The organism is Chitinispirillales bacterium ANBcel5, from assembly GCA_029688955.1.
GTDB classification, from domain to species: domain Bacteria; phylum Fibrobacterota; class Chitinivibrionia; order Chitinivibrionales; family Chitinispirillaceae; genus Cellulosispirillum; species Cellulosispirillum alkaliphilum.
Window position 1 is genome coordinate 1 of sequence record JARUKZ010000036.1, and the last position, 42,533, is coordinate 42,533.

Sequence of the window (42,533 nt, forward strand, 5' to 3'; positions counted from 1 at the left end):
AAGGTAATTTTTTAACAGGTCTGTTGCAGAAAGACGAACTCCCCGTGCATTCAAAGTTTCAAACACCTTGAAGGCGTTTAACTCATCAGTAACAGTGATAACTGTAAAAAAGAGTTTATCCACCAGGCTATCGATAAACCTTGCCAGGCATTCTCCACCCTTTTCATCAACGCCACAATGACCTTTGATTCTTTCTTTAAACCAAATGAATGCTTTACGTAATTGATGCTCGGAAGCGTTCAATCCACGCTGGGGCAGCCTCTCCAAAGTCACGAGATATGTTTGATAGAACTGGTTGTTATGTCGGTTCAGTACCAATTTAGGTTGGGGTACAAGACTTACCGGATCCAGGTATCCGATATAGCTGTTTTGGAGTTGCTCCTTACGTTTGGAGTTTCTCTCTGCATCATAATCTGCGGCAATCAGATCCTGAAGATACCCCAGTCCAGCCAAAATCATAACACTGATTGTTGTTATTCTTTGCTGTCCGTCAATGATATCAAACTGTTTGTTATCAGAGGACTGAAGCACAAGATATCCCATGTAGTGCGCTGCCTGACTATCCTGTTCATAAAGACCCATTATATCCTGCCAAAGGTCATCCCACTCGTCCTCTGCCCAGGAATAATCACGTTGGAAAGGAGGTACTCTGTAACCAAGCCCGTTTCCCAACAACTGTCGAAATGTATTGTTGGCTGTATTAAAATTCATTGTTGACATAGAACTAAAACTCCCTTATTTGTTTTGAGACGAAAACACCTTCAAATCCTCCCGCTCAGTCATCATCTTCATCATATTATACAACGCTGTATAAAAACCCTCATCCTTTGCATAGAGTTTATAGAGCTCAAGCTCCTTTTTGCGTTGTTGGGCCATAACATCATCCAGAATCTTTTTAAATGCAAGATCTCTGTTCTGGCTGTCCCTATTTTCTGCGACTTTTGTCTTGTAATCAGGATGTGCCTGAATCTGCTTACTGAGTGACACAAAACGTACGCGCTGATCTCTTTTTTTATAACAGAAATAGCACCTTCAAAACCTCAAGCCTGATCGAAAGACCGCTGTGATTCAATCATCTTGTGGTTCACTGGTTGTACTAAGCTGATCGTTACCACTTAGTTCCTGATCATCACATTCCACATCCTCAGCACGAGTACAAAACTTCACCAACACTGTAGATTCATCACTTCCCTTCCTTGTGCATGTAACAACTGCAAACGGTCCTTTTTTGGCCTTTTTCCTTATCTGCTTCCAATTATTTGCTAGCCACCAGGCCGCACCACTAGTACCCCACTCACTTAAACCAGCACAACAGATCCAGGTACGTTTAAGGTTACTTTCAGGGTTGGTTTTTATAATAACTCCAAAATCTTTGTATTTACTATCAAGTTCATTATGAAGCACAGAATGACCTGTTTTAACAGAAATTATTGTGTTTGAATCCACATCGAACTTCAAAAACTCATTACTTTCAATCACATCTGTGGATTTGAAATTGGTATGGCCTCCAACAGATAAAAAAGTGAAGTTCCATTTATCGTCTTTCTCTTCATCAGAAACAATCTGTGGAGTGATTCTGGAATATTTACCGATTTCATTAGAAAGGTAGTTGATAGCTCGTGTTGTAGCTATTGAATGTACCTCTGTTAAATTAACAGCGTTATAGATCCGTTCCCTTTTAACTTTAGATTTCGGTTTCATAAATTTATCATTAGGTGGCAAGAGGAGTGGGGGGATATATTTCGGGTAAACTAAATAAAACTCGCGAACAACATCATCACCGAAAACATACCTGAAATATCTGCAATGAATTATTTTACATAGCCTTTGCACTAACCATGTTAATAATACGACAATTGCGCCACCAATAACATTCCAAGCAATAGCCCATGCACCTTCAGTATATTGAACCATTCTTCACCTTTCAAGCATATAGCCATTTAGAATAGCTTTCACACTGTTTCATTCAGAGGTTACGTTATGTGTGTTCTTCTACCAATTCTTTGGTGTTCATGAATTAAAAACACCTCATTTGTTGATATTAATTGATCCTTTTCTTCTCTACACAGGACCAATGTTTTATTCAAAATATCATTAGCAAAAATAAATCTGAACGGCTCCTTTTTCCATTTTATTTCAATCGAAAAGCCTTTTTTACCGAAGAAATAAATAGTGAATTGTTTCGTTGTAAATAAAATTGTGTGAAAATGACTTGGGCATCCCATGTCAGTTTCACCAATATAAAAAAAGAGTTTCTTTCCCTCAAGACCACCATTAAGTGCATGTTCTGCGATATCGGGCAAATTAACTATTTTATCCTGAAACCCTAATAAATGTGCGTACTCTACACATGCTTTTGCCAAAAACCTATGCGGTGTTTTCTTTGACATTACATATTCGTATTTACCAACACTATGAGTAATTTCCACATCCATGTTGGTCAAAGTTCTTTCATGATATACTGAGCCAGGTACAGCTTTGGTTCGAAATTCTCTATAAGGTTGTAAGTGTCTTTGTATAAATTCAACAGGTATTTTGTATTTTTTTTGGATCTTGTATATTCTCCCGATGAACGGATCACATTTATCTTCAGCATCCAAACTACACACAAACTCATTCTTCCTTATTTCTGTCGTAATAATCTCATTTACAGTACTCTTAGGGATCATCTTTGCATTTAAACTATCATTGTAGGTTAGTGCAGCTTCTTTAAATCTAAATTCCAATGGTGGTTTTTTATCAGATTGAATTTCTTTATAAGCTGAATAAATTTCACCTTGTCTATTTAATTCAGCATCAAAACGGCTCAGTTTTTTATTACACACATTACACACCTGGTATGTAACAACTGTACCCCCTACGTTGCGCGGAATGATATGCTCAGCATCTACAGTAAGCATATCAAATTGCTTATTGCAAAAGATACAGTTCCTCTGTTCATTACCCACCAAATTACCTTTCGCCAAAATTCTTATACAGTCCTTACTCCATCATAGCCTTCAATAACGCAAGGTTAAAACTAGACATCAACTTCGTGCCATCATCAGAAAGATCTACAGCTGTTTTCTGCATAAAATAAACATTTACCTAATTTCTCACTTCATTCCCACACACTCACTTTCACTAACATCCAACTTCCTAACCTTCTCATCTAATCGCTTCACCTCAACAACCACTTTCTCTGCTATACCTTTTGCATCGAATAAAAAATGGTTTCCTCTCTCTGAGTCTTTATTATCTGCATAGACTGTGTACCACGGTTTCCAGTATGGCACTTCAGATAACTTTAGTTCTTTATCAATATCTTCCATTTGCTTCAATAGACCTTGTGTTTTAGGGCTAGATTCAAATCTACATAGACAGTTTATGAAACAACCGGGAGTGTTCCTGTGCTGGAAGAGCATAACTACTAAACCATCCTCCCCAAAGAGATCCTGCCAATGTTGCATAGATACAGTGATTTCAAGTAGATTTGACTCTTTATCGATATGGCTGCAGTTCGTTATTACTCCATAATCGCCTAGTCCAGATGTTATTTCACTGATAACCTCATCTTTTAATTGATGAAGTGTTTTGAAGCTGTGATATGCCTGTTCAAGTAAGGAGTGGTATTCTACCATAAGCTCGCGTATAACAGGAATAACCATTTCGGGAGTATTACTAAGAGGATCAAGAAAAATAACAGCAATTTCCTGTTCATAGTTTCCGGAGTTTTTGTCGGCAACAGGCGTATCCTTGATAATGTTGTGCCCAAATTTTACCTTGACTTTTTCCCATACTTGTTGAAAAAGCCAACGTATATAAGATAAGCGCTTTATCCTGTCATCACAGTCGATTCTTGTTCTATTATATTTTGAGTAATTACGAAAGGAAATATAAGGTTGGTAGTCTTTATTTATCCGCTTACATTTTCTGAAATCGATTCGTATAAAGAAACTTTCATGCTCGCAATATTTAGTTGATGCCCAGAAGTGGTATTGTGCCCAGGGTGTTCCCCCTATATTCATGCCATGCAAGTACCTGTGTTCACTAGTTATTAGTTTATCTGTGATTTTGCTTAGAAGACTCCCTTGCCCCTGCACAGTTCTCAACCCTTGTTCGAATTGAGTTGGAGATAGTGCTTGGTGAACAGACTTGTTGAATTTTTCATAGTAATCTGCAAAGTATGCATTATATTCAGCAAATATAGGGTTAGTACAATGCTGGTTCTGCAAAAAATCCAACCACTTATTGTTATCTATGAGACGGTACTTATCGGGTAATCTTTCATCATCCTGATTAATGAAACCTGTTTTGAAATAAATACCCAAAATGTCATGTACACTAGTGTATTTGTGTTCAATGAAATCATAATATCGTTCAAGCTGTTTACTATGATAAGAGGTGTTAGTTTTATCCTCAACAATGAAAGCAAAGGGGACTTCGTATCCTTTGATGATAACCAAGAAGAAAACATCTATTTTATTATACTGCTTTTCCAGCTTAGTTACTTCGAATACATCAGATGGTTCGATCGGATCATATTCATCAAACTGGTTAAAGAATAAACAGACTAAATTTCGAGCGATATTTGTTAGTTCCGGATCCAGTGATCCTGCATCACCAACAAGCCAACTAAGAAACCAGCAAAGAACAGCATCCTGTGATAACTCAGATGTGGCAAACTGAAACAAATTTGGTTGAGACATTATGGCTATTTTAAACCTTTTCTTCAGAAGGATAGCTACTCATAAACTACCAATATTCTGTCATTCTGATGTAACGTTCTCATGTATATTGTAAATTAAACGCTATAACTAATAACTAAAATTATTTTTCAAGGTGTTGTGTCTAGATTATCTTTACCATTTCTTACTATTGCGTTTATTATGTTAGTAAAACCTTGGTTATCCTTTTTTTGCATTTCAATTTCATAGATTTCTTTCTTTTCAGTAATTATATCTTTTAAATCTTTGATTTCAATTAAGTAAGAAATGTTCTTTATTATTATTTTATAATCAAGGAATTCAGCTGGTGTTCCTTCACTATAATACATCTTTATAAAATCAACAACTCTTTCAGGTTTATCATTAAATATAGATTTCAAATAATTACGCGCATTAGTTTGATTGCAATCTGCCCACCTGAACAGTAATTGTGTATAAGCATCAGACTCTTCAAAGACATCTTGCAATGTTGTTTTATTAATATCATATTTTGCCATACACCAACTATTCATTTTTTCCTTTACTTGTTCAATAGTACTATCAGATAGCTCTATATTGCTATTTAGTTGATCATAATTAATCGAATAAAAAACTAGAGATGTTTTAAACAAGTCAGAAAGCAAATGAAAATTATTTACAATTTCAAGTACGGCACGATCCATGTTTTTACATTTTCCAACATGCTTCCAAATAGCATAAGTCATTAATTCTTTTTGTGTTCTAAATGGGAATACCTGCTTAGCTTTTACTTGTCTATTTAAACTACCATAAGCCACTAATAGTTTTAGTGATTTATCTTCACATAGCTGAGTTATCAAATCTTCTACCAACCGTAAGAAAGTAAGAACTTGCTTTTCACTTTTTTTTTGATCATGAATTCTTTCAAGTATTCTTTCAAGCAAACTTACAATCTCAGCATGTTGCATATTATTCAACGACACTGGTAATTTAAAAAAGTCAATATAATCATAATCTACAATTAAGGATGTTCGATCAAAATAACAACTAAAGTAGCTATCGTTTGTGATGCGCTGTTTTCCGAAAGAATTTGCGAAATTGTAGTTTGGTACAAGTAACCTTAATAACAGTTTTCCAACATTTTGTGTTATAATGGGAATTTCTTTTTGATTTTCTTCTTGCTCTTCTTTTTTGCTTTGTTTTTTTTTATCTCCTTTCCTTTGTACTCTAACCTGTTTATCTTTTATACCTGCTCTTTTTTTTATTTTTTCATCTCTGTTATCTTCTATCCTTTCGTCAAATGGATTTATGGTTATTGGGTCCACGAAATATTCCCGATTTTGTGAAACCCAATAATACACTTCTGAATCAGTGACCTGAAGAATACATAATAAGAACAAATCTCTTTTATTTATAATACCTTTAAACACATGAATTTTTTCTATAAATAAATTCCCGAACTGTTTTACAAGTCGTGGTGAAGATAAGCACTTCTCAAATATTTCAATTGAATTAGTAATTTCAGCTTGTATTTGCTTACGAGATTCATCTTCAATATTTGTTTGTTCAAAGCAAAAGGATACAATTTCAAAAAAGTAGCTACTAAATCGATCGCCAATAAAAGGAGGAATATAAACTTTGTTTTGAAAAAAACGTTCCATATTTTTTTCTGTAATATTCACATCTTACTCCACTATAGACCTTAGTTCAACAGAAGGTACATACGAAAACATACCTGGTGTCCCAGAAACAATTATTTTTACCCTTTTCAAACGTTGTATTGTTTGTGTAAGCTGTAGAAATATATATTTTTTATTGATAGAACAACGTTCAAGATCATCGATGAATAGTACCAAATTTAAGTTCATAGCTTCTAAATGTTCTTCAATCAACACGGATAATTTCTCAAATGTAGTATTACAAGTTTTACCAAAATAGTCCTTAAATGATATACTAAAAGGTGCTGCTTTCATCTGAACTCCAGAAAATATCTTCTGAAATTTTGATGATACATTCCATAATTTCGGGTAAAGCCCTTCCATTTTGATTAATTCAACCAAAGCATTGTAAAACCCCCGTATAATATCTTCTTCTGCTCTATAGGACAATGCCGAAAACGAATGAAAAAAATAGCGTTCTTCATATTTTATTCCAAAATCTTCTTTGTAATTATTTTTGTAATTCTTTTTATACTTCTTTCTGTAATCTTTTCTGTACCGATCATAAAAACAGAACTTTTCTTTAAGCAGATTCAGAACAGAAGTTTTACCGACTCCGTTAGGACCAAGTAAACTAATCATTTCCAATGAATGAACTTCTTTTATAACCAATTTCTCTAACTCATTAATAATTGGTCCATATTCTAAGCGATCTTCTGAACTACTATTTATTGGGCTGGAACTAAGGTTAACATTTCTACCTTTTTTATTATCATCTTCTGCTTTTAAAGTTTTTTCTCTTTTAGAATAATTGATAAGACTGCCAAGAATTAAGGAAATTATAAGATAATCTCCGTTAAAAAGATAAGCCTTTTGAAAAAAATCTAAGTTTCGCAATATGAATATTGCGAATCCAACTAAAATTCCCAATGCAAAACCGTGAACATAACACCAATACATCCACTTAGTCTTTATAACTCTTATATAGAATGGCCAAGCAGTGTAAGTAACAAAGCTTAGTAGAAGACATAAAGAAACTACAACAAACAGTGTAAAATGCCAATTTGATGTAATTGGAATTTCAAGTAAACGAACTACTATGTTAGGTAGCTTTAAAATGTATTCATTGGGATCTCTAATGCTTGTGAGTAAACTGCAGACAAAATAGCATGTTACAAAAAATCCTAGTAAAAAGCTTATTGGGTTCTTTATATATCTAAACATCACACTCCACCCCCACCCACAATCTCCATCAACTTCCCAAACCCATTCACCACATCATATTTCACCTTCTCAGGATCCACTTTCCTATTAATCTCCTCAAAAAACTTCTTCGCGCACTCTATCTTTTTCTCCTCGATTCCTCGCAATTCCAGAGTGGACATCGATCCCTTGGTCTCTGCCACAAAGTAGATGTGTTTTACAGCACCCTCTTTAAATGAGATCGCCCAGTCGGGGTTGTAGTCTCCGACGGGGGTTGGAATGAAGAAACCTTTTGGTAGCTTGGCATAAACAACTACTTCGGAACTGGTGTCGAGCTCGGTTACGAAGTTGCGCTCTATCTTTGAATCAGTGATAACATAGTCGTAGATATGATTTCTGAGTTTGCCTGTAGCACGGGTGAAATCCTGTTTTGTCTGGCCTGAAGTGAATATGTTAGCATCATGAGTTTCGGCCAAAGTGTCGTAGGTTAGATGCTCGATTATAACCGCAGCCTTTTGCTCGTTTATGATACGGGACGCCTCAGAGATAAAGTGCTCAGGGTTTTGGCGAAACTGATCAAACACTACCTTGTTAATACCAGTAAGTATTTGCGCGACCGTTTTTCTGGTAAGCTGCGTGATACCGGCAATTTTCCCAAGAAGATCATACCTGACCATCGAGTGAACCGACTGAATTTCTGTAAGTGTTGTTGTCTTATCTATCTGAAACCCTTCACCGACCTTAAGCTGCACATCAGTGATCAGGTCCTGTTGTATGCCGGAGTGAATAGTGTACTGAAGCGGGGTTACCCGAAGATCACTATCCATCGCAGAGACACAGTTTTTTATCAGCTCTTCAGAGTCGAATTCAACTCTGTACACAGCTTTATGATTGATACGCTGCCAGAGCGCCTTAAACTCTTTCTTCTCCAAGTTGGCATTGAGCGGATTAAGCTTGGGCTTGCGATCATCCCCCACATCAGGGAGTTGAGCGTTGCTGAATACATTATCGATCAGATTGAAGATCTGCTCAGAATATGCCAGAAGCTCCTGGGGCAATGGTGCCAAAGAACCTTCGGTTCTGGCATTATGATATGCTGGCGTTATCTCATCTGTTGCACTGGTATAATCATTTTTTGCCAGATACTTATATATCTGCTTTGCCATGGTTTCTGAAACTTTGATTGGACCGGAAGCTGTCTGTATCTGCTGTCCGATAAAGTAATCTATATCTGCCTTACGCGGACGTGCCGAAAGTGTTTCGCTGATTTCCTTCTGAAGATTCGAAACGAAATCCTTATAGCTTTCACTTGCAACTACTGTAAGGATATTAATATCATGTACAGTAGATGCATGATCCTGACGTTCACCATCCTGATTAACTGAAAGCCGAAGACCACGCCCGACCTCCTGTCTTCTAGAGATTGTATTATCACTGTGTTTGAGCATACACATGATAAACACATTAGGATTATCCCATCCCTCGCGCAATGCTGAATGCGAAAAGATAAACCGTACCGGTTCTTCAAAAGAGAGAAGTCGCTCCTTATCCTTAAGAATAAGATCGTATGCATCGACATCATCTGAATCCACCGCACGTGCTCCAACAGATGGGTTCTTGAGATGTCGGGTCTTCTTATCTATTGAGAAATAACCGTTATGGGTTTGGGCTACTGAGATATTATCCAGGTATTTGCGATACTCAACATTATCCAGTGCAAGTTCGCTCAGATACTCTGCTACAAGCAGATTATATTCCTCTTCAAATATATGGGCATACTCCCCCTTCTCATCATCCTGGCTGTAGTCGCGATATTTTGCAACTTCATCGATGAAACACAGGGATAGCACTTTAATCCCTTGTGAAAAAAGCTGGCGTTCCTTCTCCAGGTGTGCTTTTATAGTTTCACGGATCTGGATGCGGCGTACTGTTGCTTCATTTACATCCCCGGTTGCTTCACCTGCGACAAGTACTGTTCCATTAGTGAATTCAACGGTATCTGTTGTATAATCGATCTGGGAGATGACAAAGCCCCGGTACTGGTCGAGTTCACCAGATATAGTATAAAGATCATCACCTTTTCCAAGCTTTCTTATAACCCGCTTGATACCGTTGTTCTGTTTAATCTCAAGTTCAATCCGTGCAACAGGTGCATGTTTTGAGATTTCTATAGATTCCAGATAGAGATATCCGTTGGTTCCTGCGAGTCCCTTTATAGTGATACCACGGACCGCGATCTTTTTAACCAACTTCTGGTTGTAGGCATCGAGTGCATCGAGACGGTGTATCTTATTATAGGTGGTTCGATGCGTAGCTGAATAGCGCAGGATCATCAGAGGTTTAAATTTGGGTAGCGCCTCAAGAGTTGCTTTACCCTCCATCTTCTGCGGCTCATCAAGAATCAGAATGGGGCGGTTACTGCTGATAACATCAATTGGGCGGCGTGTCTGAAAGTCATCCAGTTCATCATAGATTCTGCGATTGTCAGCACCGCGTGCTGCAAATGCCTGGATATTGATTATCATCACATTTATTCCGGCATCGGATGAGAAATTCTCCAATTGATGAAGCTGTTTTGAGTTATAGATGAAAAAACGTGCTTTTTTTCCATAGCTTTCAGAGAAATGTTCAGCTGTTATCTCAAATGATTTATGAACACCTTCACGAATAGCGATACTTGGCACCATGATAATGAATTTGCTCCACCCATAGCGTTTATTCATTTCAAAGATGGTTTTTATATAGCAGTAGGTTTTACCGGTCCCGGTCTCCATCTCGATATCCAGATTGATATTTCCGCCGGAGCTTGGAACTAGTTTTTCTGAAATGGGCAGGTTCTGTGCGCACTGAACTGCCTGGATATTGGTTAATACCTGTTTTTCTGTTATTTGCAGGTCTGAATTTTTGAAACCGGCGAGCTCAAGATTGCTTATCTGCTCATGGCCGTTAACCTTTACAACACCGGGATCAATCCTGTACTGTATGCCAGACGTATTTACTTGCCCAGAGAAGCACTCTACAACGGCATTCACTGCATTTGTCTGAAAAGGCTGAATTTTGAATCTTAGCTTCATAGTATTTTATAACTTATAATTGATAATTGATAATTGATAATTGCAAGAGTCCTTAATTATTCATTTTCAATTCTAAATTATCCATTTCTAGTTTTTAGTTCTCATTTTCGCCATATTCTGACGAGTTGTTTTTATAATGCTTGTAAGCAGTTTAATCAGTTCAACTATATTAGGTTTAATAGAATCGAAGCTTTTCTGATCGATTATTTCAGATTGATGTAACAAATCTATCCAGTAGTCTGTTTCATTGGCTTCTTTCAGGGCGATAGCTAATTTATGAGTGAAATCAGCTTTACTTTCAGCCTGTTCTGCTTCCCGAACCAAAGCTCCAACAGCAGTACCAGAGCGCAGTAATTGTTTGCTCAATACAAACTCACGTTTTTCCTCCTGCAGATAACGGTTAAGTTTTACAATCCGCAGAGCGAAAGCAAATGACTTTGCCTTAACCACATTATCACAAGCAGAATAATATTCATTACTGCTCATAATCCATCACCCACACACAATTTAACTTTCTTTCCATTCTTCAAATTATTCATTATAAATTATCAATTCTAAATTGAACGTACTTCGGTGATTGGTGAGAGCTGCTTAAAGATCTGATCTACATTGATTTTAACTGAATCAGAAGTGAAACTATTATCTTTGAAAACAATGCGCAATGGTTTATAGGAAGTAAGTTCTTTCACCAACTCTTCTGTAACACCACTATCGAAACAGGCAATTAATGCATTTTCATCCACAAAGAAGATTGTTTTATCCTGAATCATTTGTTTTCGGATTGGCAGGGTAAGATCTACACCCCAATCAAGAAGGACCTGGAAGAGAAGGTCTTCGGGGGTACGCTCAGGCTTTATGTTATCGACTGAAGTGAAGAGGTCATTAGGTTGAATTGCATCTGGTGTATAATAGATCTCTGCCATGTTTGATGTATCTATTTTTAGGACTCTAAAACCGATGTCTAATTTCGTGGCATCTGGACTCCCTGATTGATCTTCAAGTAATGATGTTTGATCCACGTTTGATTTAGAAATTAGTTCTTCTTTTATTTTCTTACCCGCACGGCGGATTCGTTCTCTGGAAATATCTGCGATTGTCTTGTAACCCGATTTGTATGCTTCCGATTTTTCATTACACATTTCAGGGAGCTGTACCATAATAAATTTACGGTTACCACCATCTTCAGAGTTTAAACGCATCACGGCTTCGGCTGTAGTTGCAGAACCGCAAAAAAAATCGAATATTAACGCATCTGAATCACAAAGAATATTGACGAAAAACTTAATCAAAGAAGTAGGTTTAGGATATTGAAATAACTGGCTATTGAAATAATCTCGAATTTCTTTTGACCCATGCTCAGTTCTTCCGATTTCCTTTTCTGGTAAATAGGTTGAGACTGACATTCTTATAGTATCAGTACCATACTTTATTATGGCCTTTGCTTTATCTTCCTGTTCGAAAACTCTGAAAGCTGGTTTTTTCAACTTTAAAAAATCGTAATCATCAGGAAAGACAATTTTACCTTTTTTATAATAATCATCAAATGTTTCTTTAGTCACTGACCATGTACGATTCTCACTAGCTGGATACATCTCACCACTCTTTGGGTTTAACATTGTAAAAAAAGAGTTTGGTCGCTCAGTAGCTGTTTTATTGGTCGTTAAATCTTGCAATCTCCACCGATCTTCATAATCATCAGTTTTGTAATAATTTCTTTCGCCTAATCGACCCGCAATAAAGCAAGGCTTCGCATAAGCAATCACCCATTCTACATCATTCGAAACACCATATGGGACATCAGCTTTTGCAGTTCTACTCCTCCAAGGGAATATTCCGACTAGAGCATCAGAACCAAATACCTCATCGCACAATCTTTTAAGATTTGCTTGTTCATGATCATCAATACTAATAAATATTACACCATCATCTTTTAAGAGACTTTTTGCTAATTTGATTCTAGGATATAACATAGAAAGCCAATCAGAATGAAACCTCCCATTGGCCATAGTATTTGTTACCAACTTATTTCCATATTCATCCTTCTGATTCGACCTTTTTAGGAAGACTTCTGTATTTTCTGCGAAATCATCCTCATAAATGAAATCATTCCCAGTATTATAAGGCGGATCAATGTAGATCATCTTGACCTTCCCCAAATACGTCTCCTGCAATAGCTTCAGAGCTTCAAGGTTATCGCCTTCTATGAACAAATTCTTTGTGGTGTCAAAATCTACGCTTTCTTCTCTACATGGTCTCAATGTTTTTGCTATCGGAGCATTCGCGGCAAGCATCGCCTCGCGCTTACCCGGCCAGTTGAGGTGATACCGCTCCTGGGGACCTTCTACAATGGAATCGGTAAGCTCCTGCTTCAACAGATCAAAATCAACGGCCAGCTTGAGCTTACCGTTTTCATCTTTGGCCTCGGTTACGCAGTTGGGGAAGAGATCGCGTATACGGGTTATGTTATCCTGTGTCAGATCAGGCGAATGCATCTTCAATTTATCCATATAAAATCCTTTAATAACCACAAAAGATATGTTAAGAATAAGACAAAAGAATAAGAGATTTAACCGCGAAAGGCGCGAAATACGCTAAAAAAGAAAATGAAAAAACCAAATAATTAGTCTATGTTTTTCCACCTCTCTAGTCCCCTTTCGCGTGGTTCGCGTTTTTCGCGGTTAATTCTTACCTCAAAAAGATTAAGATAAGAAGTCTACCGCGAAAGGCGCAAAATACGCTAAAATAAGAAAAGAAGAAACCTATAATCATTCTATGTTTTCCACCTCTCTAGTCCCCTTTCGCGTGGTTCGCGTTTTTCGCGGTTAATTCTTACCTCCTAAAGATTAGGAAGAGAGAGTCTACCGCGAAAGGCGCGAAAAACGCTAAATAAGAAAAAGAAAACAAGAAACTTATATCAATCCTATGTTTTCTGTACCTTTAATTCCCCTTTCGCGTATTTAGCGTTTTTCGCGGTTAACTCCTACCTCCTAACCGTATTTGCTATACGTATAATTTTCACCTTTGGATACGCACCAAAGTTTACCAGTAAACCAAGTTCCAGTTCCGTAGCTTTGAGATAGTTAAATAACTGAGCCGTGTGTTCGGATGTTATCTCTTTAACAGCCTTCAACTCCACGATGATCTTCTCATAACAGATAAAGTCAGGTTTGTAGGTTTGGCTAAGTGCCTTACCTTTGTATGAAAGTGCAAGCTCCTTTTGCGCTTCAAAGGGTATCTTACTCGCACTAAACTCCATCTCCAGACATTCCTGATAAACTGCTTCCAAAAAACCACACCCCATTTCTCTGTAAACATCGAAAATGGCTCCTTGTATGGCGTAGCATTCATCCGCAAAAAGTAGTTCATCCCGGCTCATCTATAGTCCTTTTCTAACCGCTAAGTTTTTTAGGATAGGAGAAGAGATTAAAGAGGGAAAGATAGAGAATTTACCGCGAAAGGCGCGAAAAACGCGAAATTAGAAAATAGGAAACTTATAATCAATCCTATGTTTTCTATCCCTCTAATTCCCCTTTAGCGTTTTTCGCGCTTTTCGCGGTTATTATCCTATTCCTAATCTCCCAATCTCTTCTCTCATCTCTCTCAGTTCTGTGTTTATTACCACTTTCCTGTTAAACTGCTTCTCTCTCAGCAACCTCGCTTCGCACCGTTCGATCTCTCTCTGCTTTTCTCGTATTTTACCGATTCTCTCCACCCTTTCCTGTAAGCTCTCACCGGCTCTTGCCGGAAATGGTAACAGCGGTTCAAGAAGAGCGCCGTATAAAACTTCGAGATTCAAAGCCAGTGGAATCTGCTTACGCTCCGTATCTCCTGATACCCACTCGCTTTCAAAGTAATCCGTTACCCGACACTTGCCACTACCGGCCCCATCAAGATACTTATAAGCAGCGACCACTTTTATCTGATCCTCACATAGCAATTCAAATATTACAGGGAACTGCACAGCCAGATCTATACATCGCAAAGCTTCCGGCTTTAACTCCTTCTCCCTAAGAGCGATAGTAAATATCTGTATCTCAGGCACCACAGAAGTTTCAGGTATATTAATCGTTTTTAGCGCGAGCTTATACTTCCAGGTTATCTGTTCAATCTGACGAATAAAGATATTTTTAACGGATCCTGATGGACGTGCATGAGCATAGATTTTACTCTTTGGCACTATGCGCCCAAAATAAGCCTGCTTTGGATATTCAAACAAGCAGCCGCTCATCGCTCCTCCTGCACCACAAGAAAACAGATGAGCTCAAAATCACTCAACCCTGCTATATTATCCACAAGAGCGGTGGTCCTCTCTGCGGTAAAAAGGCTGTCGATATCCTTCTCAGCTTTCACTTCAACAATAGAATGGATCGCCGCAGTAAGCAGGTTTGAGTAATAACTCATTGTGCGGCCTTCATCGGTTTCTCTGTTGAAAACTGAACAAACTTCTGCTAGCGGCTTATCCTGACCCCTGCAGCTTGTACGTATCAGGTCCAGTAACCTTTTTGCTTCAGTGTGCCTTATTACTACTTCCCCACTCCCTGATATATACACCAGATAATACGGGTGAAGCTGATTGTGCTGATTTGCATTCAAGCTGCTGTTTATATTACGCAGCACAAAGATACTGCCGGGCATTAAACCAACCTCAGGAATTGCAGGTATTACCGCATGCATTCCTCTGGGTGCCTTTTCTATATCACCATTTGATTTCATATATTGAAGAAGATCCATCCGGAACTCATTAAGCCCAAGATCCGTGATAGATACCCCGGTTTTAAGATCCTCCAGCTCGATAACCTCATCCTGTAACCGTCGCAACTGCTCCTTGCGGTATGCAAGCTCGTTATTCTGATGAGTAAGAATATTATCATCTCCGGTAGCGGACATATCCGCAATAACCATTCGGTTTTCGACCCGCTCCTTGAGACAGATGTATTCATCCAGAGATATATCCGGCCAGTAGTTTACAAGCTGAATGATCTCATTAACAGACCCGATACGATCGATACGACCAAATCTCTGTATGATACGCACCGGGTTCCAGTGGATATCATAATTCACCAGAAAATCACAGTCCTGAAGATTCTGCCCCTCAGAGATACAGTCTGTTGCAATAAGGATATCAATCTCAGCTGTTTCATCAGGAAGAATCAGCTTTTTATCTTTGGAGCGTGGAGAAAAGAGCGTAAGCAGCGACATAAAATCGAAACTTTTATTAATAGTCGATCTCGGCGCACCCTTACCGGTAACCTTACCTGTATGAAGCCCCTCTGAGGATAGAAACTCATCGGCTATATTTTCATACAGATAGTCTGCAGTATCTGCAAAGGCTGTAAATATTAGAATCTTTTTGTTACCACTGTTTATAGGATTAAGGATCTTATCATTAATCAGATCTTTAAGATGCTGGAGTTTAGAATCCTGTTCGGGGGTGATCTTTTTCATCGAATCGAGAAGGCCATTAATCAGCGACAGATCATTTAGAAGATCATTCTTCCAGGAGTCGACATCCATATCACTTAAACTGATCTTTACTTTTCCACCAACTGCAATATTCTCAGGAAAGGCGATATCATCATCATCAACATCAAAGTCCTCCATAACCGATGCGAAATCCATAGCCCTTGTAGCTGCACCGCTTTCCTGAAACTGCTGTATGGTTGTAAGTGTGCTAAGAAGATTTGCTCTAAGAGCACCCAGCGTTTTCCTGAAAGCATGAACTGAACTCTCAAGTCTTTTAAGCAGGTTGGTGGTCATCAATGCCTGAAGACTGCGCTCACGGTCAGATTGCTTGAGTTTCCCGCGGCCCCCAAAAACTTTTGTGTCGTACTGCTCTTCATACTTTCTCATGCGGCTTGGAAGAATGTAGCTGAGAGGGGCATACATCGCAAGCTTTAGAAGAGAAAGCTGAGTAAAAATCTCATTAAAACTGAGAACATCTTTACGACTGGTTAGTGGGCTGTGAAATGAGAGCGGTTTTCTACGTTCAGGGAATGAACCAATATCCTTTGTATCGTAGAAGGTCTGGATGTGCTTGCGCGATCGTGCAATGGTCACACTGTCGAGAAGCTCAAAGAAATCAAACTCCAGTGAATCGAGAATCGCTTTTGATGTGCGCTCTTCCAGGGGCAGTTTCGCCCAAAGATTAAATGCGGCCTGAGCGCGACGAAATATCTCTTCGATAGTGTGGCTTGTTCGCAGCTTTTTGTTGAGTGATTCAGAATCACCCTCATAGGCCAGAGCAAGCTGGTTTCGAAGATCATTGAAACGATTATTAACCGGAGTGGCAGAGAGCATGAGCACTTTAGTTTTCACACCTTCGCGAATCACCCTGTTCATGAGTTTTTGGTAGCGGGTCTCATGCTCCTTGTAAGCATCATTGTTACGAAAGTTGTGGGATTCATCAATAACCACCAGATCATAATTACCCCAGTTGACCCGGTTTAAAGGCATTCCAAAAGAGCTGCCCGATGATCGCGACAGATCCGTATGACAGAGCACATCATAGTTAAAACGGTCTCCTGCAAAGAGATTCGTTTTGAGGTTTGCATTATAATTGAGCCAGTTATCGGCAAGCTTTTTGGGACATAGCACCAGGACCGAGCGATTACGCAGCTCATAATATTTAATCACAGCCAATGCGGTGAATGTTTTTCCCAAACCTACGCTATCAGCCAGGATACAGCCGTTATAGGTTTCGAGCTTGTTGATGATTCCAACCGCTGCATCCCTCTGGAAGTTATAGAGTTTTTTCCAAATCTCTGTTTCCTGGTAACCGGTGCGATCGTTTGGCAGCACATCTTCACTGACATCCTCAAGAAACTCATTGAAAATGTTGTAGAGCATGAGAAAGTAGATGCGTTCAGGCGAATTCTCCTGATAAACGGATGCGATATGTTCGCATATAGCCGTGGTCACATCCTCGAGTTTTTCGGGATCATTCCAGATCTGATCAAAGAGCTGCAGATAGGTTTGTGTAAGTTCTGCCTTATCGAAACGATTGACCAGATTAGAAACCGCATCACTTTGCTGATATCCAAGATCCACAGCGGTAAACCCATGAAGAGGCATATAAGCGGTTGTGTTTTCGGTGCTTTGAACACAGGCAAACTGCTGCATCAATGCATTCGATCTGTTTGAGCGAAACACGGCCTTTTTTCTGATCCACTCTGCACACTCACGGGCGATAGCCCGTTGTGTGAGCTTGTTTCTGAGCTGAATTTCAAATTCAGAGCCATACAAAGCATGCTCACGCCCACATTTTGGAATAAAAAACTCCCGATGTTCTTTGCGAAATTTGTCGGTTACCTCATTGGGAACGAAGGTCGGAGCCGTAAAAATAAACTCAAGAGCTTCAATTTTTGAAAGTTCAGCTTTGAGAGCTTCAAAAGCATAGATCGAAAAACAGGAAGCAGCTATTCGCAGCCGTGATTTAGGCTTTATGGTGGTTTTTAGGTCATCGCCAAGGAGGGAGTTAATATTATCGATGATTCTCATACCGGAGTAACCTCATAAATGGAGCGTTTAGAGGTACCCGGACTAACCACAGCGCATCCACCGCAAGCGCAGTCTATAGCGCTTAATTGGGTGGTGTTGAGAGTGGTTAGTTCGAAATAGGGCATTTTTGAGACCGAGATTTTCTTGTATGAGATAGTTATAATATAGTATAGATAAAATAAAGTCTGGAGGGGGTTTGGGAAAGAGGTTTTAGGGGTGGTTAAACATTGGCTTTATACTTTTTTATAAGATTGTAGTGTAATACGACTTTCTACCTATTATAATGAATACTATAGGGTAATTTCTAGACCTCTTAATCCTTTCCCATTCCTTTAAATCAATATGTGTAGATGGCACAGGTACATCTTCTGGATGCGTATGCCATTCACCTAAATAAGTGAGTTTCCCTTTACTAGCTAATTTCAGTCTATTTAGAATTTGAATGTGTCGTGGGTCTTTCCTCTCAAAATAGAACGGCCTCCTTATGTCCCCAATCTGAGGAGTTGTGATATATCTTACATCAAAATGTCTACCTCTTAAATACCCAATAAGTAATCCACCAGCCTCATTATCAAAATTTCGATTCTGTTGAAATGACAGTATCATTTTCGCTGTTTTTTTCGAAAAGATCATAAATGAAGGTGATTTACTGTTTATTTTAATTCCTTTATAAAGCGTTAACCACATAAAAGACATTTTTCCATGGGTAGGATCGATTCTTCTGTTATTTCACTAACAGGATCTAATTTCTGTTCAAAAAAATTAGAAGAAAAATCATTCTTTAACCACTTTTTCAATACATGAACTCCCAATAAACTGGCGTACAATGAGGCACTAATTGGAAATGGTATAAAAACAGATCTGCACGAATCTCTCAAAATAATATCTTCATGTTGATCACTGGAATACTTTTTCACTTTGATACATTGATGACAGGTTAAATTCTGTGCAGAAACTAAATAACTTTGAACATATTGTCCTTGTCCTTTTATCCAAATAGAAATAAGGTCGGGTGACTCTTTACCACTCTTTTTTAAGGAAAGTATCTTTTCTGCTAACCATGTAGTTATTGCAATTTCACCTGTAGTATCTAGTATCAGATCATACCCTTTAAGCGAATGCTGAGTAATACACTCAGAAAACATATCAATTTTACTGAACGGAAAATCTTCTAATAATTTATATTTCAAAACTTCAGTTTTATAATAACCAGTCGCTTTTATGCCAAGATAATGTCTTGATAAATTATAAGGTTCGTAAATATCATTATCAATAAGTTGAAGACGGCCACTTGGCCCATTTCCAGCACCATTTCTGATTATTAACGGTGCTAAATTACTTCCAATTGTGCCAAGCCCTAATAATAATATCTTTTTATTATCCAGGGTAGTATCTTTAGGGGTATTTGCAGTTAGAAGAATAGATTTTGAGTAATTATCAACCCATATCCTCTTTACAATATATGTATTAGAAGCAAACAAATCTCTTGCAACTCTTGATCTGACAGGTCTCCTACCATTACTGTGAATCGAGGATAAAGGGCCAAAAAAGAAACCGAATACTAGATTTCTCGATTTTACCCTGAATAAAACATTTGTACCATTAAACCTAATACCATCTAGAATTGCTTTTTTAATATCATTGAAGATTATTTCATAATCCTTTAACCATGCTTTAATTGATTCAAAGTTTGTGGGTGGCCAATCAGCATTTAATATAGGCAAATCCTCTAAATCAAATATTCTGATTTTTTGTAATCCATCAGTATCATGGCCCCAGATGTTTTCTTTTGAACTTAATACCTTTTTATCTACAAGGTATACATTATTCAACTCATTTTGAATATCTCCGTGATAAGACAGATCTGCGCACCAGTATTGTCTAAATTCACGCCATATTTCTTCTATATCATTATAAGGTGTATATTCTAATACATTTTTCACGGATGAAATACAAAAATTTACCACACCATATGGATTATACACATCAAAGTCTCTACTTCCATCTTCATAGCATAATTTCCACTTACAGTCTAAATGCGGAAATATGTAAGGCTCTAAACCCGCTACAGATCTGTTTTGCAAGTATGCACTAGGAAACTCAATCAAATCGCTATTTTTGAAATGAAATTCGACTTCCAAGGTTCCAAACCGATCAGTAACAATGTTCCCACCATATTTGACCACATCGGACTCTTTCAACTGTATATCGGGTTTAAATGTAAATCCATATTTGTAAAAAGCAGCCGTAAAAGAAGGTAAATGGTTCAACCTGCTCTACTCCGGTTATCTGGCATACGGTTTTCACAATTATCCGAAATTGGAGTGTTTAGAACAGTATCTCTTATATCGTTTTTATATTCACTATCTTGTGGAAATCTCTTCCCTAAATGTTGTCTTATCATTTGACATGCTTTAGAACATGATTCTACATCACCAATTATTACTCTTTCTAAAGCAAGTTTGAACTCTTCTGACCATGTTAACATTTGATAATTAGTTACGCTGTCAATAGAAATAATTTCTGTAGGTTCAGCAGGATTCCTTACCTGGCCATTAGCAAAAGATGACATACCCTTTAGCACATCAAGTAAAGCTAAGTCATCTCGACCATTGATTTCAGATTTAATGATATTATCTGCAATGATCATCAAATATATTGAACTAGGCCCTCCTTCTTTCCATTTAAAATCTCTCCAAGCTTTTAAATATCTGCAAACACGCCTAAGTTGCTCTCCTTTAACTTGAAATGATTTTTTAAAATAATCATTAAGTTTCTTTGGGTCCGACGGTTTCCATCCATCGACCCTATGCGCCAAAAGTACTTGTTCTTTTATAGTTTGCCAATCTGATAAAGAATCCATACTAATTGAAAATTCTGCTCTATGGGCAGCAGTTGCTTCTTTAATCAGTTGGAAAGATTTATCAGGAATAGAGTACAATGGGATGTCGATGTGAATAAGTTTGTTAACAATGACCCGCGAGCATGTCTTTTTGGCGGTCGAAACGCCATCCCAATTCTCTTCATAAACAAGTCGTTTTAAGATCTCATCAACAATTTGAAAGAAAACCGTTGCAGCGACTTCAGGGCGGCCAGTTTCTTCAATTATAGTTAGTGGTAAATAACATCCTAAATCATGATCAATCTGCTGTGGTGGGCTGATGCATGGTTTGTTCTGCGTCTTATAAACTGAAGACCCTTGAGACATAAACCTTGGGAACACCGTAACACCATGCTTATGTTTCAGAATCTTAGCTATATCAGTTCGAAGCCTTTCCAAAATCTTAGTCTTTGCTTCCTTCAAAACAACTTTTTCTGCATCTGTAAGATTTAGGTTGCACAGGAAACCATCTGTGTTTCTGGTAAATAGAGGTGATAGATTACGCATTATCCTACTCCATGTGATTAGGTGCCTGAATAACTGGGTGATTTTTCAATTGATTTGATATAGTATTGTTATGAGCCGTGGATCTTTGTTTGACCGGGTTTAAAATTGTTAAGAAAACCAGAAAAACTGTTGATGTTACTAACAATAAATACAGCGTTTGAAAGTGTGAAAATCTTTTAAATTTCTTGGATTTATCTTTTGATTTATCTTTGTAAGCAGGTGGCATTATTGTCATATCATTTCCGTAAAACCCATTCGAATGGAAGCCTAATGCACTCTCAATTTTTACTATTACATCCCTATTGTTACAAAATCCTTTCGAGATTTCGCGAACAAAGTAGAATGAGGCTGCACTATATGTTAAAATAAAACCACTAGTGATGAATTTTTGTAATGTATCTAATTGTACTTCAACCAACAAACCCCAAATCAAGCCGATTCCAAGACCTAGTATCCACAGTGTAAATGTTGTACTTCGTTCACGCATTTTATGTTCAGCATTATAGCGCTCATTCAGCATATTGGTTAGTGAAGAAATCTTTTCACTGGATGTCATCTGGAATATATCGGGGCTCACGTTTGTTTGATTATCTTGAAAAAATTCGTTTTCTAAGCTTGTAGTGTCGCTTTGTAATTCTAAAGTATCATCCATTGCCACTATATTCTCCAGAGTTCATTTTCGGTTATGACACATACTTAAGTAACAATAATCTATAAACCCACAACCTCAATTTCTGATATTCATCTCAACTTCTCATATTTCCCACTCATTATACCCACTATCCTCCCAATCTCATCCCTCAACACCATCGGGCTAACAATCTCAGCATCCGCTCCATATTTCTATACATCCATCAATAGTTCACAGCTATCGCAATAGGGGATTTTGAGAACGTAGGTTTGATCACTTTCCCAGACCCCCTCCTGTTTGGGATGCCAGAACTCCTGAGACACCTCCCGGGCTGCAATACCGCTAAACCTGATCTCTGCAACAGATTGTGCCGGACCAGTAAAGATCCCATAGGAGTTACCGAAAAACTGGCGCATTGTATCAATACTTACCTCTTTGCATGACTGATCTGTGGGCACAAACGGAAGAGATTCTGTTTAATGCAAACTCCCACAGCCCCTCCTTTTTGTGACACCACGCATCAACATACCAGTATCCTAATTATATTTTATAACCTGAGTGAGACAAACCGGTCCGCAGGCAACAGAAACTAATTCACCTGAACACATTATCATTATGCCACTCTAAAAACTCCCCACTCGGCATATCATTTACCCGCGCCGGTAATGATCTTAACTCCTTACCCTGGTACTGGTAATAATCGCGTCCATTTTCAAACTCTTCCCTAATCCTACCACTCACCTCTACTCTTAGATTTTTGGTCACAGTAATATAGCCATTATCAAACAGTTTATGCAGATCTGCTCTTAGAAGCAAACCATTATCTGTTGTATTTATTCCAGATACAGAGTACGGCATAATGTGAGCAGCTTCCAAAACAGGGAGTGTTTTCTCACCAGTAACAGCACAACGCCTTGAGTAGGCATCAGTAATCATCACCCTGAATGCCCCCTGCCCTATTCTGGTTCTTGCAATGGTCTCGATATACTGTGGCTCCAAACGATCCTCACCCACACTAGCAGCCTGAAGAAGTGAACTTTTGTGCAAAACAGCTTCAATCTTTTCCCAATACTTACGTCCAATCACCGTGTCGGTACTATAACTTTTACCAGCTACAATATTAGAAGCCCAGTCTTCAGGGGGTGGAAGCCAATCTGTCTTATCAAAAAAGACAGGGCTGGTGAGAACAATACAACCTATATTGGGGTTATCTTTCAATGAATTGGCATTACCACGATACGTCTCGATCTTCCCTCTGAATGTTGCCAGATCAGGACATCCATTACGTAGCCCAAAGATCTCCCAGGCAAAATTTATGGGCAGAAATGAAAAAGAGGTAAAGAAACCTATCCCGGCGACTCTGTTTATTGGAGCCTTTAATTTCAACAGAAACGGTCCACCCTGCTCCAATACCCTAAATGCCACTTTGCCGCCAGGCTGCCAGAAATTAACATCTTCCGGATTGAGAGCGGAAACGGAGTTGTACCATTGAAGGTCGGTATTGCCGATGTAGAATTTCATGAGAGATGCTGTTGAGAAGGTTATGTGTTAGATTTCAAAAAAAAAAAAAAGAGTATACATAATATAAAGATTTTATAGTTATGGGTCAATAGATAAGTACCTAAAAATGAGTTTGTTACTATAAAGTACTTGTGTGTGTAAAATATATTTCATTTAAAATTATTTACAAATAGATATTTAAAAAAAAATGGCGTTAATATTATGCTGAAGTAATAATAATTTTTTCAATTCGATTCCCACAACAGGAGGCTACGGGATATTGAATCACTTTTTATACAATTTTACTTCTTACCTTTCATGCATAACGGTCTAACTTACCAAAGCTTTTATCTGAGCAAGAAAAGAAATTAAGTTACCATGAGTGAAATCCATCTCTCCAAGTCCACATTTCAGCCATAAAGAATAAATCTCTTCTTCTAAGGATCTAAATGCTCTACCTCCTCCACCTCCTGTCGGAGCACCAGGTGTGGTAAGTACCATATCTATATCACCATGTTTAATGTGTACCCGCATATTAAGCATGGCTCCATTTTTCCGACGTTTTTGAATTTGCTCAACAATCCAGCTTTCCACCCCATGTTGCCCAAAATATCGTTCATCCGTACCTATTTGTATTCGGATCATATTACCCGCTTTTCAAATTAAATGTCCATAACACTAACGTTATCTATATCTAATTAAATTTGTGCCGAAATATGGCTGATCCAATATTCAAAAGTGACCAGCCATATACAATCCTATTTCTTCTTGGGGGGAGGTGGTGGAGGAGGCGGGACAGAATTACCACTTTTATTAATTGGGTTCACGCCTCTTCCAGTATTGTACCCAGCTGTCGTATTCATCCCATCATGCTTGATTCTGTTCACACCTTCATTCATTGGTCTTTTTGGAGCATTAGTTGACACAGGAATTCTCCTTTTCATTATAAAGTGAATAGATTTTACCATAGCTTTTCTCAACATCGTTTATATTACTTTCAATATTCCATTTAATAAGCTCTACACGCAATACTTCAGTTGAACTTATTAACACCTTTTCTACAGAAACAACAGGAACAATAGTACCATCATCAAGTAGCCAAGATGGATCAATCACTATAAAATGTCCACTTTCAGGGCTATCAGGAAATTGCCACAGGTATCCCTTCAGCCGACGCTCCCCATCCAAATGCAAAACAGCATAATATTCTGAATTTTTAAAAAAAGAGTACCACTCCGACGGATATAGTGCTTTATTGGTAAGATTAAGCTTGGATAAGATTTTTACGACAAACCTCGTACAAGGGTTTTTACACCTTTGCGGACCATCTTTTCTGAAAACCCATAATGGAAAATCATTAATGACGCACCAAGACAATCCAATGCCCAATAATACTGCAAATACTATAGATAGCACAAATTCTTTGTTAGATGACCATTCTCCTAAGCTTATAAAACGTTCAGAAATAAAAAAAACCGATTTAGTGAGTATCAACAAAGCCTTCGTTAGTGCTGTAAATATTAACGCCTGGATAATTCTTTCAAATGGAGCAGGTTTTAAATATGATGTAAAAACATAGAAAATGCAGGCAGATATAAAGCCTGGAAGTAATTGATAAATTATTCCAACGATTTCACTGGATAAGTTTTCCACTTGCTTTCATCCTAAATAGTTTAGATTCTTAGTTCTGTTTATATCCGAACGATATTCCAAGCTGATTTTTACGAATCTCGTACTTAGATATATTATACTTACCCACAACCTCAATTTCTGATATCCATCTCAACTTTTTCATATTTCTCACTCATTCTACCCACGATACTCCCAATCTCATCCCTCAACTCCACCGGCCTCAAAACTTCAGCATCCGCTCCCCATTTCAATGCATCCATCAATAGTTCACGGCTATGGCCATAGGGGACCTTTAGAGTGAAGGTTTCATCATCACCTTCCCAAAACCCCTCTTGTTTAGGGTGCCATAGCTGCTGAGACACTTCACGGGCTGCGATGCCGCTGAACCGTATCTCCGCAACGTGTTGAGCGGGTCCGGTAAAGATCCCATAGGAATTGCCGTAAAACGCTTTCATCTCATCGGTACAGATCTCTTTGCAAGGCTCTTCTGTAGGCATAACTGACAGGATTCTGTTCAGGGCAAACTCCCGCAACCCCTCCTTTTTGTGACACCACGCATCGACATACCAGTTATCTTTATACCTAATAATAGCCTGGGGTGAAACAAGCCGGTCCTCAGGGATAGCGCCCTGTAGTTTTAAATACCTTATATCTATTTTCTTACGGTGCAAAACAGCTTCTGTAAGAGCTGTAAACAGTGATGGGTTTGTTGGACGGTTCGCGATGGGAACAATCTTAAAACGACCTTTCCAGTCTGCAAGATCGATATCCCGGGAACTAAGCAGTCTTGCAATCCTTGCGCGGAATGCGCAAAACGTTTCACTTAGAAAACCTTCCTGTAGAGTGCCGACAAGCGCTTCCAGACATAGAAGTGCCTTGAGTTCATCGGTGGTAAACCATAAGCCGGGAAGCTCAAAAGTCTCGTCATCACTGATATCATATCTGTAGCCGTTATACCGCTTTTCAAATTTCAGCGGAGCCCCAAACTCATACCGTAGTTCTCTTATAAGGCGATCGACTGTTGCGGAGCTTGTGTTAAGCGTATCAGCCAGCTCTCTTTTAGATAGATAAGATCTGCTTTGAGATAATAATCTGTGGAGTTCCACTACTTTATGCCATTTGGCCATAGTTTACCCCGGCACTATTATATGAGCAATTGCAAGCAATACCCCTGTTATTCACCTTTAATGTATAATCGGTAATTTTCTGAGCTCGCTGAAGACTGCGAGCGCAAGGAGAGCTGTACCAGTGAAGGTCGGTGTTGCTGATAGATAATTTCATGAGAACATACTGCCGTAAACATTATGTGTGTGATTTTTAGGAACAGTGTTCTATATAAAATAAGGGTATTGGGATTACAGGTCAATAGAAAGATGAGAAAAAATGAGTTTGCAGGTAAAATTTATCATGTGTTGTGGCCTGTGTAAGCGTGAAGAGGTTGTTTTTGGGGTGCTATGGGAGATTTGACTTAATAAGTCCTACAACTAAGGGAAGACTGGTATTCCGCATGTATATCGGGTTTTAATACCTGGCCTGGGAAAACGGCTCTTTAAGACAGTTAGAGCAGGACACTCCATGCTAAAGCAGTAACCTCTTCGGGTAGTATGCCGATAATACCGCAACGCTTAAGTTTGATGTGTAGCTGAATATTCTTATTTGCTTTTTCATCTATTCGCAACACCAGAGATATGGCACCGGGATACAAATACTCAATTGGGGTTACATCTATAGGAAAGGAATGTTCCCGTCTTCTTCACTTATTGACAGACGACAAACCCGGTGTGTTTGGTAGCGTGTGGGAGAAGGGGGAACCCATTCAGATGCTTCTGATACTATAACCGGAATGCCAAATCCACAGCGGAAGGTGCATAGGAATTTACAGCGGGACAAGGCGCGTTACAGTATCCCAGAGGTTCTGATCAACTACTCTTTCTACTTGCCCTTAGTTCCTTAATCTTCTCACTGTCCAAGGCGGTTATCTTTTCAATCTGCTCATCACTCATTCCCATTGCAATCATTTTTTGGGCGTCCTCAATTTTCCCTTCAATCACCCCCTCAGCTTTTCCCTCAGCTTTTCCATCCAGAAACCATTTTTCAGCTATTGTAGGCATTGTCACTCCTCCAATCTGTGCAATTTCATTGAATTCCCGATTTAAGTGTTCGGTATCCTCGGCATCCACTACCGCAGAGAGATAGCGGAATCCCTCGTCTTCCGCCCCTCGACTACCGCTCGGGGACCACTCGGGAACCTGTTACCATCCTGATAGTCACAGGAACGAGTGTTGGAATCCCTCGACTTCGCCCTTCGGCTTTCGCTAAGGGAGCGCTCGAAAACCAACCCTTGCACAATTCAAATAATAAAGCCAGTGTACTATGTACAAAAAAAGGTCGTTACGACCTCACCCCTGATCTCTTCATCGGGAATATGTTATATATCATACACTTCATTTTTAAATTCGGGGATATAATCCCTCGTATTTTCGATATCTTCAAAAAGATGTGTCATGGAGGTAGTAACCTTCCATTCCTCAGCACCATGGTAGATCACCATCGGCACTATTACCGGCAGCTTTTTTGCCGTTTCGTGCTGATCTCTGTACTGCTCCCAGATTTTTACCATGTTGCGCAAAAGCTGAAAGCCGGTTTAGGGATCACTGTAGCTCTTATGCTCAAACAGCATTAGTTTTGGAGAATATCATAATCACAACTCATATCCTCTGCGCCGGAATTTACTGCTACCCTTTCAATGCGGTTGTTCCCATCCTGAAGAGTAACTCCGGTAAAAACCAAATACTGTGTTCACAAATAATGCATGGGTAAAACGCGCAAGGGGGGGCGGCCTGCCCTACGCCCACCTCACATAGCTGTGCGGAGGGCTACGGAGGCCAGGGAAGGTGGCACTTTCTTAAGTGCCAGTGCCCTCAAAAAGCGGAGTCCTCGTAGCGCTATAACCGAGGCACCGAGGAGGTACGACGAGCCTGCCCATCCTCCGCCCGCCTCCCGAAGCATCGTGCGGAGGGCAGGCAGTAGTCTGCTACGGAGGTTAGGGGAGGAGAACCGGTGCCGTCCTCGGCAGGCGCCCGCAATATCTTTATTTCTTTGGTCATTATAATGGCTCTGGGACACTTTTACGGAGGCCAATCTATCGCCTTACAAACCCTCTCTAAAAAAGGAGCTAAAGATTATCTCCTATCTTCTTCAATTAGTAATTGGTCATCAGTAATTACTAATTACACTATCGCCATTTCACCTCTTCACAACAAATCTCCCTGCACCATTCCATCCGCATTCACTTACAACCACGTACTGAAACATACCCGAAGCTAAAAAGGGAAGCTTCACGCTTTGTTTATTTCCGCTATAGCCATTAGAAACAAACACTCTCTTTCCCGTAAGTGTGTAAACAGAAACAGTTGCATTGGTAAGTGTATGTCCGGTTTCTATGGTTAAAACTGACCCTCTGACAAATACATGCATGTTTCTATGTATAGGAGCGCTTTCCCTGTTTCGAAGAGCTTTTACCACCGGACCTTCCTGCCACCTCAAATAGGGATACGAAAGAGTTTCATCAATTGTCCATATAGAATCGAAATCCCAACCGGTGAATGTAGCAGCCTGTTTTAATTCAGCGGTACTCTTTCCTTCACCAACTAAACTCTCCTGAAGCCCCGAAGTTTCCATATCCCAAAAACTGTTTTCAATAACAATGTTTGCTGTATCCCGGCTATGCCCTATAAATCCTCCTATGTTTTCCCAACCTGCTTCATCACCGAGTACCTGCCCTGTTGAGTAGGAATTTATTACCGATGAATTGAAAGCTTTACCTACAAGCCCTCCCACGCTTTCATTACCTTGTACATTTCCCATACTAAAGCTGTTAATAATGGTTGGATCACCCCCTCCATTTACACCTGCAAGCCCACCTATTTCGATGCTACCCCAGACATTTGCTACTGAATAGCTGGCCGATATTAATGCAGGCCCCCCATTGCCACCAACAAGTCCACCGACCATCCGTTCACCGTAAATATTTCCTTCAGAGAAAGATTTTTCGATATCCCCGTTACTGTTTCTGCCAGCTAAACCTCCAACACCACTACTACCGGTTACTTGAGCAGTGGAATAACACTTATAAATCTTACCAGCATTGTACCCTGCTATTCCACCACCATTTGATTCAGCAACGATTTGAACGATGGAATATGAGTTCCGTATTTCGCCTCCATTGAACCCTACTAATCCTCCACAGGCATTTTCACCCGTTATCCTCACTGTGGTATAACTGTCTTCTATTGTAGCATTATTCCCACCGAGTAACCCTCCAATCGCACGATTGCCGGAGAGCTCTCCGGTGCAATAAACACCTGTGATCATACCACTGCCATCACCGGCCAGACCACCTACATATTCGGCTCCGGTTATATCTATATCGACCAACCCCAGATCAGTTATTTCAGATTCAACCCCAATATTACCAAAGAGACCGATATATTGTTCTTCGTCTCTGTTTATATACAGATTTACTATCTCAAATCCGTTTCCATTCAGTTTTCCGTTAAAAGAACTGGTCCACGAGTCACCGATCGGTTCCCATCCCTCACCATCATTGTAGGGATAGATACCAAGATCGATGTCATTCATTAGCTTGAAATGTTTATCTTCGTGATCTGTTCCGAGGTAATTCCTTATACTATCGAGCTCAAAAGCCGTTGTGATCTGCCAGGGATCAGACTCCTCCCCGGTTCCCCCATGAAACTGAGCCCAAACACTACCACACAGCAGTAACATAAGTGATACTACAACTGAGACTACCATAGAAACCCCCTCAACACGTGTACGTGAATTCGCTTCTCTGATCTGCACATGGGTAAAGAGATACACCAGCTTGATTCGGGTCAGGTCAGGGCGATGTGTTATGTGATAATAATGTAGATGTAATATAGTAGATTTGTACAGTAAAGTATAGAGAAAGATGCGGGGATAATCTATCTTTGTATTCCAAATTTGCTCCCGCAATAGATTAGCCCCAAATAAAAGAGATAAAGTATCTAAGAATTTACGGGATTAAGAGGCTGTGGACCATAAGTTTTGAGCAGAAAAAGAGGAAATTGTTAATTTTTATCTTCTTCAATTAGTAATTGGTCATCAGTAATTACTAATTACACTATCGCCATTTCACCTCTTCACAACAAATCTCCCTGCACCATTCCACCCGCATTCACTTACAACCACATACTGAAACATACCCGAAGCTAAAAAGGGAAGCTTCACGCTTTGTTTATTTCCGCTATAGCCATTCGAAACAAATACTCTCTTTCCCGTGAGTGTGTAAACAGAAACAGTTGCATTGGTAAGTGCCAGTCCGGTTTCTATGGTTAAAACTGACCCTCTGACAAATACATGCATATTTCTATGTATAGGAGCGCTTTCCCTGTTTCGAAGAGCTTTTACCACCGGACCTTCCTGCCACCTCAAATAGGGATACGAAAGAGTTTCATCAATTGTCCATATAGAATCGAAATCCCAACCGGTGAATGTAGCAGCCTGTTTTAATTCAGCGGTACTCTTTCCTTCACCAACTAAACTCTCCTGAAGCCCCGAAGTTTCCATATCCCAAAAACTGTTTTCGATAACAATGTTTGTTGTATCCCTGCTATGCCCTATAAATCCGCCTATGTTTTCCCAACCTGCTTCATCACCGAGTACCTGCCCTGTTGAGTAGGAATTTATTACCGATGAATTGAAAGCTTTACCTACAAGCCCTCCCACGCTTTCACTACCTTGTACATTTCCCATACTAAAGCTGTTAATAATGGTTGGATCACCCCCTCCATTCCCCCCTGCAAGACCACCAACTTCGGTACCACCCCAGACATTTGCGACTGAATAGCTCGCCGATATTAATCCAGGGCTTCTGTTACTACCTACAAGTCCACCGACCATCCGTTCACCGTAAACATTTCCTTCAGAGAAAGTTTTTTCGATTACCCCGTTACTGTTACTACCAGCTAAACCTCCAACACCACTACTACCGGTTACTTGAGCAGTGGAATAACACTTGTAAATCTTACCAGCATTGTACCCTGCTATTCCACCGGTAGATAATTCACCAACGATTTGAACGATGGAATATGAGTTCCGTATTTCGCCTGCATTGAAACCGACTAATCCTCCACAGGCATTTTCACCCGTTATCCTCACTGTGGTATAACTGTCTTCTATTGTAGCATTATTCCCACCGAGTAATCCCCCAATCGCACGATTGCCGGAGAGCTCTCCGGTGCAATAAACACCTGTGACCATGCCACTGCCATAACCGGCCAGACCACCTACATATTCGGCTCCGGTTATATCTATATCGACCAACCCCAGATCAGTTATTTCCGATTCAACCCCAAGTCTACCAAAGAGGCCGATATATTGATCCTCATCTCTGTTTATATACAGATTTACTATCTCAAATCCGTTTCCATCCAGTTTTCCGTTATACGAATTGGTCCACGAATCACCGATCGGTTCCCATCCCTCACCATCATTGTAGGGATAGATACCAAGATCGATGTCATTCATTAGTTTGAAATGTTTATCCGCGTGATCTGTTCCGAGGTAATTTCTTATACTATCGAGCTCAAAAGCCGTTGTGATCTGCCAGGGATCAAACTCCTCCCCGGTTCCCCCATGAAACTGAGCCCAAACACTACCACACAGCAGTAACATAAGTGATACTACAACTGAGACTACCATAGAAACCCCCTCAACACGTGTACGTGAATTCGCTTCTCTGATCTGCACATGGGTAAAGAGATACACCAGCTTAAATTGGGTCAGGTCAGGGCGATGTGTAATGTGATAATAATGTAGATGTAATATAGTAGATTTGTACAGTAAAGTATAGGAAGAAAGTGAACTTGAGTGGCAATAGTCATTTATATTAGCTGTGAGCAATGATAACTTTACCTAAATATTATGACTCTTGTATTCTTTTTATACGTTTTTTCTGTTCATATCTATAATTCCAAATTTTCTCATTCCAAATTCTTTCTACGTGTCGCCCGAGGCGAAAGTGGCCACCCCCCAGAAAGGTCTGGTGACAAGTGAAAGGTTCCTCACGGGGGCGCCAGGAGGCTTGCTTGCCACGTGCAAGCGTGGAGGGTTCTTTTTTGGAGGGGGGTGCGATCTGCGATCATTATTTATTCGTAAAAACAACCAATCCTTTGATAGTAAGTTTATTATGCTCATTCAGATCCAGACCTTAGAGCTTTATGAGTTTATTTTTACACTTCCCGGGACAATGCTCCGTGCTGTAAAAATTAATCGCCAGTTCGGGGATTGCCTTGGTAAAACAGTGGATGGAGGGTAGCGAAACATGAATTTTTCTCTGTTCCTATCTTTTATTCCAGTTTCTACTTCCTACCGGGATAATTACCTAAGGGTCCCCCCAAACGGGTCCTCTCACGCTTTTACCATTGCCGCCCGGGGGTGACCCAAACTAACGCCTTTAGCCCCATATAAAAGAGACGGAACGACCAGGAGGCTGCGGGAAGGTGAGAACAATTGTTACCCTCTCGACATCGCCCCAGCTTGTATCGGAACAATTGGCTTTGGCCAATAGTTCAAATTAGACTATAGCTGATCTTTTTAGATCAGCTTAATTTGTCATAACATTTCTGACAGTAGGTATTTCCACTATTGGGGATAGAGCTGTCTTCTATTTCAGAACAGTTTGGACAGACCAGGTCTCCGCAATCAGCACATAAGTGCCCGCTTTGAAGATCGAAATCACCTTCGCAGATAGGACATTCCATGATCAATAACTCCTTTCGCAGATTAATAACTACTATTGCATCATGAAATATGTGTTATCAAATACAGAGCCAGAAAGACGCGTGGGAACGGGCAGGCAAGAGAGTTTCAGGAGATGGGAAATTAGACATCATTCAAACGGTATCTCTATTCCCAACTTTCATTCCAAGTTCCTGATTCTCACATTCACAATTCACTTTTGAGGGTCGCCCGCCTCATTGGCAGTAGCTACTGGGTAGGAGGGCAAATCCCTAGCCCCCAATCCCTTTCATATCATTTATCAAAAGATCGATATCCTTCACTTCAGTATTCCAGGAACACATAAACCGGCTATATCCGGTTACAAAAAACTCATAATACTCCCACCCCATCCCCTGTAACTCAGAAGAGAAAGATTCTGGCATCGACAGAAGCACAGCATTCGCTTCACAAGGAAAAACCCGGGTAATCTGTTTGATTTCCCCAATCCTTTGCTGTAAAATCCCGGCACAGCGATTAGCATGCATGGCATTGGAAACAAAGCTTCCGCTTTTAAGCATCTTATACCACGGTGCAGCGAAAAAGCGCATCTTTGATGCCAGTTGTCCGACCTGTTTACACCTGTAGTCAAAATCTTCAGCCAATTGCTTATTAAAAAAAACTACTGCTTCTCCTGCAGGCATTCCATTTTTTGTTCCACCCAGACAAAGTACATCCACTCCCCTTTTCCAGGAGAGCTCTGCCGGTGAAAGCGTTAGCGCCGCTAAAGCATTGGCAAAACGAGCGCCATCCATATGAACAAACAATCCATACTTTTTCGACAGTTCCCCCACCGCTTCCAGCTCATCGGGGGTATACACTGTGCCAACTTCAGTCGGCTGAGTGACACTTACTACCTTGGGCCGTGGATAGTGAACATCATTTCGTCTGGTGATCAGATGCTCCAGTTTTTCGGTATTAACCTTACCATTTTCACCATCAACTGTAAGAATTTTTGTACCATGAGTGAAAAACTCCGGCCCACCACACTCATCCGTTTCGATATGGGCCAGCTGGTGACAGAGAATGCTTTGATAGGATCTACAGAGCGATGAAAGTGCAAGTGAATTTGCTGCCGTTCCGTTAAAAACAAAAAAGACTTCACAGTCTGTTTCAAAAAACTCACGAATGGAGTCGGCAGCCTTAGCTGTCCACCAATCCTCACCATATGACCGGCTACACCCGGTGTTTGCTTCAATTATAGCTTCTATTGCTTCAGATGAAATACCAGCGGTATTATCACTGGCGAACTGACATTCTCTTAAATCTCTCAAGCCCTTCCCCTTTCTTTTTGTTCCAATAAAACAGAGGCACTCTTATTGCTATTCTACTTCAATACCAAAACAAAAAACAGATAAAGGAGTGGTTATGCGCAAAAACTGTCTTACTATTTTGGGAATCACCGTATCGTTGCTGTTTTTTTCATGCCCTGCAACAAGAGACCCAATCGACATTGGAGTTCTCAGAGCCACAGCACAGATGCAAAGTTTTGGTGAAGTCGACATTAGTGGTACAATCGATTTTTCCGAGGTAATCATGCATGGAACCCATATTTTTGGCGATATACAGGGCCTTGAACCAAACAGAATCTATGCGATTCATATTCACGAGTTTGGAAGTTGCGAAGACCCCGATGCGCCGGGTGGACATTTCGATCCCGGTGAAAGCGGCACTCACGGCCCCCCCGGTCTCTCCCCGGGAGCAGGACACGCCGGTGACCTACCCAATATAATTGCAGGACCGGGTGGTATAGCTCGTATTGATTTTGTCACCAATGCGCTTGGTTTAAGAGACTCCGACTTTTCCGTTATCGGAAGAACTATTGTACTGCATTCTGATGAAGATGATTTCACCACCCAACCCGATGGTGGTGCCGGAATCCCGTTAGCTTGCGGCATAATAGAACCAGTCGAAGAAGAACAGTAAAGGTGAATTATTTCCGTAATTCACCTTTCACTTCTTTATTTACTTTAAACTTTAGAGTAATTGTCTGGTAAGCATAATAGACAAATAATCCCACCGCAGTGCCAAATATCGCACCCGAAAAGACGTCTGCAGGATAATGCACTCCTACATATACCCTTGTATAAGCGATAAAGACAGCAAAGAGGATAAACCATATCTTTTTTGAAGGGTAAAATGAACTAAAAAGTGCAGCCTGAGCAAACACATTCATACTGTGTGATGATGGAAATGAAAAGGAACTTCGCATACTGGTAAGAAACCTTCCCCCTTCAATGAAAAACTCCGGATGTGATGGCCGTAGTCTGCCAAACAGGGGCTTAAGAATTCTGGCAGAGACCGGGTCACTAATGGCAACAGTAACAAGTGACAAACCAACCACAATCAACGCCTTCTTCTTCTCTTTTCTTACAAAGAAAATAACAGCTATAAAAGCAGGTATAATCCAGAAATTAGGATGAGTCGCACGGGGAAGCAAAAAGTCCAGAAAAGGGTGTATCAAAACGCTATTAAAAAATAGAAACAACTCCTGGTCGATCTGTTTTAAAAACTCTAACATCTAAACACCCCTATTCATTATCGTTGAAAATTAAATGTCTCATCTCATTAATTGCAGTTGGATCTATCTGTGCCTCTTTAGCTACCATCTCCAAAGACACACCACTTAAAGCCTTATAAATATCGTAGTATAAGGCACTCTTTTTTTTCAGTTCCGAAAGCTCACCCCTGATCGTAGCACTATCACCCCGGGCAACAGGACCCGTCAAGGCAGCGCTAAATCCATGGTTTAAAGCATTGTTGAGAGTTTCTGGCGTGAGCGCGTTTAGTAACATCTTTGCCTGATCACTGCTAAGCCCCGAGCTGCAGAGCAGATCAGACCCCGCCTTCAACAGTGCCACTACCCCGCCACAAAGCAAAACTGCTGCTGCGTGATACATCTTTTTACTCTCTGTGTCGATTTCAAAAAAGATCCCACCAGCCCCCTCAAATGCCTGCTTCAAAAGATCCAGGGCACCACTATCACCTTCACCCCCACAGGGAGTTTTAGAAAAGGTGGATGATGCAACCGCAGGATCCGCAAAAGATTTGACCGGATGAACTGAAGCAACCAAACACCCCCGAGCTTTCAGTGATGACAGTACGGAGCTTGAATGGTATCCGCTGCAGTGAAAAACAATGGTCCCGGGGCCTACCAGTTTCTTTTCGGCAAGACTTTGAGCACACTTTTCAATCTGATCATCTGGTGTTGTAATCATCACCACATCAGAACATAAAAAGGTATCGGTAGTTATTGTTTCCCCTTTTAGAGCTATAAAATTTGCTGCGGACCAAGACTTATCTTTGAATGAATCTAAAACACCGATAACCTTTAATATACCTGATCTGTGCAATACTTTTCCAAGGGTCGAACCTGCCTTACCCGCACCGATAATTGTAACTGTTTTAGTTGCCATCTCTCTTTTTCTCTGGAATTTAAGCAATGCGCCTCAGGCGATCACTGTTTTGTGCGCTTCTCCGGCGATCTCTTTAACATATCTTGGAACGGCATAGCCAGGTAAAATCTTACGTAATTGCCCCATAATGGCAACACCTCTGGATTCATCAACTTCAAAGTGAGCTGCCCCATTGACCCTGTCCAGCTGATGAAGGTAATATGGTATCACACCCAGACTGATAAGTGTTTTAAAAAGATCACTTAAAACCTGCGAAGAATCGTTTATCTCCTTTAAAAGTACTGTTTGAGAAAGTAGGGTGACACCAAAAGAACGTAACTTATTCAAAACAACCTTACATTCAGCGCCAATTTCCTGAGCATGATTTACGTGTACTACAATTATACAGTTTTTCTCTTTAACCAGCTCATCAATGAGCGCCAGCAAAGAGTTATCTATGCGAAGAGGAAGAGTTACAGGCAAACGTGTATGAATCCGAATCGTTTTAATATGGCCAATTCTTTTAACACTGTTTAGTATACTTACCAGTTCAGAGGTTTTTGTAAGCAGTGGTTCCCCACCACTTAATAAGAGTTCATCAATGGTTTCATTACTCCGTAAGTAGTCTAAAGCCTCTTTATACTTCCCTTCATTTGTACCGGAAGCAGGCAAGCTGACGCATCGTCTGAAACAAAATCTGCACCTTCCGGCACAATCCTGTGAGGTTATCAATAGTGCTCTGCTTGTGTACTTATGAAGAAGCGAAGGGGCAACGAGAGCAGAAAGATCCCCCACAGCATCATCACTGTACCCATTCACACACTTCTCTTCCTGTGCACGTGGAAGGATTTGAAGCAGCAGTGGGTCATACCAATCCCCCTTTTTTATCTGCTGAAGATAGGTAGAGGTGACAGAGAACGGAAACTGAGGATGTTGCAGTATTGAGTAGGGCGCATCTTCAACTCTAAGTGAAAGTCGGCTAAGCATTTCATCTATAGAAAGAATCATCATATTTTCAAACATTTTTCACCACTTCTCCGGGGTAGTTTTATCACAAAAGGAGGCAAAGCAGCTATCTTTTATTCTAAACCATCATTAGGAACGCATTGTGCTTAAAAATACATCAATGAACCGATATGATTAAATTTCAGAGGTTTTTTTATTGAATTCTCATTTTTTTGGTCGAAATCAGTATAAAAAGGCAGATTGTTCTCCTGGTGAGCGTAGTTTTTAATTGATAGAGATATATCCAATAGCTTATTTTCTAATGTCTTTTTTTATAACTTATGTATGAAGGAAAATGTTAAAATGGGTACAGTGAGCACAAATGAATTCAGGAAAAAGCTGAAAGTCATAATGGATGGTCAGCCTTGGATGATAATCGAAAATGATTTCATCAAACCCGGTAAGGGCCAGGCTTTCAACAGAGTGAAACTAAAAAATATGATCACAGGACGAGTACTGGACCGTACCTTCAAATCCGGTGAAACCATAGAAACCGCCGATGTGACAACAACAACCATGCAGTTTCTGTACACCGATGGTACAGCATATACCTTCATGGATACAGAAACTTTCGATCAGATTGAAATTCAAAAAGAGCAGCTTGGTGATGATGTGAAATGGCTCAAAGAAAGTGTCGAATGTGAGGTTTCGCTGTGGAACAATCAGGTGATTTCTGTCTCCCCTCCAACCTTTATGGAATTTGAGATTACCTATACCGAACCAGCCGTAAAAGGTGATACCGCTACCAACGTAACCAAAAAAGCAACCATAGATACTGGCTACGAAGTCGATGTACCGCTATTTGTAAATATTGGTGATAAAATTAAAATCGATACCAGAACCGGTGATTACCTTGGCCGGGTTTAATGCATAAAGGGGATGGATGTGCTCACCACATCCATCTTCTCACTCCTGATATGTCACACCACTTTACCATTCAATCGGCAAAACTACGAGCTTCGGTTTTAGCTCACATAAGGGAATTCTTCAGGCAAAGAGATGTTCTGGAGGTCGATACCCCACTGCTTTCCCATGGTACATCAACCGACTGTTATCTGGACATTTTTGAAACCAGGTTTCACCCCGGTGGGTACAACGATTCTGATAAAAGCACCACCCTGTATCTGCAAACCTCTCCCGAACTGCTCATGAAACGCCTCCTTGCTCAGGGCTTCCCCGATATTTTCCAGATCTGTAAGGTTTTCAGAAACGGTGAATGGGGTCAAAACCATAACCATGAGTTTACGATGCTTGAGTGGTACAGAAAAGAGATGAGCATGGAAGAGCTAATTGGGGAGATTGCGGAGTTATGTATCTCTGTGCTTGGAAAAAGAGAAGTGAAGTGTGTCAGCTACCAGGATATTTTCAGGCTCAGTACCGGTATAGATCCACTTGAAACATCAGTGGAAGAGTTGCTTAACTATTGCTCCGATAAAAACAGACCCCCGCCGGACTGCCTGGAAAAGTGTGACCTTTTAAATTACATGATGACTGAGTTTGTGGAGCCATCAATGGAAAAAGAGGTGCTTCTTTTTGTGCACAATTTCCCTGCTCCACTGGCGGCCATGGCTAAACTTAATCCCCAAAACCCTGACACAGCGCTGCGTTTTGAACTTTTTCACCAGGGCCTTGAGATCTGTAACGGATATGAGGAACTTGCCGACTGCGACGAACAGTATAAAAGAATGGTACAGGATAACAATAAGCGCCTGAAACTTAACAAACCCAAACTGCCTGTTGATAAGAGGTTTATAGAATCGATAAAGCATCTGCCTCCCTGTTCCGGTGTAGCGCTTGGCGTGGACAGATTACTAATGCTTGCCTCCAATTCCTCCACTATCGAATCGGTGCTTCCCTATATCCATAAAGAGTGCTGAAAATGGAATCTGTTAGTGTTTGCTATGTGAAGGCATTGTATCGCATCTGTAATCGCTAGACTTTCTCAACACTTATATGTATTCCGTTTTATTCTTGACGTATCCAGGCGTTGGTACAGGCAGATAAACTGAAACGTTTTCTATCTTAGAAGATTGACCGGCACTATCTCTATAATAGCTGCAAGATTTTTCTCTATCAACGAAAGGTTTCCTACCCTGGCTGCTTAAGCAGTTTTGAGCGGCAGTTCCTCGAGCCTAGCCGAGAGCAGTTCCTCGAGCGTAGCCGAGAGGCGTAACTGTTTAAATATACTATGAAGAATCCGCTCAAGGTAGGAAACCTGGGGCTAATATAGAATACCCCTTTGGGGTACTTTATCGATGTACCGGGCTTTGGTGTTGGAAATAGATAACAGGATTTATATGGGGCTAAAGGCGATAGACTGGGTCACCCCCGGGCGTCAATGGTGAAAGCGTGTGTAGACCCGTTTGGGGGGACCCTTGGGCTTTAATCGCGGGAAGGAAGGGAACTGGAATAACATTCCTGCTATAGATCCAAATCTTTTACGATCCTCCATAATACTAATGTACACGAGAAAAAGTCGATCGCTTGGTTTTGATCTTTTTCATAAGCGCTGAAAGCGCGTGATTCTATAGCCCGGGGTAAGCCAGTCTTCTGGCGCAGCCCCGGGTATTGGTGCCAAGAAAGATCCCAAGCGCTGAAAGCGCGTAACATTTGTTGGAGAGTAAGAGATTTGGATTTAGAAAAAGAGATTTTTATGGGGCTAAAGGCGATAGACTGGGTCACCCCCGGGCGTCAATGGTGAAAGCGTGTGTAGACCCGTTTGGGGGGACCCCTGGGCTTTAATCGCGGGAAGGAAGGGAGAATGGAGTTTGGTTTTGATCTTTTTCATAAGCGCTGAAAGCGCGCAATTTAAGAGCCCGGGGTAAGCCAGTCTTCTGGCGCAGCCCCGGGTGCAGGCGCAAAAAAAGATCCCAAGCGCTGAAAGCGCGGGATATTCTGGTGGTATTTGGATATGCAGGAATAATGAATCTCACAACCTTTTTTTTCGTTCCTCAGTCACTTAGAAATGAATCTCACAACCCTTTTTTTCGCTCCTCAGTCACTTAGAAATGAATCTCACAACTCTTTTTTTCGCTCCTCGGTCACTTAGAAATGAATATCACAACCCTTTTTTTCGCTTCTCAGTCACTTAGAAATGAATCTCACAACCCTTTTTTTCGCTCCTCAGTCACTTAGAAATGAATCTCACAACTCGTTTTTTCGCTCCTCGGTCACTTAGAAATGAATCTCACAACTCGTTTTTTCGCTCCTCGGTCACTTAGAAATGAATATCACAACTCTTTTTTTTTATTTCTACTTCATAATGTTAAGTAAATTGGACTCTGATTTTTATTCCTAAGTCACTTAGGAGCCTCATTTGAACCCGTTTTTTGACTCCTAAGTCACTTAGGAGTCAAAATTAGAACCCGTTTTTTCATTTCTAAGTCGCTTAAAAGCCTCATTAGAACCCGTTTTTTTATTTCTAAGTCACTTAGAAGCCAAAATCAGAACCCGTTTTTTCCTTTCTAAGTCACTTAGAAACCAAAATCAGAACCCGTTTTTTCGTTGCTAAGTCACTTAGAAACCAAAATCAGAACCCGTTTTTTCGTTGCTAAGTCGCCTTTAAGGCCAATTGAACAGACTTTTGACCAAAAACGTTACAACATCGGGTAGTTTTTACTTACCTGGGAAGGAAAGTGGAAAAAAACAATAATCGATCATCTTTTCCTTTTCCAGCTCATCGCTCAAAGATCGCCCCAGGTAGAGAATCCATGGGGGCTGATATAGAAATCCCCTTTGGGGTATTACATATAATTCCCATCGGTTTAATCTGGCTAACAGACGAATTTGTATCTCCTATGGTTTTTGTAGAAGGATTGTTCCTTCCCCCTGCTCCTTCCTGCTCAACAGGGCGGCTTCTATTGTAGATGATCCTTTCTTTGGCCTATGATCTCTCTTTTAAGCGCTGAAAGCGCGTAACATTTGTTGGAGATTAAGAGATTTGGATTTAGAAAAAGGAAATTTATGGGGCTAAAGGCGGTAGACTGGGTCACCCCCGGGCGTCAATGGTGAAAGCGTGAAAGGATCCGTTTGGGGGGACCCCTGGGCTATGATCGCGGTAGGGAAAGCTCGATTCGCAGGAAAATACGTAATAAAGGCAGCTTCCCCAACAGTAAGTACCAACACCAGCCCTTAAAAGGATCTTAGCAAAAGTAACATTTATAATCTTTTTACAGTAGTAATAATGAAAGAATCTAAAACATAAAGCCTTTCAAAAACAGGCTTTATGTTGAATTATTATGCAACAACATCTACTACAGCAGTAACTTCAAAGGTTGATCTGTCACCACCGGTTTTGCTTCCAGTAAAAATGAATGTCCAATTCCCACTTATTCTTCGATAGGCAATATCCTGAGCTTGTAATGGAACAGTTTCACCTTCTATGGTAACGATGTTGTGAAAGTTATATTCATAGTCTTCCCCTAAAGGATCAATAATTACGACTTTAATAAGCTGGATATCCATATTTGATTTAGCAAAAAACTGTATACCTGGTGTGCCGTCAATACGAGCGACATTGGTACTGGTTACACTTATTCCAGGGGGAGCGGTCGAATCACTGCCGCTACAGCCATGAAGTAAAAAGAAGGTAAGTAAGCTGAAGAGAAAAATTCCAGGTTTTTTCATAAGACTCCTCCTGAACTCAAATAGTCTGAGTGCACTTTTTATGAATTCGGACACGCTGATGCCCTACCCCTTCCATTTAATAACTTCAACTTTCATACCAGCAATCTACAGTAACTTATAGCACTGGAATCAACTTTCGGCTACTATTACTCACCCAGATTAAACATTTAGGTCAAATTAAGTGCATAGACCCTATTTTTTGAGGAGCGGCAGATACTATCTCAAGCTTGAAAGATTTTACAATCGTTTGACAATTAGAACAATTGATTATAATGGTGAAAGTGGAGTCGAATATATCAGCATTGAAGATGCTCTAACCTATTGCGATGTAGATTTTGAAACTTGCCTATCATTTTTCAGTGCATTTGCTTTCATGGCTGGAACCCGATATTACTAGTGAAAAATCAGGAAATTTTGCGACCCATGACGATAATTATTA

At 40.2% G+C, this 42,533-nt stretch carries 37 protein-coding genes; 5 read left to right on the top strand and 32 right to left on the bottom strand.

Going from position 1 to position 42,533, the window contains the following annotated elements:
• From QA601_15250 to QA601_15375, 26 genes are all read right to left on the bottom strand, one after another.
• On the bottom strand, window positions 1–720 hold a 720-nt coding region (locus QA601_15250; protein MDG5816452.1), incomplete at its 3' end, for a DUF262 domain-containing protein.
• Window positions 721–735: 15 nt separating this feature from the next.
• On the bottom strand, window positions 736–987 hold the full coding sequence (locus QA601_15255) for a hypothetical protein (GenBank protein MDG5816453.1): 252 nt from the start codon (window positions 985–987) through the stop codon (window positions 736–738).
• 81 nt (window positions 988–1,068) lie between these two features.
• Window positions 1,069–1,701, bottom strand: a complete 633-nt coding sequence (locus QA601_15260; protein MDG5816454.1) for a hypothetical protein — start codon at window positions 1,699–1,701, stop codon at window positions 1,069–1,071.
• Between the two features lie 272 nt (window positions 1,702–1,973).
• Complete coding sequence (locus QA601_15265) at window positions 1,974–2,948, bottom strand: HNH endonuclease (protein ID MDG5816455.1); 975 nt, start codon at window positions 2,946–2,948, stop codon at window positions 1,974–1,976.
• A gap of 147 nt (window positions 2,949–3,095) precedes the next feature.
• Entirely contained in the window at window positions 3,096–4,688 is a 1,593-nt protein-coding gene (locus QA601_15270; GenBank protein ID MDG5816456.1) for a hypothetical protein, read from the bottom strand.
• 128 nt (window positions 4,689–4,816) lie between these two features.
• Window positions 4,817–6,346 carry a hypothetical protein gene (locus QA601_15275; protein MDG5816457.1) on the bottom strand — a complete coding sequence of 510 codons (1,530 nt, stop codon included), beginning with the start codon at window positions 6,344–6,346 and terminating at the stop codon, window positions 4,817–4,819.
• A gap of 3 nt (window positions 6,347–6,349) precedes the next feature.
• A complete protein-coding gene (locus QA601_15280) occupies window positions 6,350–7,546 on the bottom strand; it encodes a P-loop NTPase fold protein (protein ID MDG5816458.1) in 1,197 nt (398 codons plus the stop codon).
• Complete coding sequence (locus QA601_15285; protein MDG5816459.1) at window positions 7,546–10,599, bottom strand: DEAD/DEAH box helicase family protein; 3,054 nt, start codon at window positions 10,597–10,599, stop codon at window positions 7,546–7,548. Before QA601_15285 ends, QA601_15280 begins: the two co-directional genes overlap by 1 nt.
• 87 nt (window positions 10,600–10,686) lie before the next feature.
• Window positions 10,687–11,085 carry a four helix bundle protein gene (locus tag QA601_15290; protein MDG5816460.1) on the bottom strand — a complete coding sequence of 133 codons (399 nt, stop codon included), beginning with the start codon at window positions 11,083–11,085 and terminating at the stop codon, window positions 10,687–10,689.
• Window positions 11,086–11,153: 68 nt separating this feature from the next.
• Complete coding sequence (locus QA601_15295; GenBank protein MDG5816461.1) at window positions 11,154–13,106, bottom strand: site-specific DNA-methyltransferase; 1,953 nt, start codon at window positions 13,104–13,106, stop codon at window positions 11,154–11,156.
• 473 nt (window positions 13,107–13,579) lie between these two features.
• Complete coding sequence (locus QA601_15300) at window positions 13,580–13,975, bottom strand: GxxExxY protein (GenBank protein ID MDG5816462.1); 396 nt, start codon at window positions 13,973–13,975, stop codon at window positions 13,580–13,582.
• Between the two features lie 183 nt (window positions 13,976–14,158).
• Entirely contained in the window at window positions 14,159–14,827 is a 669-nt protein-coding gene (locus QA601_15305) for a DUF4391 domain-containing protein (GenBank protein ID MDG5816463.1), read from the bottom strand.
• Entirely contained in the window at window positions 14,824–18,096 is a 3,273-nt protein-coding gene (locus QA601_15310; protein ID MDG5816464.1) for a helicase-related protein, read from the bottom strand. The genes QA601_15305 and QA601_15310 overlap by 4 nt, the downstream gene beginning before the upstream one ends.
• Window positions 18,097–18,339: 243 nt before the next feature.
• Window positions 18,340–18,783 (bottom strand): Mov34/MPN/PAD-1 family protein, encoded by a 444-nt coding sequence (locus tag QA601_15315; GenBank protein MDG5816465.1) that lies wholly within the window; start codon window positions 18,781–18,783, stop codon window positions 18,340–18,342.
• Complete coding sequence (locus QA601_15320; protein ID MDG5816466.1) at window positions 18,774–20,366, bottom strand: ThiF family adenylyltransferase; 1,593 nt, start codon at window positions 20,364–20,366, stop codon at window positions 18,774–18,776. The genes QA601_15315 and QA601_15320 overlap by 10 nt, the downstream gene beginning before the upstream one ends.
• Window positions 20,363–21,484 carry a CBASS cGAMP synthase gene (locus QA601_15325; protein ID MDG5816467.1) on the bottom strand — a complete coding sequence of 374 codons (1,122 nt, stop codon included), beginning with the start codon at window positions 21,482–21,484 and terminating at the stop codon, window positions 20,363–20,365. Before QA601_15325 ends, QA601_15320 begins: the two co-directional genes overlap by 4 nt.
• 4 nt (window positions 21,485–21,488) lie before the next feature.
• On the bottom strand, window positions 21,489–22,142 hold the full coding sequence (locus QA601_15330; protein MDG5816468.1) for a hypothetical protein: 654 nt from the start codon (window positions 22,140–22,142) through the stop codon (window positions 21,489–21,491).
• A 185-nt stretch (window positions 22,143–22,327) separates the two neighbouring features.
• Entirely contained in the window at window positions 22,328–22,573 is a 246-nt protein-coding gene (locus QA601_15335) for a hypothetical protein (GenBank protein MDG5816469.1), read from the bottom strand.
• Between the two features lie 136 nt (window positions 22,574–22,709).
• Window positions 22,710–23,636, bottom strand: coding sequence for an HNH endonuclease (locus QA601_15340; protein MDG5816470.1), 927 nt, complete (start codon window positions 23,634–23,636; stop codon window positions 22,710–22,712).
• Between the two features lie 309 nt (window positions 23,637–23,945).
• Window positions 23,946–24,260: a hypothetical protein gene (locus QA601_15345; protein ID MDG5816471.1), complete on the bottom strand. Its 315-nt coding sequence runs from the start codon at window positions 24,258–24,260 to the stop codon at window positions 23,946–23,948.
• 270 nt (window positions 24,261–24,530) lie between these two features.
• Window positions 24,531–25,268: a hypothetical protein gene (locus tag QA601_15350; protein ID MDG5816472.1), complete on the bottom strand. Its 738-nt coding sequence runs from the start codon at window positions 25,266–25,268 to the stop codon at window positions 24,531–24,533.
• A gap of 110 nt (window positions 25,269–25,378) precedes the next feature.
• On the bottom strand, window positions 25,379–26,374 hold the full coding sequence (locus tag QA601_15355) for a WYL domain-containing protein (protein ID MDG5816473.1): 996 nt from the start codon (window positions 26,372–26,374) through the stop codon (window positions 25,379–25,381).
• 792 nt (window positions 26,375–27,166) lie between these two features.
• Window positions 27,167–27,358: a hypothetical protein gene (locus tag QA601_15360; GenBank protein MDG5816474.1), complete on the bottom strand. Its 192-nt coding sequence runs from the start codon at window positions 27,356–27,358 to the stop codon at window positions 27,167–27,169.
• Between the two features lie 317 nt (window positions 27,359–27,675).
• Entirely contained in the window at window positions 27,676–27,876 is a 201-nt protein-coding gene (locus QA601_15365) for an Rpn family recombination-promoting nuclease/putative transposase (GenBank protein ID MDG5816475.1), read from the bottom strand.
• A gap of 617 nt (window positions 27,877–28,493) precedes the next feature.
• On the bottom strand, window positions 28,494–30,062 hold the full coding sequence (locus QA601_15370; protein ID MDG5816476.1) for a GLUG motif-containing protein: 1,569 nt from the start codon (window positions 30,060–30,062) through the stop codon (window positions 28,494–28,496).
• 360 nt (window positions 30,063–30,422) lie between these two features.
• The gene (locus tag QA601_15375) at window positions 30,423–31,991 is read right to left on the bottom strand and encodes a GLUG motif-containing protein (protein MDG5816477.1); all 1,569 of its coding nucleotides are present in this window, start codon (window positions 31,989–31,991) and stop codon (window positions 30,423–30,425) included.
• A gap of 382 nt (window positions 31,992–32,373) precedes the next feature.
• Between QA601_15375 and QA601_15380 the strand changes: the two genes are divergently transcribed.
• Complete coding sequence (locus tag QA601_15380; protein ID MDG5816478.1) at window positions 32,374–32,607, top strand: hypothetical protein; 234 nt, start codon at window positions 32,374–32,376, stop codon at window positions 32,605–32,607.
• A gap of 283 nt (window positions 32,608–32,890) precedes the next feature.
• Here the strand turns inward: QA601_15380 and QA601_15385 are convergent, their stop codons facing one another.
• Together QA601_15385 and QA601_15390 are read right to left on the bottom strand one after the other, a co-directional pair.
• A complete protein-coding gene (locus QA601_15385) occupies window positions 32,891–33,052 on the bottom strand; it encodes an FYVE zinc finger domain-containing protein (GenBank protein MDG5816479.1) in 162 nt (53 codons plus the stop codon).
• A gap of 249 nt (window positions 33,053–33,301) precedes the next feature.
• Window positions 33,302–34,342, bottom strand: a complete 1,041-nt coding sequence (locus QA601_15390; protein MDG5816480.1) for a low specificity L-threonine aldolase — start codon at window positions 34,340–34,342, stop codon at window positions 33,302–33,304.
• Window positions 34,343–34,436: 94 nt separating this feature from the next.
• On the opposite strand from QA601_15390, the gene QA601_15395 reads away from it, so the two are divergent.
• Window positions 34,437–34,994 carry a superoxide dismutase family protein gene (locus QA601_15395; protein ID MDG5816481.1) on the top strand — a complete coding sequence of 186 codons (558 nt, stop codon included), beginning with the start codon at window positions 34,437–34,439 and terminating at the stop codon, window positions 34,992–34,994.
• A 7-nt stretch (window positions 34,995–35,001) separates the two neighbouring features.
• Here QA601_15395 and QA601_15400 read toward each other — a convergent pair whose 3' ends face one another.
• From QA601_15400 to QA601_15410, 3 genes are read right to left on the bottom strand one after another with little or no spacing between them, the layout of a single operon-like run.
• Complete coding sequence (locus QA601_15400) at window positions 35,002–35,589, bottom strand: phosphatase PAP2 family protein (protein ID MDG5816482.1); 588 nt, start codon at window positions 35,587–35,589, stop codon at window positions 35,002–35,004.
• 10 nt (window positions 35,590–35,599) lie between these two features.
• A complete protein-coding gene (locus tag QA601_15405; protein ID MDG5816483.1) occupies window positions 35,600–36,484 on the bottom strand; it encodes a DUF2520 domain-containing protein in 885 nt (294 codons plus the stop codon).
• 33 nt (window positions 36,485–36,517) lie between these two features.
• On the bottom strand, window positions 36,518–37,486 hold the full coding sequence (locus QA601_15410) for a KamA family radical SAM protein (GenBank protein ID MDG5816484.1): 969 nt from the start codon (window positions 37,484–37,486) through the stop codon (window positions 36,518–36,520).
• Window positions 37,487–37,771: 285 nt separating this feature from the next.
• On the opposite strand from QA601_15410, the gene efp reads away from it, so the two are divergent.
• A complete protein-coding gene (gene efp, locus QA601_15415) occupies window positions 37,772–38,335 on the top strand; it encodes an elongation factor P (protein ID MDG5816485.1) in 564 nt (187 codons plus the stop codon).
• Window positions 38,335–39,345 carry an EF-P lysine aminoacylase EpmA gene (gene epmA, locus QA601_15420; protein MDG5816486.1) on the top strand — a complete coding sequence of 337 codons (1,011 nt, stop codon included), beginning with the start codon at window positions 38,335–38,337 and terminating at the stop codon, window positions 39,343–39,345. Before efp ends, epmA begins: the two co-directional genes overlap by 1 nt.
• Before the next feature lie 2,359 nt (window positions 39,346–41,704).
• Here the strand turns inward: epmA and QA601_15425 are convergent.
• Entirely contained in the window at window positions 41,705–42,094 is a 390-nt protein-coding gene (locus tag QA601_15425; GenBank protein MDG5816487.1) for a hypothetical protein, read from the bottom strand.
• Between the two features lie 247 nt (window positions 42,095–42,341).
• On the opposite strand from QA601_15425, the gene QA601_15430 reads away from it, so the two are divergent.
• Window positions 42,342–42,491 (top strand): hypothetical protein, encoded by a 150-nt coding sequence (locus QA601_15430; protein ID MDG5816488.1) that lies wholly within the window; start codon window positions 42,342–42,344, stop codon window positions 42,489–42,491.
• Window positions 42,492–42,533 lie beyond the last annotated feature (42 nt).

Coding starts and splice junctions, on each gene's coding strand:
- QA601_15425 (MDG5816487.1), bottom strand. CDS start 42,094: ATGAAAAAACCTGGAATTTTTCTCTTCAGCTTACTTACCTTCTTTTTA.
- QA601_15295 (MDG5816461.1), bottom strand. CDS start 13,106: ATGGATAAATTGAAGATGCATTCGCCTGATCTGACACAGGATAACATA.
- QA601_15410 (MDG5816484.1), bottom strand. CDS start 37,486: ATGTTTGAAAATATGATGATTCTTTCTATAGATGAAATGCTTAGCCGA.
- QA601_15270 (MDG5816456.1), bottom strand. CDS start 4,688: ATGTCTCAACCAAATTTGTTTCAGTTTGCCACATCTGAGTTATCACAG.
- QA601_15360 (MDG5816474.1), bottom strand. CDS start 27,358: ATGCCTACAATAGCTGAAAAATGGTTTCTGGATGGAAAAGCTGAGGGA.
- QA601_15310 (MDG5816464.1), bottom strand. CDS start 18,096: ATGAGAATCATCGATAATATTAACTCCCTCCTTGGCGATGACCTAAAA.
- QA601_15280 (MDG5816458.1), bottom strand. CDS start 7,546: ATGTTTAGATATATAAAGAACCCAATAAGCTTTTTACTAGGATTTTTT.
- epmA (MDG5816486.1), top strand. CDS start 38,335: ATGCATAAAGGGGATGGATGTGCTCACCACATCCATCTTCTCACTCCT.
- QA601_15400 (MDG5816482.1), bottom strand. CDS start 35,589: ATGTTAGAGTTTTTAAAACAGATCGACCAGGAGTTGTTTCTATTTTTT.
- QA601_15315 (MDG5816465.1), bottom strand. CDS start 18,783: ATGTGGTTAACGCTTTATAAAGGAATTAAAATAAACAGTAAATCACCT.
- QA601_15370 (MDG5816476.1), bottom strand. CDS start 30,062: ATGGTAGTCTCAGTTGTAGTATCACTTATGTTACTGCTGTGTGGTAGT.
- QA601_15385 (MDG5816479.1), bottom strand. CDS start 33,052: ATGGAATGTCCTATCTGCGAAGGTGATTTCGATCTTCAAAGCGGGCAC.
- QA601_15375 (MDG5816477.1), bottom strand. CDS start 31,991: ATGGTAGTCTCAGTTGTAGTATCACTTATGTTACTGCTGTGTGGTAGT.
- QA601_15355 (MDG5816473.1), bottom strand. CDS start 26,374: ATGGCCAAATGGCATAAAGTAGTGGAACTCCACAGATTATTATCTCAA.
- QA601_15345 (MDG5816471.1), bottom strand. CDS start 24,260: ATGATCCGAATACAAATAGGTACGGATGAACGATATTTTGGGCAACAT.
- QA601_15305 (MDG5816463.1), bottom strand. CDS start 14,827: ATGAGCGGCTGCTTGTTTGAATATCCAAAGCAGGCTTATTTTGGGCGC.
- QA601_15340 (MDG5816470.1), bottom strand. CDS start 23,636: ATGAAATTCTACATCGGCAATACCGACCTTCAATGGTACAACTCCGTT.
- QA601_15395 (MDG5816481.1), top strand. CDS start 34,437: ATGCGCAAAAACTGTCTTACTATTTTGGGAATCACCGTATCGTTGCTG.
- QA601_15325 (MDG5816467.1), bottom strand. CDS start 21,484: ATGCGTAATCTATCACCTCTATTTACCAGAAACACAGATGGTTTCCTG.
- QA601_15290 (MDG5816460.1), bottom strand. CDS start 11,085: ATGAGCAGTAATGAATATTATTCTGCTTGTGATAATGTGGTTAAGGCA.
- QA601_15260 (MDG5816454.1), bottom strand. CDS start 1,701: ATGAAACCGAAATCTAAAGTTAAAAGGGAACGGATCTATAACGCTGTT.
- QA601_15285 (MDG5816459.1), bottom strand. CDS start 10,599: ATGAAGCTAAGATTCAAAATTCAGCCTTTTCAGACAAATGCAGTGAAT.
- efp (MDG5816485.1), top strand. CDS start 37,772: ATGGGTACAGTGAGCACAAATGAATTCAGGAAAAAGCTGAAAGTCATA.
- QA601_15405 (MDG5816483.1), bottom strand. CDS start 36,484: ATGGCAACTAAAACAGTTACAATTATCGGTGCGGGTAAGGCAGGTTCG.
- QA601_15300 (MDG5816462.1), bottom strand. CDS start 13,975: ATGAGCCGGGATGAACTACTTTTTGCGGATGAATGCTACGCCATACAA.